This window comes from Limnohabitans sp. JirII-31 (genome assembly GCF_002778315.1).
GTDB lineage: Bacteria > Pseudomonadota > Gammaproteobacteria > Burkholderiales > Burkholderiaceae_C > Limnohabitans.
In genome coordinates this window covers 52,471-107,756 of the sequence record NZ_NESA01000010.1, presented here as the reverse complement: position 1 = coordinate 107,756, position 55,286 = coordinate 52,471, and the positions used below count along the sequence as shown (strand labels likewise).

The window sequence follows — 55,286 nt, the reverse complement described above, 5'->3', positions numbered from 1 at the left end:
CCACGCAAGGTGACGGCGTTGGCCAGCTCAGGGGTGATGGCTTGCACGGTGAGCAAGTCGCCATTTTTGAGCGGTGTTTGTAGGCCTTGCGCATTCAACGCAAAGTCTTGCACGCTGCGGGGCTGGCTGTTGCTGGGGGTGAGGCGCTCTAAGGTCACACGGCGCGGGTCGGCCACCACGGGCAGGCCACCGGCCACGGCCAACAGTTGGTCAAGTGTTTCGCCTGCGGCTTTGAGTTCATACACCGCCGGGTTGTTGACCTTGCCAACCAAAGCGACATAACCCAGAACGGGAGGAATGACGATGACATCGCCATCGGTCAACTTGATGTCGCCAGCGCTATCGCCACGGGCCAAGAAGCTGTAGAGGTCAAACTCGGCAACACTTTGCCCTGCACGCTTGAGTTCAACCCGGCGCATGGAGCCCGAGGCGTTGGGCCCACCCGTTGCCAGAAAACCACTGGACAAGGTGGACATGCTGCTGAGCGAATAGCTGCCGGGACGGCGGGCTTGGCCCACCACATACACGGTGATAGAACGCAGCTGGCCGAGGGTGACACTGAGCTGAAAGTCTTTGTAAAACTTGCCCACGGCATTGCGCAGCACGCCCTCGGCTTGGGCGGCTTTGACGCCCGCCAAGGACACAGAGCCCACGCGAGGCAGGCTGACCATGCCATTGCGGTCAATCACGGCGCGCACATCAATGTCTAACGAGCCCCAGCCACGAATGAACACTTGGTCGCCAGGGCCCAACAGGTAGTCGTTACTGACGGGCGCGTTATCAACAGGTGCAAAGCCCGCTCCTAAGAGTGGGTTGGCTTGCAGGACTTGAGCGCTGCGCTGCTGCGAGAACTGTAGGTTGTCAAAAAAGGCTTGGCCATAAAGGGGCAGTTTGTTGCCTGTGGTTTCGAGCACAAACTTTTGAAAGTCGTTAGGCTTTAAAGGCTCAAGCGGTTGGGCCACACCGAGACTGGACTGTGCCGCTGGTGGGGGGGTGGGCGAATCAGCAGCGCGAATTGAGGGCGCACCACCAGTGGTCATACCGCCCATGGTGGCACCTGTGGCAACTGTGGCTCCAGCACCCAAACCCGTGCTTGCAGCTTGCGGCACTTGTTGCGCAACAGCAGAACCGACCAAGCACGCTACCGCCAGCCAACGCACATGCTGTGCTTTGGCCATAGACGTCAAAAGACTCATTGGGAAATCTTTCCTCTAAAACGAATCAACATCGCAAGTGCGACGGTGATGATGTGTTTTAAATTGATGAAACTTATTGTAGAGCGACATATCGCCGCTCTTGATCGAGCAAAGCTATTCAGCGCTGATGTTGACCTCGTAGCCATGCTTTTTCAGCAACGCCATTCTTTTGGCCTCTGAAAGATCAGTTTTCACCATCTCAACACACATGTCTTGCACGGTGATCTCGGGCGTCCAACCCAACTTTTGTTTGGCTTTGCTCGGGTCACCCAACAAGGTCTCGACTTCGGTGGGACGAAAATAGCGCGGGTCGATTTTGACGACCCTATACCCTACCCTCACGGCAGGAGCATCATTGCACTTGATCGCAGCCATAACGGCTGTTTCTTTTACGCTAGCCCCTTGAAACTTAAGGGTGACACGCGCTGTGCTGAACTTCTGTGGCGACGACAAATCTTCGACCAAGTCTTCCTACAACACGAACTATTGCATGCGCACATAGTTTTTGGCGTTACCCCAGTTACACAGTGCGTCTATGCTAACTATGTAGAGACATTGCTCTAGGCTTTAGGTGGTGTTGATCAAGTCACAAGGATTTTGCGGGCAACAAAGGCGCGGTGTGCCCGTACCCCAAATGCTGACGCTGGGCGTATGGTTAACCTTGGCCTCATGAAAACGCCGAATCAGCGCAGGTATGACGTGGCTGTTTTGTGGGTGGTAGTTATCGCCTGGGCCATACAAATTGGTGGGCATGACGCTTCGGTAGTCGACCCCGTGACTGGCGCCGTATTGACGGTTGTAGCTTTCACACAATTTGATGCCAGCGATTTTGGCAATGGCATAGGGCTCGTTGGTGGGCTCTAGGGTGCCAGTGAGCAAGGCGTCTTCGCGCATGGGCTGTTCAGCCAACCGGGGGTAGATACAGCTAGAGCCCAAGAACAACAGCTTTTTGACGCCAGCACACCATGCCTGATGAATGACGTTGGCTTCCATCATGAGGTTTTGGTAAATGAACTCAGCGGGAAACGTGTTGTTGGCGTGAATGCCACCTACTTTGGCTGCGGCAAGATAGACCTGATCGGGCTTTTCGCTTTCGAAAAAAGCGCGTACAGCGGCTTGGTTCGTCAAGTCAAGTTCAGCATGGGTACGGGTGACGATGCTCTGGTGGCCTTGCTGTTGCAGTGCACGAACAATGGCGGAGCCCACCATGCCGCGATATCCAGCAACGTAGATTTTTTGTGGTGATGTCATGTTCTGGTTCAGGCAGTCACGGCTCCAAAACGCCGCTGGCGGCTACCAAACCACGTGAACGCTTTGTCGAGTTGCTTTTCATCAAAATCGGGCCACAACACATCGGTGAAGTACAGCTCGGCATAGGCGACTTGCCAGAGCAAAAAGTTGCTAATTCGCGACTCACCACCGGTGCGAATGAGCAAGTCCACCTCGGGCATACCAGAGGTGCTGAGGTGTTGAGTCAAGTCTTGCTCGGTCATGCTTTGTACTGAAAGGCCTGGATTGGCATGACCCCAAGACTTCACCGCGTTCACGATGTCCCAACGGCCACCATAGTTGGCGGCTACGTTGAGCGTGATGGCATGGTTATGGACAGTTGCGCCTTGAGCCGCTTCGATGCGTTCTTGTAGCTCTACAGGGAAGGCGCTGATGTCGCCCAATACCCGCAGGCGAACGCCTTCAGCTTGCATGGCCTTCATTTCTTTTTCAAGGTACTGAATGAACAGGCCCATGAGGGTAGACACCTCGTCACTGGGGCGGCCCCAGTTCTCGGTGCTGAAGGCAAACAAAGTGAGGTATTCAACGCCATGGTCAACACACGCTTGCACCAGAGCCCGAACACCAGCAGCGCCCCTGGCATGGCCCACAGTGCGTGGCATGTGGCGTTGTTTGGCCCAGCGGCCATTGCCATCCATGATGATGGCAACGTGACGTGGTGTGTGGATGGGGGTGTGGGGTAAAGCGCTGTTCACAGTGGGCAATTATGAAAGAACAAAATGAACGCGCGGGCTCAATGGCTGACGGCCAATGACTCAATGGCGAGTTTGAGTTTTTGGGGTTGCCCCAACAAGTCCACCAACACAAACGCGCGGGTTTCGCCGTCATGGGCTTGGTACACGCCTTCTAAGCCGGCCAATGGCCCATAGGCAATGCGCACGTTATCTCCGGGCTCGAACAAACGCGCAACGGTGGTGGGGGGTGCCTCACGCAGAAAGTCGATGAACTGCGCAGGCACCTTGGCTGGCACATGGCCGAAGCTCACCAATTTGCTCACGCCCAAGGTGGAACGAATGGGCGACCAGTTGTGGTTGACGTCATTGAGCCGAATGAAGAGGTAGCGGCTGAACATGGGCTCGCTGATGCGCGCCACTTTTTGGCGACGAACTTTTTCAACTTCCATGATCGGCAAAAAACACTCAAAGCCTTGGTTTTCAAGGTTTTCAAGGGCCCGAACTTCTTGGCGCGGCTTGGTGTGGACGGCGTACCAAGCGGAGGAGGACATGTCTGCGATGGTCATTTCTCTACTTTTGATGAGAGTTTACCCTGAGCACGGAGGGCTCAATTAAACCGTATTTGTTAATTTTGGCAAAAAAATTAACATCCCAATCAAAAAAGCCGCAAAACTTGCCAATAAAACACCGGCCGCCGCCACGTCCTTGGCCTTGCCCGCCAAAGCATGCCACTCAGGGGACGCCAGATCGACCGCCAACTCAATGCCGGTGTTGAGTGCCTCAGCCACCCACACCATGGCCATCGCCAACAACAAGGCCACCCACTCCAAACGCGTGACTTGAAAGTAAAAACCAGCCAACACCACGACCACCGTAGCGAGGGCATGAATGCGCGCGTGAGGCTGCGTGGTCAACAGCACGCGCAAGCCTTGCACCGCAAAGCCAAAGCTGCGTAAGCGGCGGGCCCAATATCCCATGGCCAGATCAGTTCAAAGGTTGTTGAAACTGCAAAGAGGCTGAGCGCCCGGTCCAGCTCATGCCAAGTCGACGGCCAGTGTTGGCGTCGGTGAAGTAATAGGTCGTCAACATGCCTGTGGCGGCACCTGCAGCCACATCGCGCCAGTGGTGCTCACGCGCATCCACCCGGGCCCAGGCCACATAACTGGCAGCCAAGTAGGCGGGCACACCGTATTCCCAGCCACCTTTCATTTGCATGTACTGCGCGGCCGAAAAGGCCACCGCCGCATGCCCAGAGGGAAAGCTTTTATCGTCTTTGCCATTGGGTCGCATTTCGTGGGTGGTCGACTTGAGTACCTCCACAATGCCCAAGGTCACGACCTCTGACTTGACCAACTGCACGACACCGGCTGTATCGTCATTCAAAAAACTCATACCAGCTGCAAAAGCGGGCAAACCAATGGTGACCAGATTGGCATTGCGCGTGGTGCTGTCAAGTGCGTGTGCTTGCAACGACAACACGGCCATGCTGCCAAGGAGGATAAGCTTGGAGAGAAGTTGTTGCATGAGATGCGCCTTTCGATCAAATCATTCTATATAGCGATTGTGAAGATTCGCATTTAGACAAACGACGGGCTTCACGTTAAAGTTGTCGAAACGTTTTATGAAAGCACTCTATGTCCACCAAACCACACTTTGACCCTGCCGCCATGACCGACAACGTGAAAGAGCAAGCACAACAAATTTGGTTGGCAGGCCTGGGCGCGTTTTCTAAAGCACAACAAGAAGGCACCAAAGCGTTTGAGAAGCTGGTGAGTGACGGCATCACCATGCAACGCAAGGCGCAAATTACCGCCGAGGAAAAGCTGGCTGAAGCCACCCAAAAAGTGACTCAAGTGGCGCACCAGTTCAACGAGCGTGCCACAGGGCAATGGGACAAGCTGGAAAACATTTTTGAAGACCGCGTGGCCAAAGCGTTAACGCGCTTGGGCATTCCTTCTGCCGCCGAGTTGCAAGCCTTGCACGCACGCATTGCCCAGTTAGAAAAGCAATTGGGCACACCAGCCAAACCAGCCGCGAAAAAGACGGTTGCCAAAAAAGCGCCAGCTAAAAAAGCTGTGGCCAAAAAGAAAGTGGCCAAGTAATACAGGCACTGACCTTCATTCACCATGGCAAAGAAGGCGCCCCGCCGCACCGCTGAGCGAATTTTAGAAGTCACGCTGGAGCTGTTCAACCGGTTTGGCGAACCCAACGTGTCCACCACGTTGATCTCGGCTGAACTCAACATCAGCCCCGGCAATCTGTATTACCACTACCCCGCCAAAGAGGAGTTGGTGAATGCGCTGTTCATGCGCTACGAGTCAGCGTTGCAAGAATTGCTAGGCGCTGCACCCGGCGTGCACGATGTAGAAGACGCATGGTTCTTCATGCACACCTTGTTTGAATTGGTCTGGCAATACCGCTTTTTGTACCGTGATCTGAACGACCTACTCAGCAAAAACCGACGCTTAGAAACGCACATCAAAGACGCACTGCTGCACAAGACCACCGCGTTTCGCGCTGTGCTGGACGGCCTTGAGCATGCCAAAGCGCTGTCGATGAACGCTTCAGAGCGCGAAGTGACGGCGACCCACATGGTGGTGATGCTCACGTGGTGGTTGAGCTACGAATATGTGCGCGATCCACGTCACGCGCTGGAGCCCGAAAGTGCAGAGAAGTCGTTGCTCAGAGGCGCCAAACATGTGCTGGGCTTGTTGCTGCCCTACGCGACAGGTGCACACAAGCAGCACTTGGCAGCGTTACTCGCCGCCTATTGAAATTAATTGGGTTCTGACCCCAATTAACTCTGACCCCAATTAACTCAGCCACTGTTCAACGAGGCGTACCCAGTAGGTGCCGCCTAGTGGGATGAGTTCGTCGTTGAAATCGTAGTTGGGGTTGTGCAGGGTGCACGGGCCTTCGCCATGGCCCATCTCGCGGTGCACGCCGTCGCCATTGCCGATGAAGCAATAAGCGCCAGGCACAGCTTGCAGCATGTACGAAAAGTCTTCAGCCCCCATGGTGGGCTCTTGCACCAGCACACCCGACTCACCGACGATGCCGGCCATCACTTGCTGAGCAAATGCGGTTTCAGCGGGATGGTTCACCGTGGGTGGGTAATTGCGCTCGAACTCAAAGGTGCAAGTGGCACCAAAGGCGGCGCAGGTGTGCTGGGCCACGTCGCGCATGCGTTGCTCAATGAGGTCTAGCACTTCCAGGCTGAAGGTGCGCACGGTGCCTTGCATTTCACAGTGGTCGGGCACCACATTAGTGGCTTCGCCGGTGTGGATCATGGTGACCGAAATCACACCCGCATCCACAGGCTTTTTGTTACGGCTGATGATGGTTTGAAAAGCCTGCACCATTTGGCACGCAACAGGCACCGGGTCCACACCGTTGTGTGGCAATGCAGCATGGCTGCCTTTGCCGTGGATGGTGATTTTGAATTCGTTGCTGGAGGCCATGACAGGCCCTGGGCTCAAAGCAAACTGCCCCACTGCCAAGCCAGGCCAGTTGTGCATCCCAAACACGGCCTGCATGGGGAACGCGTCAAACAAACCGTCTTGCATCATTTCACGCGCGCCACCACCGCCTTCTTCTGCGGGTTGGAAAATGAAATACACCGTGCCATCAAAGTTTTTGTGTTGCGACAGATGTTGCGCTGCCGCCAACAGCATGGCCACGTGGCCGTCGTGGCCGCAGGCGTGCATCTTGCCGGGATGCTGGCTGGTGTGGGCAAACTGGTTGAACTCTTGCATGGGCAAGGCATCCATGTCGGCACGCAGGCCAATAGCACGGTTGCTGTTGCCGTTTTTGAGAATGCCGACCACGCCCGTTTTGCCCATGCCACGGTGGATAGGGATGCCCCATTCGGTGAGCTTTTGCGCCACCACATCGGCAGTGCGCAACTCCTCAAAGCTGAGTTCGGGATGGGCGTGGATGTCGCGGCGCAGAGCGCTGATGCTGGCCGCTTGTGTGACCAATGAATCAAGGACTTTCATGCTGCCAGTCTAGCCGCTCGTCCAGCCATTTGCCACGCAGGGCTATTGCCTATTCAGAGGTGATGCCCCAAGCGATGGCGTGCAATTTCAAGCAAGCCATCAAAAATAAGGTTGTCGATCAACTCAAACTGCACCGACATGCTGGGCGCCATTTTCCAGCCTGCGCCCCCCGTCATGTAACAAACCGGTTCTGCACCGCAGTGTTGACGAACATGCTGCACCATGCGTTCCACCGCCCCCGCAATGGCAAAGGTGCCACCACTGGTGAGTGCGTCGCTGGTGTTGGTGGGGAACTCGGTCACATCGCCCGTGGGAACACGCAAGCCCGCCGTGCCCGACTCCAGCGCACGCAGCATGATGCCGTGCCCGGGCAGAATGATGCCGCCCAAAAATTTGCCGCTGGCATCGATAGCCTCCACCGTCACCGCCGTGCCCACCATCACCACCACCAAGGGTCGAGGTGGTGCGTCAGGGTATTGGCGCAACATGCGTGCGCGGGCACCAATCATGGCCACCCACCGGTCGGCCCCCAAACGGGTGGGATGGTCATACCCATTGGTGACTCCTGCTTCAGCAGAGGATGACACCGCCCAATGGGGCGTGAAGTCCCACAACTCCAACTGCTCTTCCACGCGACGGCGAATGGCTTCACCTGCCACGATGCAGCCCAGCATATGGGTGGGTTCTGGCAAATGCCGCCAATCTTCATCTGACAAGCGGTCAATGTTTTCTAAAAATACGGCACCGTGCCCAAGCAAGTGCGCCCCGGGTGCCGGGTTGTCGTACAAGGCCCATTTCAGTCGGGTGTTGCCGACATCGAGTGCGAGAAATGTCATGGCGTTTGCACGACTCAGTTTTGCTGCCAGGGCAAGTTGCGAAAGCGCCAGCCGCCTATGCGCCCACGGTGGGCGTGCGCATCTGGGTCGCCCTCGAAGCCTTCCAGAATGTTGTAGGCCTCCACCCCAAGTTCCGTGGCGCGCTTGGCCGCAGCAATAGAACGCACGCCACTGCGACACAGCAACAGCACTTTTTTGCCTTGTGCTGCGGCACGCACACCGTCATCGAACAGCGGGTTCATGGCCATGCCCGGCCATTGCTTCCAGGCCAAGGGCACCGCACCCGGCACAAAGCCCACCCATTCGCGTTCTGCGTCGGTGCGCACATCCACCAGCACAGCCTCGCCCGACAGCACCCATTGGTGGGCCAGTTGTGGCGACACATCACCGGCATATCCCTGTGCGGGAACAGCGTGGTGAAGGCCTGGTTGCTCGGTTTTGGTCATGGTCGAACGTATGCTTTTTAGAGTGAGACGAAGTATAGAGACCAGCAACAAGACTCCAAGGCGACAGATCGAATGAATTAGATGAATCTGGCTAGTGAAAACCCGCCTATCAGGTTTGTGAAAAAGCCCAAAAATGAAAGTGTCTATTCAACGTTGAAGACAAACAATCAGGAGACAACTGCATGACCGAGAGCAAGAAAACAACTGCCCGCCGTAACGTACTGAAGGGTGCCGCTGTCGCAGCAGGCACCATGTCTGCACCCATGGTGTCGCGCGCACAAACCACCTCGTTGCGCTTCCAAAGCACCTGGCCAGCCAAAGACATCTTTCATGAGTACGCCAATGACTTTGCCAAAAAAGTCAACGACATGGCCAGTGGTCGTTTGAAAATTGAAGTGTTGCCCGCTGGTGCGGTGGTGCCAGCTTTCCAGTTGCTGGATGCGGTCAACAAGGGCACGCTCGACGGTGGCCACGGCGTGCTGGCTTACCACTACGGCAAGAGCACCGCCTTGGCGCTGTGGGGTTCGGGCCCGGCCTTTGGCATGGATCCCAACATGGTGTTGGCATGGCACCAGTACGGAGGCGGCAAACAGCTGCTGGAAGAAATTTACAAGTCGCTCAACATCGACGTGGTGTCGTATGTGTACGGCCCCATGCCCACCCAACCACTGGGTTGGTTCAAAAAGCCTATCGCCAAAGTGGCCGACCTGAAAGGTCTGAAGTACCGTACTGTGGGCTTGGCGGTCGACATCTTCACCGAACTGGGCGCTGCGGTGAACCCACTGCCGGGTGGCGAAATTGTGCCGGCCCTCGACCGCGGCCTGATTGACGCGGCAGAGTTCAACAACGCGTCGTCAGACCGCGTGTTGGGTTTTCCGGATGTGGCTAAAAACTGCATGCTGCAAAGCTTCCACCAAAGCGGCGAACAGTTTGAGATCTTGTTCAACAAAGGCAAGCTCAGTGCACTGCCCGCTGAACTCAAATCCATCATTGATGTGGCCGTGTCGGCGTCTTCTGCCGAGATGAGCTGGAAAGCGATTGAACGCAACTCCAAAGACTACGAAGAGATGAAAAAGCAAGGCATCAAGTTCTACAAGACACCTGATGCCATCCTCAAAGCCCAGCTGGATGCTTGGGACAAGGTGGTGGAGAAGAAGTCTGCCGAGAACCCCCAGTTCAAGAAGGTCATGGACTCGCAGCGCGCGTTTGCGGCACGTGCGGGCCAATGGCAGAACGACTACATGGTCGACTTCAAAATGGCCTACAACCGTTACTTCAACGCTAAAAAGGCCTGATCACGGCCTTCACCTGCTCAACCCATTCGGCAACCCCGGATGGGTTTTCTTCTTTTCTGAACGGTTGATATGAACACTCTCAAACTGCTGCACACAGCAGACCACATCAGCACCTGGGTGGGCAAAGCCTTCTCATGGCTGATCGTGGCCTTGATGCTTTTGGTGGTGGCGGAGGTTTTCAAGCGCTACGCCTTGAATGCCCCCACCGCTTGGATTTTTGACGCCAGCAACATGATGTACGGCACGCTGTTCATGATGTGCGGTGCCTATACGTTGAGCCAAGATGGCCATGTGCGTGGCGACTTCTTTTATGGCAGCGCTAAACCGCGCACGCAAGCGTCGCTGGACTTGGTTCTGTACATCTTGTTCTTCATTCCTGGCGTGATCGCCTTGACCTGGGCAGGTTGGACCTACGCCGCGGACTCGGTAGCAATTCGCGAACACACCTTCAATGCCGACCCACTGCCGCTGTACCCCTTCAAAGCCATCATCCCTTTGGCTGGCTTGACGGTGCTGATGCAAGGCGTGGCTGAAATCGTGCGCTGCGTGGTGTGCTTGCGCACCGGCGCATGGCCCGAGCGCTTGAAAGATGCCGACGAGATTGACGTGGTCGAGCAACAACTGGCCAACAGCATTTATGTGGACGACGATGCCAAGCGCGATGCCATTGCACGCGCCAAAAGCATTGACGAGGAAGCCCACCAAAGGGGCTCATCGACTGGAGGTCAGCCATGAGCGATCCCGCACTCGGCCTGACCATGTTGGGCCTCATCGTGGTGGTGATCATGATGGGCTTTCCAACCGCCTTCACCCTCATGGGTTTGGGCATGGTGTTTGGCTTCACCGCTTTTTACGACCCCAGCCAACCATGGCTGGACAACAAGGTGTTCAACCTGATGGTGCAACGCACGTTCGGAGCGATGACCAACGACACCTTGCTGTCGATTCCGCTGTTCGTGCTGATGGGCTATGTGATGGAGCGTGGCGCACTGGTGGACAAAATGTTCCACAGCGTGCAGCTGGCGTTCCGCCGTTTGCCAGGCTCATTGGCGGTGGCCACCTTGGTGATTTGCACCTTCTGGGGCATTGCCAGTGGTTTGGTAGGCGCCGTGGTGGTGCTCATGGGCGTGATTGCCATGCGCCCCATGCTCAACGCAGGCTATGACACGCGCTTGGCAGCAGGCGTGATCACGGCTGGTGGCACGCTGGGCATTTTGATTCCGCCGTCGGTCATGATCATTGTGTACGCCGCAGTGGCTGGTCAGTCGGTGGTCAAGCTATACGCAGCGGCCATGTTCCCCGGCTTCTTTTTGGCGTTCTTGTATTTGGTCTATGTCATTGGCTGGGTGCTGATTGACCCCAAGATCGCACCCAAGTTACCTGAAGAGCAATTGCACGCACCGGTGTCGCCCTGGATTCAAAAACTCACAGGGATGTATTCAGAGCGCATGTTGCCCACCTTGATCAAAGCCACGCTGGCACCCAGCCGTGCGTTGCAAATTCAAGTGGCTGAGTTGCGCGTGAGCTGGTCACTGTTGTTCAAGAGCTTGATGATGAGCCTGGTGCCCGTCTTCATGGTGATCGTCAGCTTGGGCGCTGTGTGGTGGTACGTGGTGATTTACTCGCAAGCCGACAACAACGCGGCTGCGCAAGCGAGCGTGGCCCAAGTTGCAGCACCTACAGTCGCCACCACCGAGCGCGTGGCCGCACCGAGTGGCGGCTTAGCAGAACCACCCGGGGCCCAAGAGCCCAAGAGCACAGGTGGTGTGTCCGAACCACCAGGCAGTGAGTCGGTGGCGCAAGCCTCGGGCGATAACGGTGTGCAAGCCCCTCCGGGCGCTGAAGCCGACACACCGGCAGAGGCCGAAACCGACGCCCCGTTGCAAGCCCTGGGCGACGGCGACACCTCAGACGCGCCTAAGACCGAACCCGTACCCGATAGCTTTTACACGGGGTTCTGGATCGCCGCCGCACTGCTGGTGCTGCTGCTGGCGTGGTACTACAAGGGGTTCAATGGCGAACAGTTTGAAATCTTGAACATGCTGGTCAAGTCGGTCATGCCCTTGGGCGTGCTGACCTTGGTGGTCCTGGGGGTGATTCTGCTGGGCATCACCACCGCCACCGAGTCTGCCGCTGTGGGAGCGGCAGGCGCTTTCTTGATGGCGTGGGCTTCGGGCTCGTTGAACTTTGAGCGCATCAAAGAAGCGGTGTTCTTGACCGCCAAGACCACCTCCATGGTGTGCTGGCTGTTCGTGGGCTCGGCCTTGTTTTCTGCGGTGTTTGCCATCTTGGGTGGCCAACGCTTGGTGGAAGAATGGGTCATGGCCATGAACCTGTCGCCGATTCAGTTCATGCTGCTGTCGCAAGCCATCATCTTTGTGCTGGGTTGGCCGCTAGAGTGGACCGAGATCATTGTGATTTTTGTGCCTATCTTCTTGCCCCTGCTCAACCACTTCCAGATTGACCCCATGCTGTGGGGCGTGTTGGTGTTTGTGAACTTGCAAGCAGCCTTCTTGTCGCCACCCGTGGCCATGTCGGCGTTCTACCTCAAGGGCGTGTCGCCGCCACATGTGACCATCAATCAGATCTTCGCGGGCATGATGCCCTACATGTTGATCGTGATCTTGTGCATGGTCTTGATGTACATCTGGCCCGGTCTGACCTTGTGGTTGCCAAATTACTTGTACGGCGGCCGATAACTTGCACCGACCTTTCAAGCCGCGCCCAGGGCGCGGCTTTTTTTATGCGCCGCATTGGATGCATTTTTCAGATACGACGCTATGATTGACGTTTACGTAAACGTAAAGCACGGAGACACCCTATGACCGACCTGTCCGCAGAATTCAAAGCCCTGGCCAACTACAAGCCCACGCACAAAGTGCGCTTTGTCACAGCAGCCAGCTTGTTTGACGGGCACGACGCCGCCATCAACATCATGCGCCGCATCTTGCAGGGCATGGGCGCTGAAGTGATTCACCTGGGGCACAACCGCTCGGTCGACGAGGTGGTGACAGCGGCGCTACAAGAAGACGTGCAAGGCATTGCCATCAGCTCGTACCAAGGCGGCCATGTGGAGTACTTCAAGTACATGGTGGATTTGCTCAAAAGCCGTGGCGGCGCACACATCCAGGTGTTTGGCGGCGGCGGCGGTGTGATCGTGCCACCCGAAATTCGCGAGCTGCAAGCCTATGGCGTGACGCGCATTTACAGCCCTGAAGACGGTCAAAAAATGGGCTTGCAAGGCATGATCGGCGAAATGATCATGCGCTGCGACCAAGATCTGTCGAGCTACGCACCCAGCGAGGTAAAGGCCATCCAAGGCGATGACGAAATGGCCTGGCGTGCGCTGGCCCAAATGATCACCGCGCTAGAGAACGGCAGCCTGGACGCCAAGTTGCTGGACGCTGTGCGGCAAGAAGCCAGTCAACACAAAGTGCCTGTGTTGGGCATCACGGGCACGGGTGGTGCGGGCAAGTCGTCGTTGACCGACGAGTTGGTGCGGCGCATCCGTTTGGACCAAGACGACAGCCTGCGCATTGCGGTGATCTCCATCGACCCGTCTCGCCGCAAGAGCGGTGGCGCTTTGCTGGGCGACCGCATCCGCATGAACGCCATTGGCCCGTGGCGCAACGGCGCACGCGTGTTCATGCGCAGCCTAGCCACGCGTGACTTTGGCAGCGAAATCAGCGCGGCCTTGCCCGATGTGTTGGCTGCCACGAAGTGTGCGGGCTTTGACTTGATCATTGTCGAAACCTCCGGCATTGGCCAAGGCGACGCCGCCATCGTGCCGCACGTGGACGTGCCCATGTACGTGATGACGCCCGAGTTTGGCGCCGCCAGCCAGCTGGAAAAAATTGACATGCTCGACTTTGCCGAGTTTGTGGCCATCAACAAGTTTGACCGCAAAGGCGCCAGCGATGCCCTGCGCGATGTGGCCAAGCAAGTGCAACGCAACCAGGAGGCCTGGAACACCCCCACCGAAGAAATGCCGGTGTTTGGCACCATGGCGGCGCGCTTCAACGACGACGGCGTGACCGCGCTGTACCAAGCCCTGAAGGTGCGGCTCTCGGCCTTGGGCCTGAACTTCAAGCCAGGACGTTTGCCCGTGGTGGGCGTACGCCACAGCACCAACCAAACGCCGGTGGTGCCCGCAGCGCGCACGCGCTATTTGGCCGAAATCACCGACACCGTGCGCGGCTACAAAAAGCGCGCGCGTGCGCAGGCCAAACTGGCCCGCGAAATTCAGCAACTGCGTGAAGCCGCGCGCATGCTGGCCGAGGGCAAGCCAGGCCGTGCCAAAGCGTCTGAAGCCGCCACCGATTTGGCATTTGCGCGTGAAGAAAACTTAGGAACCACAGAGCGCAAACTGTTGGCGCAGTGGCCCGACATGCAAGCCGCCTACGCGGGTGACGAATACGTGGTGAAAATCCGCGACAAGGAAATTCGCACCGCACTCACCACCAAGTCGTTGAGTGGCACCGCCATCCGCAAAGTGGCCTTGCCGCAGTACGAAGACCACGGCGAAATTTTGAAATGGCTGATGCTCGACAACGTGCCTGGCAGCTACCCCTACACCGCCGGCACCTTTGCCTTCAAGCGCGAGGGCGAAGACCCCACCCGCATGTTCGCCGGTGAAGGTGATCCGTTTCGCACCAACCGCCGCTTCAAGCTGCTGTCCGAGGGCATGCCCGCCAAGCGCTTGAGCACCGCGTTTGACTCGGTCACGCTGTACGGCAACGACCCTGACTTGCGCCCCGACATTTACGGCAAAGTGGGCAACTCGGGCGTGAGCGTGGCTACGCTCGACGACATGAAGGTGTTGTACGACGGGTTCGATTTGTGTTCGCCCACCACCAGCGTGTCGATGACCATCAACGGGCCTGCGCCTTCGATCTTGGCGATGTTCATGAACACCGCCATCGACCAACACCTGGCCAAATTCAAACTCGACAACGGCCGTGAGCCCACCGACACCGAGACCGCCAAGATCCGTGCCTGGGTGATGCAAAACGTGCGCGGCACGGTGCAAGCCGATATCTTGAAAGAAGACCAAGGCCAAAACACCTGTTTGTTCAGCACCGAGTTTTCGCTCAAGGTGATGGGCGACATTGCCGAGTACTTTGTGCACAACCAAGTGCGCAACTTCTACAGCGTGTCGATCAGCGGCTATCACATTGCCGAGGCGGGGGCCAACCCGATTTCGCAACTTGCGTTCACCCTCTCCAACGGCTTCACTTTTGTGGAAGCCTATTTGGCGCGTGGCATGCACGTGGATGACTTTGCACCCAACCTGAGCTTTTTCTTCAGCAACGGCATGGACCCCGAGTACACCGTGATGGGCCGCGTGGCACGCCGCATCTGGGCGGTGGCCATGAAAGAGAAATACGGCGCCAATGAACGTTCGCAAAAACTGAAATACCACATCCAAACTTCAGGCCGCTCGCTGCATGCGCAAGAGATTCAGTTCAACGACATCCGCACCACGCTGCAAGCGCTGATTGCGATTTACGACAACTGCAACAGCTTGCACACCAATGCGTTTGACGAAGCCATCACCACGCCCACCGAAGACTCGGTGCGTCGCGCCATGGCGATTCAGCTCATCATCAACCGCGAATGGGGCTTGGCTAAAAACGAAAACCCCAACCAAGGCGCGTTCATCATCGAAGAACTCACCGAATTGGTGGAAGAAGCTGTGCTGGCGGAGTTTGAGAAGATCGCCGAGCGTGGCGGCGTGTTGGGTGCCATGGAGACGGGTTACCAGCGCGGCAAGATTCAAGACGAATCGATGACGTATGAAATGCTCAAGCACACGGGCGAGCTGCCCATCATTGGCGTCAACACCTTCCGCAATCCGCATGGCGAACAAGTGATGGACAAGCTAGAGCTGGCCCGCTCCACCGACGACGAAAAGCAAAGCCAGCTGCAACGCTTGAACGACTTCCACCGCCGTCACCAAGCAGAGGCTGCGGTTCAACTCCAACGTCTGCAACAAGCCGTGATCGACAACGCCAATGTGTTTGAAGTGATGATGGACGCGGTGCGCGTGTGCTCACTCGGTCAAATCACCCACGCCTTGTTTGAGGTGGGTGGGCAGTACCGGCGCAATATGTAGAAAAATTATCCTTGCATTTTAAATGTGGCATGTTTAATATGCAAGGATGTTTACTCGAAAATCTTCGCAAGAAATTCGCAATCAACTGTCTTGGAGTCCAGCAGTTGCCATTTTGGGCGCTCGCCAAATCGGCAAAACCACACTGGCACAGCAAATTGCGACTGAATTCCCGCAGTCCATCTACCTCGACTTAGAAACGCACCAAGCACGCGCCAAACTGGAGCAGGCGGATGTTTTTTTTCAAGCCAATCGCCATCGGCTGATTGTTTTGGATGAAATTCAAAACGCCCCAGAATTGTTCAGCACGATGCGCGGTGAAATCGATGCGGACCGCCGCAATGGCCGATTCCTTATTCTTGGCTCGGCTTCGTTCAAACTGCTTCAGCAATCGCAATCGTTAGCGGGCCGTTTGGCTTTGGTCGACATGGCTCCTTTGCTATTGAGTGAAGTGCATCAAGAGTTTGCAGATATCCAAACCTTGTGGCTGCGCGGAGGGTTTCCAAATAGCTACACAGCCGCTGGCGATGAGGCATCTTGGCTTTGGCGCGATGCTTTTGTCAGACACTTTCTGCACACAGACCTACCAGGGCTCGGAATCAACGTTGAGCCAGAACTGATGCGACGCTTTTGGCGCATGGTGGCGCACTTGCATGGCCAGTTGTTCAATGCATCCAGCATTGCGACGTCGCTTGGCGTATCCGCACCCACCACGACACGGTACCTTGACCATTTGGTGCAAAGCCTTATGTTGCGCCGACTAGAACCGTTTCATGCCAACCTCGGTAAGAGGCTGGTGAAATCACCCAAAATTTATGTGCGTGACAGCGGATTGCTCCATTACCTCATGGGCATACGCGACACTCATGACATGATGGGTCACCCAATCACAGGCGCCTCTTGGGAGGGGTTTTGCATCGAGCAAATTTGCAACCATCTGCCCGTCGGTGCCAGCGTTTCTTTTTATCGAACAGCTGCTGGGGCAGAACTTGACGTGGTGGTCGAAACCGGCAGCCAAACCATTGGGTTTGAAATTAAATTTTCTTCTGCGCCTAAGGTGAGCAAAGGCTTCTGGCAAGCCTGCGAAGACATCGGCGTTGACAAAGCCTATGTGGTCGCGCCTGTCAAAGAGGGTTGGACGATGGCCAACCATGTGGAGGTGATTTCACCCTTGGCCATCCCTGCGTATCTCAGCCGTTCAATCAACGGCCCTTCGGCCACAAGAAAAGATTGAGCAACTTCACGCCAAACGGCTTGTCGTCCACGATGTCGTCACATGTCAGCTTTAACATCAGAGCATGAGCATTCGCCCCCCTTTCATCGCCCCCACCCGTCACACCGACGCCGACAGCGCACTGGCACAAGTGCAAGCGCTGTACCAAACCAGCCTAGACCATTTGCGTTTGGCCATGAAGCAGTTCGTGGCAGGCCAAGATTTCCCACAGCGGGTGCGCGCCTATTACCCGTTTGTGCGCATCCACACCCAACAAGGCGCCTTGAAAAAAGGCAGTGACAGTGCCCATCTGAGTTACGGCTTTGTGGCCGAACCAGGACGCTACGAAACCACGCTGACGCGACCTGATTTGTTTGCCGACTATTACCGCGAACAGTTTCGCTTGCTGTTGCAAAACCACGATGTGCCCTTGGAAGTGGGGGTGAGCCACCAGCCAATCCCCGTGCATTTTTCGTTTGCTGAGAATGACCACATCGAAGGTGAGATGAGTGCTGAACGGCGCCAGCAAATGCGCGAGGTGTTTGACTTGCCCGACCTCACCGCCATGGACGACGGCATTGCCAACGGCACGTTTGAAGCCGCTGCGGGCGAGCACCAGCCCCTGGCCTTGTTCACCGCAGCACGCATGGACTATTCGCTGCAACGCCTGCGCCACTACAGCGGCACCAGCCCCGAGCACTTTCAAAACTACGTGCTGTTCACCAACTACCAGTTTTACATTGACGAATTTGTGCGCCTGGGTCACGCCGCCATGCAAGACCCCAACAGCGACTACGTGGCCTTTGTGGAACCCGGCAATGTGGTGACACGGCGTGTGGGTATGTCTGTCGAAGCGAACGATGCACTCGGCAAAGTTCCCCCGCGCTTGCCGCAAATGCCGGCTTACCACTTGGTGCGCCCAGGCCACGCGGGCATCACCATGGTCAACATTGGGGTGGGGCCTGCCAACGCCAAAAACATCACCGACCACATTGCCGTGCTGCGCCCCCATGCGTGGCTGATGTTGGGCCACTGCGCGGGCCTGCGCAACACACAACAGTTGGGCGACTACGTGTTGGCCCACGGCTATGTGCGTGAAGACCATGTGCTGGACGAAGAGCTGCCCCTGTGGGTGCCCATTCCTGCGCTGGCCGAGATTCAAGTCGCGCTGGAGCGCGCCGTGGCCGATGTCACGCAGTGCCAAGGTGCAGAACTCAAACGCATCATGCGCACCGGCACGGTGGCAAGCACCGACAACCGCAACTGGGAGCTGCTGCCCAACAACACGCCCCAGCGGCGCTTCAGCCAAAGCCGCGCTGTGGCGCTGGACATGGAAAGCGCCACCATTGCCGCCAATGGTTTCAGGTTTCGGGTGCCCTACGGCACGCTGCTGTGCGTGAGTGACAAGCCCTTGCACGGCGAGATCAAGCTACCCGGTATGGCCAACCACTTTTACCGCGAGCGTGTGGACCAGCACCTGCGCATTGGCATGCGCGCCATTGAGCTGCTGCGCGAGCAAGGCCCGGCACAACTGCACAGCCGCAAGTTGCGCAGCTTTGCAGAAGTGGCGTTTCAATAAGCGGCCGCGTCGCCCATCTTCTCGCCCAAACGCACAGGGCGTGCAGCTTGCCAGTCGGGGTTGAGCGCCATGGTGTTCTTGGGCCAGAGCAAGACAACGGTGGAGCCTAACAAAAAGCGGCCCATTTCTTCGCCTTGACGCAAGTGGATGTCTTGGTCGTTGTAGCTCCAATCGCGGACTTTGCCTGAGCGTGGCGGGTTGACCACCCCATGCCAAGGCGTGGCCATGCTGCCCACGATGGTGGCTCCTACCAGTACCAACACATACTGCTGTGGCTTGGCACCCAGGGCAGCCGGCATGTCAAACACACACACCACGCGCTCGTTGCGTGCGAACAAGCCAGGCACACCGCGTGCGGTGGCCGGGTTGACCGAGAACAAATCGCCCGGCACATGGATCATGCGGCGCAAGCGCCCTGCACTGGGCATGTGGATGCGGTGGTAGTCCTTGGGGCTGAGGTAGATGGTGGCGAACTCGCCATCCGCAAACTGCGCGGCCAATGCTGCGTCGCCCCCCACCAAAGCCTGGGTGCTGTAGTGATGCCCCTTGGCTTGAAAAATTTGGTCGCCCTCGATGTGCCCGAGCTGGCTGATGGCGCCATCCACGGGACACACGAAGTCTGCGTTGGCCAAAGGGCGAGCGCCGGGTTTCAGGGCGCGGGTGAAGAAATCGTTGAAGCTGGCGTAGTGCGTGATGTCGGGCTGTGCAGCCTCGTCCATGTTGACGTGGTAGCGCCGCACAAACCAACGAATCAAAGCGTGGGTGAAACGTCCGCCTTGGGCACGGGCCACAGTGCCCGCAAACACGGTCAAGGCTTGTTTGGGCAGCAGGTACTGCAAGAGCACGGTGAGGGTTTCGTTCATCGTTCGGATTTTAGGTGGCGGCCAAGACGGCTCTGAAAAGCAGCCAAGCACCTGAAAGTGCCACCATGCACGGCACAATGTTTGTCATGAAACCTCTGTTTGAATGTCAGCACTTGATGAAACGCTACGGCGACAACACCGTGGTCAACGATGTGTCGTTTCGCATCGCCCCCGGCGAATGCCTCGGCGTGATTGGCCCCAACGGGGCAGGCAAAACCACCACACTGCGCATGTGCTTGGGGCTGGCCACACCGGACAGCGGCAGCGTGAACGCATTTGGTCTGGCCATGCCTGAGCATGACTTGGCCATCAAGGCCCGCCTGGGCGTGGTGAGTCAGTTTGACACCCTCGACCCAGATTTCACCTGCGCCGAAAACCTGATGGTGTTTGGCCGTTACTTTGGTTTGAAGAAAGCTGACATTCAGGCGCGCATTCCTGAGTTGCTGCGCTTTGCCGCCTTGACCCACAAAGCCGATGCCAAGCCAGGCGAGTTGTCAGGGGGCATGAAGCGACGCCTAAGTCTGGCGCGCGCCCTCATCAACAACCCTGACTTGCTACTGCTCGACGAGCCCACCACTGGCCTCGACCCCCAAGCGCGCCACCTGATGTGGGAGCGTTTGCAGCAACTGTTGCAACAAGGCAAGTCGATTCTGCTGACCACCCACTTCATGGACGAAGCCGAACGCTTGTGTCATCGGCTGCTGGTGCTCGACCACGGCAAAAAAATTGCCGAAGGCGCACCACGCGATTTGATTGCCCAACACCTAGAACCTGATGTGGTGGAGGTGTACGGCAATGGCGCCTTGGGCTTGGTGCACAGCCCGCTCAAAGACTTGGCACAACGGGTCGAGACCAGCGGCGAGACCGTGTTTTTTTACACCCACCAAGCAGGCCCCTTGTTGCAGGCCTTGGCCACACACAGCGGTCTGCGCACCCTGCACCGACCGGCCAATTTAGAAGATTTGTTTTTGAAATTAACCGGGCGCCAGATCCGGGAAGAGGGCTGACACCATGCACACCTACTTTCGTTTTTGGCCCGTGTTTTTGCGCAATTTATTGGTGTGGCGCAAGCTTGCCATTCCCAGCCTGGTGGCCAACATCGCCGAACCCTTGATGTGGCTGGTGGCCTTTGGTTACGGCATGGGCGCATTGGTAGGTGAAGTCAATTTGGACGGCCAACGCGTACCCTACATTTTGTTTTTAGCCAGCGGCTCGATTTGCATGAGCGCCATGAACGCGGCCACGTTTGAAGCGCTGTACTCCGCCTTCTCGCGCATGCATGTACAAAAGACCTGGGACGGCATCTTGAACGCTCCCATGCGCTTGGACGATGTGCTGCTGGCCGAAATGCTGTGGGCTGCGTTCAAGGCTTTGTTCACCATCACCGCCATCTTGGGCGTGATGATGGGTCTGGGCATCACCCACAGCTGGAAGCTGCTGGCGGCTTGGCCCATCCTCTTGTGCGTGGGCATCACCTTCAGTTGCATTGCGCTGATCTTCAATGCGCTGGCCAAGGGCTATGACTTTTTCACCTACTACTTCACCTTGTTCCTCACGCCCATGATGTTCTTGAGCGGCGTGTTCTTTCCGCGCGACCAGTTGCCGGATCTGGTGCGCGAGGTGTCCGCCTGGCTGCCCCTGACCCAAGCCATTGCCTTGGTGCGCCCGTTGTTCTTAGACCAATGGCCCGCGCAACCCCTGTTGCATTTGGGCGTGTTGGCGCTGTACACCGTGGTGGCCTGGCGCATAGCGCTGCACCTGACGCAAAAGCGCTTCAAGGCTTGAGCCAAGTCAGCCAATCGCAACCCTTCACCCGCTAATATTCTTCTATTCCATCCAAGCAACAAGGGAAATTTCAATGAGCATTCAAACCGTAGGCATCATTGGTGCGGGCACCATGGGCAATGGCATCGCACAGGCATGCGCCGTCTCAGGCGTGAACGTGGTCATGGTCGACATCTCAGAGGCCTCGGTGGCCAAAGGCATCGCCACCGTCGCGGGCAGTTTGGACCGCCTGATCAAGAAAGAAAAAATCACCGAGGCCGACAAGGCAGCCGCCTTGTCACGCATCCAAGGCAGCACAAACTACGACGACCTCAAAACCGCACAACTGGTGATCGAAGCGGCCACCGAGAACTACGAACTCAAAGTCAAGATCTTGAAGCAAGTCGATGCGCTGCTCGGAGCCGAGGTGATCGTGGCATCGAACACCTCGTCGATCTCGATCACCAAACTGGCCGCGGTGACACAACGCGCCGACCGCTTCATTGGCATGCACTTTTTCAACCCCGTGCCCATGATGGCCTTGGTCGAAATCATCCGTGGTTTGCAAACCAGCGACGCCACCCATGATGCCGTGCACGACCTGGCCACCCGACTGGGCAAGAGCCCCATCACCGTGAAGAACGCCCCCGGCTTTGTGGTCAACCGCATCTTGGTGCCCATGATCAACGAAGCCCTGTTTGTGCTGGCCGAAGGCTTGGCCACGCCCGAAGACATTGACGCGGGCATGAAGCTCGGTTGCAACCAACCGATTGGTCCGCTGGCTTTGGCTGACATGATTGGCCTGGACGTGTGCTTGGCCGTGATGGAGGTCTATTTGAACGAGTTTGGTGACAGCAAATACCGCCCTTGCCCACTGCTCAAAGAAATGGTGGCGGCGGGGCACCTGGGCCGCAAGACGGGACGCGGCGTGTACGTGTACTGAGCGACTGAGGCTGCGCCATGAAGTACGCCCTGCTGTCTGACATCCATGGCAACTTGCACGCGTTCGAGGCGTGCTTGGCGCATGCCAAAGCACAGGGCGCAGAGCGCATTGCCGTGCTGGGCGACTTGGTGGGTTACGGCGCGTTTCCGGCAGAGGTGGTGACACGCTGCCAAGACATTCAAGCGCAGGGCGGCATTGTGCTGCGTGGCAACCACGAAGAGCTGGTGCAAACCCACAGCGTCAACGACGCCAGTGCCAGCTTGTCGTTGGGGGGGCAAACCGCGCAATGGACGCATGACCAGCTGTCGCCGGCACAACGCTTTTGGTTGGAAATTTTGCCCCTCACCGCCTGTGAGGACAGCGTGCTGTTGGTGCACGCCAGTGCCGATGCCCCCGAGCGGTGGCGCTATGTAGAAGACGAGCGCACGGCCAGCCTGAGTTTGGATGCGGCCATACAAGACCCCGCTGTGCGTTATGTGTTTGGGGGTCATGTGCACCACCAGTCCTTGTTTTACCGGGGCACAGGGCGGCAGCTGATGCGCTTTGAGCCCTCACCGGGTGTGGCCATTCCGACCCCGAAACACCGCCACTGGATTGCCACCGTAGGCTCGGTGGGCCAGCCGCGTGATGGCAACCCGCGCGCCATGTACGCCTTGTTTGACAGCAGCGCAGCCAAGCTGACGTTTCACCGCGTGGCCTACGACCACATGGCCGCTGCGCGTTGCGTGCGTGAAGCAGGCTTGCCTGAGTTTTTTGCCGAGAGGCTGGAGACTGGCCGATGAAGCGTCTTGAGCCAGGCACTGAGTTGGACGGCTTTTGCATTGGCAATTGCTTGCACGCCGGTGGCATGGCTCACATCTATGAGGTGCGCTACGCCGACCAGCGCCCGGCCCCGTTCCCCATGGTGATGAAGGTGCCGCGCATGACAGCAGGCGATGGCGCCGAGAACATTGTGGGCTTTGAGGTAGAACATCAACTCTTGCAAGTGCTGCATGGCCGCCATGTGCCACGTTTTGTCGCCGCAGGCGATTTGGTGACGCTGCCCTACTTGGTGATGGAGCATGTGCCGGGGCAAACCTTGCAGCACCTGCTTGATGCACACACCGAGCAGCGCACCCGCCCATCCCCCCAAGAGATCGCCCAACTGGGTGCTGCCGTGGCACGCGCTGCCCACAGCTTGCACCAACAAAACGCCTGCCACCTCGACCTCAAACCCGCCAATGTGCTGATGCACCCCGACGGCCACGCCGTGTTGCTGGACTTCGGTTTGTCCTGCCACGCGCACTACCCCGACTTGTTGGCCGAAGAGCTGCGCAAGGCCGTGGGCTCGCCCGCCTGGATTGCGCCAGAGCAAGTGGTGGGGGTGCGCGGCGACCCACGCAGTGACATTTTTGCCATTGGCGTGATGCTCTACGAACTGGCGACCGGCGAGCTGCCGTTTGGCAACCCGGCCACAGACGGCGGCATGCGTCAGCGTTTGTGGATGGACCCAGCGCCACCACGCCGCTTGCGACCCGAAACGCCAGCGTGGTTGCAAGAGGTGGTGCTGCGCTGCTTGGAGCCCGTGGCGGCGCAACGCTACCCATCGGCGTCGCATTTGGCGTTTGATTTGGAGAACCCTGAACACGTCAAGATCACCGCACGCGGCCAACAACTCAAAGGCACCTCGTTCTTCACCCACCTCAAACGGTGGGTGCGCGCCGCGGGCATGCAGTACCAGCCCAGCCCCTTGCCGTCGCAGCAAATTGAAGAGGTGCCAATTTTGATGGTGGCCGTGCCACACCACGAGGCGAGCGACGCCACGCTGTATTCGTTGCGGCAAGCGGTGGCACGTTCATTGGGTTTGCGCCCGGGTGCAAGGTTGGCGGTGGTGACGGTGATTTCGCCCAACCAAACCAGCAGCACCGAGAGCGCCAGCAGCGAAACCTCGCTGCACCGCCAATACCTGACCCTGCTGCGGCAGTGGGCACAACCACTGAATTTGGAAGGCCACCAAACCTCTTACCACGTGCTAGAAGCAAGCGATGTGGCCAATGCCTTGGTGCGCTACGCCGAAGGCAACCAAGTGAGCATGATTGTGATGGGGGCAGCCACCCACGGTTTGCAAATGCAACGCTTCGTCGCCACCGTGCCTATCAAGGTGGCGATGGACGCGCCTTGCACCGTGATTTTGGTCAAGCAAAGCCTGCCGTTCTCTGCCTTCGAGGCCTTGCCCGAACAAGCCGGATAAACCTCTGTGCACGCGTTGCGTCGGCATCACCGACGCAACACCGGTGCATCAGTCCACTTTGGCGCCAGAGGCCTTGACCACCTGAGCCCATTTTTTGTGTTCGCCGTCAATGAACTTGGCGAACTCGGCCGATGTGTTGCCACCAGGAATAGCCCCTTGGGCCAACAGTTTTTCTTTGATCGCTGGTGTGCTCAACGACTTGGTGACTTCTTGCTGGATGCGGTTGACCACGTCCACTGGCGTGCCAGCAGGAGCCAACAAACCAAACCACGAACTGGCCTCGTAGCCTTTCAGGCTCGGGCCGCCCGCTTGCTCCACCGTTGGCACATCGGGCAAGGCGGCAGAGCGCTGGGCGCTGGTCACGCCCAAGGCCTTGAGCTTGCCTGCTTTGATGAGCGGCATCGACGATGGCAAATTGTCAAACATCACATCGGTCGAGCCCCCCACCAGATCGAGCAAGGCCGGGCCAGAGCCACGGTAGGGAAAGTGGACCATGAAGGTGCCACTCATGCTCTTGAACAACTCACCCGCCAGGTGGATCGAGGTTCCGTTGCCGCTGGAGGCCATGTTCAGTTGTGCCGGATGGGCTTTGGCATAGGCCAGGAAATCGGCCACGGTGTGGATGTTGCGCTCTTTGGCGCGCTCGGCATTGACCACCATCACGTTGGGCACGCCCGCCACCAAGGTGATGGGCACAAAGTCTTTGATCGGGTCGTAGGGCAGTTTGTCGTACAAGGCGCGGTTGATGCCGTGCGTGCCCACCGTGCCCATGAGCAAGGTGTAACCATCTGCCGGGGACTTGGCCACGATTTCGGCCCCCAGGTTGCCCCCAGCGCCTCCTTTGTTGTCCACAAAGAAGGGCTGGCCAAAGGCCTTGGTCAGCTCAGGCGCGACGGCGCGCGCCAAGATGTCGGTGGTGCCACCCGGTGCAAACGGCACCACGATGCGCACAGGCTTGGTGGGCCAGCTTTGGGCGCTGGCGTGCAAACCACACACGGCAGCAACGGCCAACAGAGCCACTTGCGCGGCGGTTTTGAAAACGGTGCGACGAATCATCATGTCGGTCTCCTCATCGAATAGCCCAGGCGCTGCGGCCTAGGTCGAATAAAAAAGCCACCCGAAGGTGGCTTGTCCGGGTGTGTTCATCAGTCGGCGTAGATGCCAGCGGCCTTGATGATCGGACCCCACTTGGCAATTTCAGCAGCGACAAACTTTTTGTGTTCAGCGGGGGAGACGCGCTTGTCATTCACCACCACAGCACCCAAAGCTTCTTCCTTCTTGATGAACTCTGGGTCTTTGAGCGCCACCTTGAGGGCATTGTTGATTTTGGTGAGCACATCCGCAGGCGTGCCTTTGGGTGCGTACAAACCGTGCCAAATGGTGACTTCAAAATCTTTCAAGCCAGCCTCTTGCAAGGTGGGCAAGTCTTTCAGAGCCGGTGTGGTCAAACGCTTGGTGGTGGTCACCGCAAAGGCTTTGACTTTCTTGCCTTCGATCTGGCTGGTGGTGTTGGTGGTTTGGTCGCACAGCAAATCGATTTGACCGCCCATCAGATCGGTCATGGCAGGCGCCGTGCCTTTGTAGGGCACCGTGGTCATGTCGATCTTCATGGCGCTTTGGAACAACAAACCGCACAGGTGGGACGCAGCACCCAAACCTGCATTGCCCAAGTTGACGTTGCCTTTGTTTTGGGCAATCCAAGCCGACAACTCTTTGAAGTTGTTGGCAGGGATATTGGGGCGTGCGATCAAGGTCATGGGCACTTCGTTGACCATGCCCAAATACTCAAAATCTTCCAAGGTGTCATAAGGCAACTTGCGGTACAGCGCAGGCGACGTGGCCATGCCAATGTGATGCAAGAACAAGGTGTGACCATCGGGCACTGCCTTGGCAACTTTGTTCGAAGCAATCGTGCCACCCGCCCCGGCTGCGTTGTCAATCAGTACGACCACGCCGCCCAAGGGCTTGCGCATGGATTCGGCCAAGTCGCGCGCCACACGGTCTGTGGGTCCACCAGCGGCAAAGGGCACGATGATGGTGATGGGCTTGTCCTTGATGGGGAAGTCGGCGGCTTGCGCACCTCCGGTCAGTGCGGCCAACGCCAACAGGCTGAGTGAAAACAGTTTTTTCATGAGGTCTCCTAAATAAAAGTCATCGTAAATGACACACGCTCTAAAAAGGCTACGGTCATCACGTAGGCGGGCTATAGCTTACCCTGATCACACTCACTGATAGGTGCGCGCGTCTTCAATGACCTTGCCATCATTGGGCAAACTGCCGGGCGCCACGAACGCCACCTCGGCTCGAAGTTTGGTGATCTCACGAACGGCTTCACCAATTTTTTGCGCCAACCCATCGGCGGGCTGCGCTTCAACTTGCAAACCCATTTGGTCGTTGGCCATCTCACCCGTCACGACCAAGCGTGCACGCGCGATCTCGGGAAAACGCTTCACCACCTCGGCCACTTGTCCCGGGTGCACAAACATGCCACGCACTTTGGTGGTTTGGTCTGCACGTCCCATCCAGCCCTTGATGCGGGTGTTGGTGCGCCCCGTGGGGCATGTGCCAGGCAACACAGCTGACAAGTCGCCCGTGCCAAAGCGGATCAAAGGATAGTCAGGGTTCAAGCTGGTGACCACAAGTTCACCCACTTCGCCTTCAGATACCGGGTCGCCCGTGCCCGGACGCACGATTTCCACAATCACGCCCTCATCCAGCACCAAGCCTTCGCGGGCAGACGTCTCGTAGGCGATCAGACCTAAATCGGCTGTGGCGTAGCACTGGTAGCCCGCGATGCCGCGCTCGGCCAACCAATCGCGCAGGCTAGGGGGGAACGCCTCGCCCGACACCAAGGCCTTGCGCACACTGGGCAAGGCCACGCCCATCTCGGCAGCTTTTTCAACAATGATTTTCAGGAAGCTGGGCGTGCCGATATAGCCAGCAGGCTTGAGCTCGGCCATGGCTTGCACTTGCTGTTCGGTTTGGCCTGTGCCACCTGCAAACACGGTGCACCCGATGGCGTGGGCGCCGGTTTCCATCATCGAGCCCGCAGGGGTGAAGTGGTAGCTGAAGCAGTTATGAATGAGCTCGCCTTCGTGAAAGCCTGCGGCATACATGGCGCGGGCCATGCGCCAGTAATCGGCACGTGCACCTTCGGGTTCGTAAATCGTGCCAGGACTGGCAAACACACGGGGCATGGCTTTGCCAAACCCAATGGCGGCAAAGCCACCAAACACATTGACGGCACGCTGTGCTTGTTGTTGCGCCAGCAGTTCGTACTTGCGGATCACAGGCAACTTGGCCAGTGCAGCGCGGCTGCAGATCTGCTGCGCATCAATGCCTGCCAAAGAGGCGGCAAACGCGGAAGAGTTTTTTTGCGCATGCGCCACTTGTGTGGGTAAGGCGGCCAGCAAGGCCGCTTCGCGTGCGGCAGGCGTGCGGGTTTCGAGGGCGTCGTGGTGTGTGCTCATGGTGTGTGCTCCGATCAAGCCAACCAACGTTTGCGACGCTTGTAGCTCTTGGCTTCTTTGAAGCTCTTGCGCTCACCGCCGCCCACACCCAGGTAAAACTCTTTCACGTCTTCGTTGTTGGCCAGGTCAGATGCCGCACCGTCCATCACCACGCGGCCCGACTCCATGATGTAGCCATAGTCGGCATATTTCAGGGCCATGTTGGTGTTTTGTTCGGCCAGCAAGAAGGTAACTTTTTCTTTGTCGTTCAAGTCTTTGACGATGTTGAACACCTCTTCCACGATTTGCGGCGCCAGCCCCATCGAGGGTTCATCCAACAAGACCATGTTGGGGTTGGACATCAAGGCGCGGCCAATGGCGCACATTTGCTGCTCGCCGCCTGAGGTGTACGCGGCTTGCGAGGTGCGGCGGGTTTTGAGACGAGGGAAGTAGTTGTAGACCTTCTCCAAATTCGCAGCCACCTCGCCTTTGTCGGAACGGGTGTAGCTGCCGGTGAGCAGGTTTTCTTCGATGGTCAGGTGGGCAAAGCAATGACGCCCTTCCATCACCTGCACCACACCGCGCTTGACGAGGTCAGCAGGTGTGAGGTTTTCAATGCGTTCGCCACGAAACTCAATACTGCCTTTGGTGACAGCCCCACGCTCGCCTTGCAACAAGTTGGAGATGGCGCGCAAGGTGGTAGTTTTGCCCGCGCCGTTGCCACCCAAGATAGCCACAATGCCGCCTTCTGGCACTTGCAGCGACACACCTTTGAGCACCAGGATCACATGGTTGTAAATAACCTCAATGCCGTTGACGTTGAGAACGATGTTGTTGGCGCTCATGATTGACCTTGCTAAAAAAACATTGCGGGTTTGACCAAACCTCAAACCACAAGCACTTGTAGGTTTGAGGTTTGGCGGCTCAGAAAGAGCCGCCAAACAATCAGCCGACACGCTGCGTGCGGCTGATCTGACACGTCATCAGGACTGGCAGTCGGCAGGTGAGCGACGCGTGACTTTTTTCTCAGCGGCGTATTTGTCAGCAGCTGCTTTGACCATGGGCTTGATGATTTGCTCATCCGCCTGGTACCAGTCAGAAGACCAGTTGAAACGCACACCATCCCAGGTGTGCATGCGTGTCCAGGCGGCCCCCATGTGGTCTTGGCAGCTGGTCGACAAGGGACGCAACACGCCTTTGAAGCCCAACGAGTCGAGCTTGGCCTGGGTCAGGTTCAAGTTCTCGTAGCCCCAACGCGCTTGCTCGCCGGTCATGACTTTGCCTTTGCCAAAACGCTCTTGTGCGGCGCGCACCCCTTCAATGCCATACATCGCAGCTTGCACACCACGCATGTAGAGCACGTCGCCCACTTCTTCTTGTGGGCCTGTGCCTTGGCCTTTGCTGTGCAACTTGGACAAAATTTCTTTGACCACGTCCGCGTTCTTCTCAGCGCCGTGCTGCATCATGACCGCGTTGTAGCCCTTGGCACCTTGGCCCACGTCTTTGACGTCGGGCTCAGCACCGGCCCACCACACGCCATACATCTTCTCGCGTGGGTAGCCCGTGGCTTGGGCTTCTTTCAAAGCGGTGGAGTTCATCACGCCCCAGCCCCAGTTGATGACGTAGTCGGGGCGGTTTTGACGGATCTGCAACCAGGTGGACTTTTGTTCGACGCCAGGGTGGGTGACAGGCAGCAAGCTCAACTGGAAGCCGTGCAGCGCAGCGCGCTCTTGCAACATGGGAATGGCTTCTTTGCCGAAGGGGCTGTCGTGGTACATCAAGGCGATCTTCTTGCCTTTGAGTTTGTCCAAGCCACCTTCTTTTTTGCCAATGTCTTGGATGATGGTGTCAGCGGCCACCCAGTAGGTGCCAGCCAGGGGAAAGTTCCATTTGAAGACGCCACCGTCTTGCGATTCGCTGCGGCCCAGGCCCGGGGTGAGCACGGGAATTTTGTCGATAGGGGCTTTTTCTGTCAGCGCAAAGGTGATGCCGGTGGACAGTGGTTGGAACACGGTGGCGCCGCCGTGCTTGCCTTTCAGGCGCTCGTAGCATTCCACGCCGCGGTCGGTGGCATAGGCGGTTTCGCATTCTTCATAAATCACCTTCACGCCGTTGATGCCCCCACGTGCGTTGGTCAGTTTGAGGTAGTCAATGAACCCGTTGGCAAAGGGCACGCCATTGGGTGCATAAGCGCCGGTGCGGTACACCAGGGCCGGGAAGAATTGTTCTTTGGCTTGTGCAGCCGCCTGGGTGCTGACAACGCTGCCGGTGATGGCTGCTGCGACCAAGGTCACTGCCGTTGTGATGTGACGAAACTTCATGGGTTGTCTCCTGTTAAAAGTTTGAAAGGTCAAGGAACTCAGTGTGGGAAAGGCCACAGACGAAGTTTTTGTTTGGCAATCGACCACAGCTTGGCCAAGCCGTGTGGCTCAACAATCAAGAACCAGACAATCAATGCGCCAAAAATCATGGACTCCACGTGCGCCACAGTGGCCGTCGAGATGGTGACGCCCACCATGTCGCCCATGGCGGGCAAAAACTGGTTCAGAAAGATAGGCAAAACCACAATGAAAGCTGCGCCAAAAAAGCTGCCCATGATGGAGCCCATGCCACCAATGATGACCATGAACAGCAACTGAAAGCTGCGGTCAATCGAGAACGCCGCAGGCTCCCAAGAGCCCAAATGGATGAAGCCCCAGAGCCCACCCGCCACGCCGACGATGAAAGAGCTGACGGCAAAGGCACTGAGCTTGGCGTAGACGGGGCGGATACCGATCACGGCAGCGGCCACGTCCATGTCGCGAATGGCCATCCATTCGCGGCCAATGGCTGAGCGCACCAAGTTTTTGGCCAGCAAGCCAAACACCACCAAGAAGCACAAGCAAAACAGGTACTTCTCGACGGGTGTGCCAATGGGCAAGCCCATCACATTCAGGTTAGAGACCGAGACCGAGCCCGAGGCGTTGTAGTTGGTGAACCAGCCCAAGCGCAGAAAAGCCCAATCGCAGAAAAACTGCGCCGCCAGTGTGGCCACCGCCAGATACAAGCCTTTCACACGCAGACTGGGAATGCCAAACAGAATGCCCACCAAGGTGGCAAAGAACCCGCCCGAGAGCAAGGCCACGATCAACGGCACGCCCTCGATGCGGATGTAGGTGTTGTAGGCCATGTAGGCACCCACCGCCATGAAAGCGCCTGATCCCAAAGAGATCTGACCGCAGTAACCGACCAAGATGTTCACGCCCAAAGCAGCCAGCGACAAAATCAAAAAGGGAATCAGGATGGCGCGGTACAGGTACTCGTCGACCAGGGCCGGGATGCCGATGAATGCAAAAGCAACCAAGGCCAGAATCATCCAGCGGTCTTGGGTGATCGGAAAGATCTGCTGATCTTTGCGGTAGGAGGTTTTGAATTGACCGTTTTCTCTGTAAAACATTTTTTATTCCTCTTACACGCGGTCGATGATCTTCTCGCCAAACAAACCTTGCGGACGAAACAGCAAGAACACCAAGGCCAGCACGTAGGCAAACCAAATTTCAATTCCACCGCCCACCATGGGGCCGACGTACACCTCTGACAGCTTCTCGCCCACACCGATGATCAAGCCACCGATGATGGCGCCTGGCACCGAGGTGAGTCCACCCAAAATAATCACAGGCAAGGCACGCAAAGCCACGGTGGTCAGTGAGAACTGCACACCCATCTTGGAGCCCCAGATGATGCCGGCCACCAATGCAGTGACACCGGCCACAAACCACACGATCACCCAAATACGGTTGAGTGGAATGCCAATCGACTGCGCGGCCTGATGGTCATCAGCCACCGCACGCAGGGCGCGTCCGGTGCTGGTCTTTTGAAAGAACAAAGACAAGACCACCACCAACAAAGCAGCCACGCAGGCGGCATAGACGTCCTCAAGGTTGATCATCACGCCGCCTTGAAAAACGGAATCAAACAAGAAGACCGGGTCTTTGGGCATGCCCACATCGATCTTGTAGATATCGCTGCCAAAAATAGTTTGACCCAATCCATCCAAGAAGTACGTGATGCCCAGTGTGGCCATCAGCAAGGTCACCCCCTCTTGGTTCACCAGGTGGCGCAACACCAAGCGTTCAATCACCCAAGCCAGCACAAACATGCATGCACCGGCGATGACAAAAGCCAGCACATTGGCCAGCACCTTGCTGTCCGTGCCCAACCAGCCAGGAATCCACTCGGAGAAACGTGCCATGGCCAAGGCCGCAAACAAGACCATCGCGCCTTGGGCAAAGTTGAACACCCCCGAGGCTTTGAAGATCAGCACAAAGCCAAGTGCCACCAGGGAATACAACATGCCAGCCATCAGGCCACCAAAAAGAGCTTCCAGAAAAAACGCCATGTTCTTGTCCTCAGTGTGAAGTGCCGAGGTAGGCGCGGATGACCTCCTCGTTGTTGCGCACCTCGTCGGGAGCGCCGTCGCCAATCTTCTTGCCGTAATCGAGCACCACCACGCGGTCGGAGATGTCCATCACCACGCCCATGTCGTGTTCGATCAAGACGATCGTGGTGCCAAACTCTTCGTTGACGTCCAAGATGAAACGGCACATGTCTTGTTTCTCTTCCACGTTCATTCCCGCCATCGGCTCGTCAAGCAGCAGCACCTGTGGCTCCATGGCCAAGGCACGGCCCAGGTCCACACGCTTTTGCAAGCCATAAGGCAGCTGCCCCACAGGCGTTTTGCGGTGGGCTTGAATTTCCAGGAAGTCGATGATGTGTTCGACAAATTCGCGGTGCGCTTCTTCTTCACGTTGTGCGGGCCCAATGCGCAAGGCCTGCATGAACAGATTGCTTTTGATGCGCAGGTTGCGTCCGGTCATGATGTTGTCGATCACGCTCATGCCCTTGAATAAGGCCAAGTTTTGGAAGGTACGCGCAATGCCCATCTCGGCCACTTGACGACTGTCCATGTGGGCAAAGGTTTGACCACGGAAGGTGATGGAGCCTTCTGAAGGGGTGTAGACACCATTGATGCAGTTGAGCATGGAGCTCTTGCCGGCACCGTTGGGGCCAATGATGGCGCGCACTTCGTGCTCGCACACATTGAAAGAAATATCGGTCAGCGCTTTGACACCGCCAAAGCGCAGGCTGATGTTTTTGACATCGAGGATGACGTCACCAATTTTTTTAGTCATGCGGCTTTCCCCACGGGGGCGAAGGTTTTGGCGTCCGAGATCTTGAGCGTGGCGCTCACGCTGCCGGTACGGCCATCTTCAAATTTGACTTGGGTTTCAATGAACTGCTCGGTGGCACCGCCGTACAAGGCGGTGACCAAGGCGTCGTATTTTTCAGCGATGAAGCCACGGCGTACTTTGTTGGTTCGGGTCAACTCGCCATCGTCGGCATCCAGCTCTTTGTGCAGCACCAAGAAGCGGCTGACTTGGCTGCCCGCCAGCAGCGCGTCGGCGGCCAAATCGGCGTTGACTTTTTCCACGCACTCTTGGATGAGGCCATAGACCTCGGGCTTTTGCGCCAAATCGGTGTAGCCGGCGTAGGGCAAGTTTTTGCGCTCCGCCCAGTTGCCCACCGCATCGAAGTCGATGTTGACCATCACGCAAACCTTGTCGCGCTGGTCGCCATAAGCCACCACTTCCTTGATGTGCGGAAAAAACTTGAGTTTGTTCTCCACGTACTTGGGCGCAAACATGGCGCCATCGTTGGCACCGCCTTTGATACGGCCCACGTCTTTGACGCGGTCGATGATTTTCAAGTGACCGTGCGCGTCCAAGAACCCGGCGTCGCTGGTGTGGTACCAGCCGTCGGCGGTGAGCACCTCGGCGGTGGCTTCTGGGTTTTTGTAATAGCCCTTGAGCAAGCCTGCGGACTTGACCAAGATTTCACCGTTGTCGGCCACTTTGATTTCCACCCCCGCACAGGGCACGCCCACGGTATCTGCACGGGCCTCGTGGTCGGGTTGCAAGCAGACAAATACAGCAGTTTCGGTGGAGCCATAGAGCTGCTTCAAATTCACGCCAATGGCGCGGTAGAAGCTGAACAAGTCAGGGCCAATGGCTTCGCCTGCGGTGTAGGCCACACGCACGCGGCTCATGCCTAAGTTGTTGCGCAAGGGGCCATACACCAAGAAGTTGCCTACGGTGTAGAGCAAACCGCCGACCAGGCCAATGGATTTGCCATCCATCTTGGTGGGGCCGTATTGGCGCGCCACGTCCATGAAGTAATGGAACATGTGGCGCTTCAAACTGCCCGCGTCTTCCATGCGGATCATCACGCTGGTGAGCAAGCCTTCAAACACACGCGGCGGTGCAAAGTAGTAGGTGGGGCCGACCTCTTTCAAGTCGATGGTGACGGTGGCTGCCGATTCGGGGCAATTCACCACGTAGCCACAGTAGAGCCACTGGGCGTAGCTGAAAATGTTTTGACCAATCCAGGCCGGCGGCAAATAGGCCAACACGTCTTCGCTGGCGGTGAGGTGGTCAAACTGGGCGCCCGCTTCTGCACGGTTGATGAGTGAGTTGTGGGTGTGCACCACACCCTTGGGGTTGCCCGTGGTGCCCGAGGTGAAAAACATCGCCCCCACGTCGTCGGTGTGAGCCTTGGCAATTTCGGCGCGGAAGAACTCGGGGTGCTGCTTAGCAAAAACCGCTCCTGCCGCTAGCAACTCTTCAAGAGAACCCAAGCCAGGTTCGTCATATTTGCGCAGACCCCGTGGATCGTCGTAGTAGATGTGGCTGATTTGCGGACACTGCGCACGGATTTCCAGCAGTTTGTCAACTTGCTCTTGGTCTTCGACCACACAAAAGCGCACCTCGGCATTGTTGAGTGGAAAGACACATTCGGCCCCCACCGCATCTTGGTACAGCGGCACAGGAATCGCGCCCAACGATTGCGCCGCCAACATAGTGGCGTACAGACGAGGACGGTTGGAGCCAATCACCACCAAGTGTTCACCCCGTGTCAGTCCGGCTTGGTGCAGCCCACAGGCCATGTGCTCGACCATCTGCGCCAGCTCGGCCCAATGGATGGTTTGCCAAATGCCATATTCCTTCTCGCGCATGGCAGGCGCATCGGGGCGCTCGCTGGCGTGTTTCAGTAACAGTCGGGGAAACGTGGTCTGCATTGCCGAGTCCTTGCGTGAACGTGCTGTGTCGCTTGAAACCTACCTTCACAGGAAGGCAAGTTGTCATCTTGATGGGCATCGTAGGATTAGGTTTGACGTCAAGTTGTCGTTTCAACGACAATTGAGGGAAGACCCTTGACAGGACTTACCCGAATTTTTTTGACCACGTGGGCGCTCTTGCATGACCCAACAATCCAGTGTTTATCAGCGCCGTCGGGCGCCCAGCCCCTCTGAGTTGGCGCAAATTCCCTGGCTGAATTTACTTGCAGAAGACGCACGCACGCGCATCCTGCCGCAACTTGTGGTGAGCGACCCCTTGCCTGGCGATCACGTGTGCCGCATGGGGCGTCCGGTGACGTTTTGGTTTGGCGTGATTGACGGCTTGCTCAAGATGAGCACCGACAGCGCCAGCGGACGCACCATCACCTACACCGGGGTGCCGCCAGGCGGCTGGTTCGGAGAAGGCACAGCCATCAAGCGCGAGCCCTACCGCTACAACATCATGGCCCTGCGTCGCAGCGTGGTGGCCGGCTTGCCGATTGACGACTTCCATTGGCTGCTGGACCACTCGATTGGCTTCAACCGCTTTGTGATGAACCAGCTCAACGAGCGCTTGGCGCAATTCATTGAAGCGCGCGAAATTGACCGCTCGAACGACCCCGATGTGCGGGTGGCGCGCAACCTGGCAGCGCTGTTCAACCCGGCCTTGTTTCCTGGCGTAGGCGAGATGCTGCGCATCACGCAACAAGAGCTGGCGTACTTGGTGGGCTTGTCGCGCCAGCGTGTGAATGTGGCACTCAACACCTTGGAGCAACAGGGCGCTATCCGCATCGAATACGGCGGCATGCGCGTGTTGAACTTACCCGCCCTGCGTGCTCACGGCACGACTGGCTAAACTCTCTCTCCTCCATGTCTGACCAACCGATGCCTGACTCAACCACCGACCTCGTTCGCCTGAACAAACGCATGGCCGAGCTCGGCTTGTGCTCCCGCCGCGAAGCCGATGCCTGGATTGAGCAAGGTTGGGTGCTGGTCAATGGCCACCCTGCCCCCATGGGTGTGAAGGTGCGCCCCTCGGATCGGGTCGAAATCGACCCCCGCGCCAAAGGCCACCAAAGCACACAAGTGACGATTCTTTTGCACAAGCCCATGGGCTATGTGAGTGGCCAAGCCGAAGACGGTCATGAGCCAGCCATCACGCTGATTCACGGGCGCAACCACTGGCGTGAAGACACCTCGAAGAACCGCATCCAGCCCAGCCAACTGCGCGGCTTGGCCCCAGCGGGTCGGCTAGACATTGACTCGGTGGGCCTGCTGGTGCTAACCCAAGATGGGCGTGTGGCCCGTCAGCTGATTGGCGAAGACAGCCACATGGAAAAAGAGTATTTGGTGCGCGTCACTTACCAAGGTGAAGCGCTGAATGTGCAAAAGGTGTTTCCGCGTGAACAGCTCGCACGCCTGCGCCACGGCTTGAGTCTAGACGGCAAGCCTTTAAAACCCGCCCAAGTGGAATGGCAAAACCCCGAGCAGCTGCGCTTTGTGCTGACCGAGGGCAAAAAACGCCAAATCCGCCGCATGTGCGAGCAAGTCGGCTTGTTGGTGGTGGGCTTGAAACGCATCCGCATGGGCCGCGTGGTATTGGGCAATTTGCCCGTTGGCCAATGGCGCTACCTGGGTGCCCACGAACGTTTTTAACCGGACTTGAAATACCGCCAGACGCCCCACATCTCGGGGCGTTCTTTTTGTTTTGACTTCTTTGATTTTTAGCCACCATGACCAAACACACCCATTCATTCCAAGCCGAAGTGTCACAACTGCTGCACCTCGTGACGCATTCGCTGTACTCCAACAAAGAAATTTTCTTGCGCGAACTGGTGTCCAACGCATCGGACGCCTGCGACAAACTGCGCTACGAAGCCTTGAACAACGACGCCTTGTACGAAGGATCGTCCGAGCTGGAAGTTCGGGTGAGCTTTGACAAAACCGCCCGTACCTTGACGATTGCCGACAACGGCATTGGCATGAGCGAGCAAGAGGCCATTGCACACCTGGGCACGATTGCCAAGAGCGGCACCCGTGAATTCATGGGCAAGCTCAGCGGCGACCAACAAAGCAGCGCCAAAGACCAAGGCGCCTTGATTGGTCAATTTGGCGTGGGCTTTTATTCGGGCTACATCGTGGCCGACCGCATCACGGTGGAGTCCCGTCGCGCGGGACTGAAAGCCGAAGAAGGCGTGCGCTGGAGCAGCACGGGCACGGGCGACTTTGAAGTCGAGACCATCACGCAAGCCGAACGCGGCACCAAGATCATCTTGCACCTGCGTGACGATGCCGAAGAATATTTGAGCGCATGGAAACTCAAGTCGGTGATCAACAAATACTCCGACCACATTTCTTTGCCCATTCGCATGCGCAAAGAAGAGTGGAAGGAAGGTGAAAACGATCAACCCGGTGAGATGGTGCTCACGGATGAATGGGAAACCGTCAACCAAGCCAACGCACTGTGGGCGCGGGCCAAGAAAGATGTCACCCAACAGCAGTACGAAGAGTTCTACAAACACATCAGCCACGACTTTGAGGCACCCCTGGCATGGACGCATAACCGCGTAGAAGGCAGCACCGAGTACACCCAGCTGCTGTACATCCCCGGCAAAGCGCCGATGGACTTGTTCAACCGAGACACCAAATCCGGCTTGAAGCTGTACGTGAAACGCGTGTTCATCATGGACGACGCTGAGGCCCTGATGCCTACTTATTTGCGCTTTGTCAAAGGCGTGGTGGATTCGGCCGATTTGCCGCTGAACGTGAGCCGCGAGTTGCTGCAAGAAAGCCGCGACGTCAAAGCCATTCGTGAAGGCAACACACGCCGGGTGCTGGCGGTGCTGGAAGACTTGGCCAAGCGCGATGTGCCCGCAGCCGACGCGAGTGAAGAAGACAAACAAGACGCTGGCAAGTTCACCAAGTTCTATGGCGAATTTGGCGCCGTGCTGAAAGAAGGCTTGGGCGAGGACATGGCCAACAAAGACAAGCTGGCCAAGCTGCTGCGCTTTGCCAGCACCAGCAGCGACACGGTGAGCGTGTCGTTTGCCGACTACAAGGCGCGCATGAAAGAAGGCCAAGAGGCCATCTACTACATCACCGCCGACACACTGGCAGCCGCCAAGAACAGCCCGCAACTGGAGGTGTTCCGCAAGAAAGGCATTGAGGTGTTGCTGATGACTGACCGTGTGGACGAGTGGGCGCTGAACTTCCTCCACGAGTTCGATGGCACACCTTTGCAGTCGGTCGCTAAGGGCGCGGTGGATTTGGGCAAGCTGCAAGACGAAACAGAGAAGAAAGCAGCCGAAGACGCTGCTGAAGCCTTCAAACCTGTGTTGGCCAAGCTTAAGGAAGCACTCAAAGACAAGGCCGAAGACGTGCGCGTGACCAGCCGCTTGGTGGATTCACCTGCATGTTTGGTGGTGCAAGACCACGGCATGTCCACACAGCTGGCACGCATGCTCAAGCAAGCGGGTCAGGCTGTGCCCGTGGTCAAACCAATCTTGGAAGTGAACGCAGAACACAGTTTGGTGAAAAAACTGGGCGCAGATGCCAACCCGCACTTCAACGATCTGGCGCACATCTTGTTTGACCAGGCCTTGCTGGCAGAAGGTGGCTTGCCGGAAGACCCTGCCGCCTATGTGAAACGCGTCAACGCCTTGTTGGTGTAAAACACGGTCCATGCATAACATGGACACTCTCAATCGCGTGAAGGCCGACACGAAAGTGTTGGCCTTCGATATTTTTGGCACCGTCGTCGACTGGCATGGCAGCATCGTGCGTGAAGTACAGGCGCTCTACCCGCATGTGGACGCCAACGCGTTTGCACTGGCTTGGCGCGCCGGTTACCAACCCGCCATGGCACGGGTGCGCTCAGGCGAGCTCGGCTGGACTCGCATCGATGAGCTGCACCGCTTGATCCTGGACGGTCTGTTGCCTCAGTTTGGATTGACGCATTTGAGCGAGGCTGAGCGCGTGCACTTGAACCGCGTCTGGCACCGACTCGACGCTTGGCCCGACAGCGTGGCGGGGCTGACGCGCCTCAAGCAACGCTTCACCATTTGCTCGCTCTCTAACGGCAACCTGGGGTTGCTGACGAACATGGCCAAGCGGGCTGGACTCCCGTGGGACTGTGTGTTGTCGGCAGAGGTGTTTCGCGCTTACAAGCCTGACCCTGCCACCTACCTTGGCGTGGCACAGGTGTTCGACCTGTCTCCCCATGAGGTGATGTTGTGTGCGGCGCACCACGACGACTTGGCCGCAGCACGCAGTTGCGGCTTGCACACGGCCTACATTGAACGTCCCATGGAGTTCGGTGCGTCGCAGATCAAAGATGTGTCACCCCAAGCCGGCAATGACGTGCATGCGCGTGACTTGATGGCCCTGGCAGATCTCCTGGGCTGTTGATGAAAATGTTGCGCTGAATACGCTGGTGCCACTCAAACGATGAGAGGGGGCTCTTGCATGGCCTCACACTGTTCGACCAGCATATGGACTTGTCCGGCCCAGTAGTCCGAGGTGCCAAACCAAGAAAAGTTCTGGATGAATGCGGGGTCATCACGACGCCGCGCCAACCAGGCGCTGTAGTGAATCAAGCGCAAGGTTCGCAAAGGCTCGATCAAAGCCAACTCCCGGCGATCTAGCTCGCGCATTTCCTCATAGCCATCAACCAAGACGCCAAGCTGGCGTGTGCGTTGCGCACGGTCGCCGCTGAGCAACATCCACAGGTCTTGGATGGCGGGCCCCATGCGGGCATCATCTAGGTCGACAAAATGTGGGCCGCCCTGGGGCAAGTCAGTGGGGGTCCACAAAATGTTGCCGGGATGGCAGTCGCCATGCAAACGCAGGCTTTGCACTGGCGTGTTTTGCATGGCTTGGCGCACCATCTCCAAAGCCTGGTTGCACACATCCAACCATGCATGTTGTTGGTCCATAGGAATCATCTGCTGGCCCAACAACCAATCACGTGAGTCTTCACCAAAGGTGGTGACATCCAACGTTGGACGTGTCTCAAACGGTCGGCGTGCCCCCACGTTGTGCAGGCGGGCGATGAAGCGTCCAATCCATTCCAGCACCTCGGGATCATCCAACTCAGGAGGCCGGCCACCACGTCGCGGGCTCACGCTGAAGGCGAAACCATGGGCATGGTGCAAGGTATTGCCATGCAACATCAGGGGGCCGACCATGGGAATTTCTTGCGCCATCAATTCGGCGGCAAACGCATGCTCTTCCAGAATTTGCGCATCGCTCCAGCGCTCGGGCCGGTAGAACTTGGCCACCAAGGCTTGGTCATCATCGAGCATGACTTGGTAGACGCGGTTTTCGTACGAACTCAATGCGGTGAGTCGGCCGTCTACTGCCAAATCTAAATCAGACAGCGCATCAAGCACCACATCAGGGGTCAGGGTTTCAAAGGCGTGCGGCACACGCGACGCTTCAAACACCCCAGACCACGTCGACGTTTTCGGCATGCGCGCGCTGCAACATGTCGATGAACGGCACCACACGTTGGCGCAAGCTGATGTGGTGTGCGCTTGATTTGTGCGCTGTCTCTTGTGCCGCTTGATCTTGCGTGGCCTGTTGCGCAGCTTCTAGCTCGGCCTCTTCACGAACCACCGCCTCTTGCAAGGCTTTGATGGCTTGGGGCATTTCAGACGCCAACACGATGCCTTTTGCACTCGGCTCTTTGCCCATGATTTGCAAAATTTGTCGGCCTTGTGGCTCAAGCATGATCAAGTCGCCGGTCGCTTTGGATTTGAATTTGTACAACATGGTTTCATTGTGCGCCGATGTGTTGGCAATCACCAGTTTTATTGACTCTGTCTCACAGGATTTGGCCCAACACGCGGTGGAAAGCATCCGCTTGTTCATAGGCGACCCAATGGCCTGCGTGGGCAATCACATCAAAGCTGTTGAGCCGATGCAGTATTTCTGGCACACGGTGCAAATTGCTCTGATACAGCGCATCTTTCGCGCCCCAGATACCGTGCACCGGACACTGCCATTGGCTTTGCACCCGAGCCAACACATCGGTTCGTGCAATACGCCGACGACGCATGCGATCACGCGCCACATTGGCCTCTTGCATGTCAATCACTTCGTCGGTGATCACCGCATCGTCACTCAGCATCATCACGCGCAGATTGTGTCGATGCACGTCACGTTGTTGTGCGGGTGTCATGTCAGCCAGCATGCCGCGCATGGGCAAAGATTCACGCATCAAGCCAAGCCCAGGCACGCCCACCAACAGCAAACGGGCGACCAATTCGGGCCGAGCAGCCGCCAACAATCCAGCAGTAAGGCCACCAAACGAAAACCCCATCACATCCACCGCCTGGCCATGGAAAGCAGCCTGCAGCACCTCCCCGACATAAGGCGCAAGGCTGTCTGCATCGCGAACCTCGGGAGGCAACGCCGAGTCTCCAAAACCTGGCAAGTCGAGTGCCCAAACAGGCCTGTCCGACGACAAATGAACCACATTACGAACCCAATGAGTCCAACTGCCCGATCCCCCGTGCAGCAGCACCAAGGGCGTTTGCTGGTGCAACTGTGCTGCCCCCCAGACATGCCAAACCACATCGCCCCAGGTGTGGGTTTGGATGATGCGTTGTGATCGCTCTAAAACGTTTTCTGTGCGTGTCATAAAACACCAAGAAAAAAGCCCGCTGAAAATTCAGCGGGCTTTTTGATCTGGTTGCGCGAGCAAGATTTGAACTTGCGACCTTTGGGTTATGAGCCCAACGAGCTACCAGGCTGCTCCATCGCGCGGTAAGAGGGTTATTGTAGCTGATTAAGCGCTTGCTTGCTCTTGATCAGCATCTTTAATTTCAGGACGATCCACCAGTTCAACAAAAGCCATCGGTGCATTGTCTCCAACACGGAAACCCATTTTCAAGATGCGTGTATAGCCGCCTGGACGGGTTTTGAAACGTGGGCCCAATTCATTGAAGAGCTTGACCACGCTGTCACGATCACGCAAGCGATCAAATGCCAAACGACGATTGGCCACGGTGGGCTCTTTCGCCAAAGTGATCATCGGTTCGATGACGCGGCGCAACTCTTTGGCTTTTGGCAAAGTGGTTTTGATGGCTTCGTGCTCAATGAGCGAGTTCATCATGTTGCGCAACATCGCCAAACGGTGTGATGTGGTGCGATTAAGTTTACGTAGTCCGTGTCCGTGACGCATGGTGATTTCCTTTGATGTTTTGCCGGCCGCCGTATCAGGTACGGCCAGGGGACTGTTGAGTCGGGTTAGTTATTTTAAATTCAACGACGCTCTAGACCAGCAGGTGGCCAGCTCTCGAGCTTCATGCCCAAGGTCAAACCACGTGAAGCCAGAACTTCTTTGATTTCGTTGAGTGACTTGCGACCCAGGTTAGGTGTCTTGAGCAACTCGTTTTCGGTGCGCTGAATCAGGTCACCGATGTAGTAAATGTTTTCTGCTTTCAAGCAGTTGGCGGAACGAACGGTGAGCTCGAGCTCGTCCACAGGGCGCAACAACAAGGGGTCAAACTGTTGCGAGCTGCCAGCGGGTGTATGTGCACCGCCAACAGCGCTGAACACATCGCCTTCCAGTTGTGCAAACACGGCCAGTTGTTCAACCAGAATTCTGGAAGAAGCACGCACAGCATCTTCAGCGGTGATGGCACCGTTGGTTTCGATTTCCATGACCAAACGGTCCAAATCGGTACGCTGTTCCACACGGGCGTTTTCAACGCTGTAGCTCACTCGGCTAACGGGTGAGAAAGATGCATCCAACACAATGCGGCCAATCGACTTGCTTGGCTCTTCACCGTAGCGACGCACAGTACCGGGCACATAGCCACGGCCCGTTTCCACCTTGAGTTGGATATCAATCTTGCCGCCTTGCGACAAATTGGCAATCACGTGCTCAGGGTTGATGATTTCAACGTCGTGAGGCGTTTGGATGTCAGCAGCCGTCACAGCGCCTTCACCGTCTTTGCGCAAGCTCAGGGTGACTTCATCACGGTTGTGCAACTTGAAAACCACACCTTTGAGGTTCAACAAAATGTTGACCACATCTTCTTGCACGCCATCAATGGACGAGTATTCATGCACCACGCCGGCGATGGTGACTTCTGTCACGGCATAACCCACCATGGAAGACAGCAAAACGCGACGCAGTGCGTTGCCCAGCGTGTGACCATAGCCACGCTCAAAAGGTTCCAAAGTGACCTTGGCCTTGTTGTGGCCCACTTGCTCGACGTGAATATTTTTTGGTTTCAGCAAATTAGTTTGCATTCAGATTTCCTCTCAATACCCCCGGCTCGTTACACCGGTAAGGCAGGCTGTCTGGACCACGCTGCGCGAGCAGGCAGCGTGGGGTGCGTTCGGTTGAAACTCAACCAGGATTAACGCGAATACAGTTCGACGATCAACGATTCGTTGATGTCAGCCGCGAATTCGTCGCGGTCGGGCGACTTCTTGAAAGTGCCTTCGGCTTTGTCTGCGTTGACTTCCACCCAAGCTGGCATGCCAACTTGTTTGGCCAACTCCAAGGCTTCCAAAATGCGGCCTTGTTTCTTAGACTTTTCACGCACAGCAATCACGTCACCGGCTTTCACCAAATAAGACGGGATATTGACTGGGTGACCGTTCACAGTGATGGCTTTGTGAGACACCAACTGACGTGCTTCAGCGCGTGTAGAGCCAAAGCCCATGCGGTACACCACGTTGTCCAAACGCGTTTCCAAAATAGTCAGCAGGTTGGAACCTGTGTTGCCTTTTTGGCGGTCAGCAGCAGCAAAGTAACGACGGAACTGACGCTCCAACACGCCGTACATGCGTTTGACCTTTTGCTTTTCGCGCAATTGCAAGCCGAAGTCAGACGTGCGCTGACCCGAGGTGCGGCCATGCTGGCCAGGCTTGGTATCAAATTTAGACTTGTCTGCAATCGAGCGGCGCGCGCTCTTCAAGAACAAGTCTGTGCCTTCGCGGCGGGAGAGTTTGGCCTTAGGGCCTAGGTAACGTGCCACTTGAATTTCCTTCTTTGATCATCTGCTCACTGAAAGTGAGGAGCCGCTGGTGCAATACCAGCGGCGGTGGGCTTGTGGTTAACAGTAAAAAGCGAAAACGCTTAGATACGACGACGCTTTTGTGGACGGCAACCGTTGTGGGGCACCGGTGTCACGTCAGCAATCGAGTTGATGCGAATGCCCAATGCGGCCAAGGCGCGCACCGAAGATTCACGACCAGGACCTGGGCCTTTGATTTCGACGTCCAGGTTCTTGATGCCTTGGTCAACAGCAGCACGACCCGCGACTTCCGATGCCACCTGGGCAGCGAAAGGTGTGGATTTGCGTGAGCCTTTGAAACCTTGACCACCCGACGAGGCCCATGACAAAGCGTTGCCTTGGCGATCGGTAATGGTGATGATGGTGTTGTTAAACGAAGCGTGCACGTGCGCGATACCGTCAGCAATGTTCTTGCGAACTTTTTTGCGGACACGTTGTGCGGCGCTGTTGGAAGGTGATTTAGCCATTGTTGTGCCTCAATCCGATTATTTCTTCAATGCCTGGGCTGCTTTACGTGGGCCCTTGCGCGTACGTGCGTTGGTACGCGTACGCTGACCACGCATGGGCAAGCCACGGCGATGACGGAAACCACGGTAGCAACCGATGTCCATCAAACGCTTGATGTTCATGGTCGTCTCGCGACGCAAGTCACCTTCAATGGTGAAGACAGCGATCTGGTCGCGGATCTTTTCGAGATCTCCGTCCGTCAGATCTTTGATCTTCTTTGAATATTCAATGCCACAAGCTTCGCAAATTTTGCGAGCGCGTGTGCGACCAATGCCGAAAATAGCTGTCAAGCCAATCTCTGCGTGTTTGTGCGGCGGAATGTTAATGCCAGCGATACGTGCCATGTGCGTCCTCTTTAAACCAGTTCAATCAGCCTTGACGCTGTTTGTGGCGTGGATCTGTACAGATCACACGAACCACGCCCTTGCGGCGGATGATTTTGCAGTTGCGGCAAATTTTTTTGACCGAAGCCGAAACTCTCATTTCACTCTCCTAAAACTCATTTTATCCGGCACCAACCTAGGCACCGAACGCGACTCTTTGTTTCTCGATCGCCGGGCTATCAACCCAGCGTTGTTTTGAAACTTGCCTTCTTTAACAGCGACTCGTACTGCTGACTCATCATGTAGTTTTGTACTTGGGCCATGAAATCCATGGTCACCACCACAATGATCAGCAACGAGGTACCACCGAAGTAGAAAGGCACGTTGTATTTCAAAATCAGAAACTCAGGTAACAAACAAACGAATGTGATGTACACCGCACCCGCCAATGTCAGTCGAACCAAAATCTTGTCAATGTATTTGGCGGTTTGATCTCCTGGACGAATACCAGGAACAAACGCACCGCTTTTCTTCAGGTTGTCTGCGGTCTCACGGCTGTTGAAAACCAGTGCCGTGTAGAAGAAACAGAAAAACACAATCGCAGCGGCATACAACATCACATAGACGGGCTGTCCAGGTGCCAATGCCGCAGAAATATCTTTCAACCACAACATGCTATCGCCAGAGCTGAACCAGCTCACCACGGTTGCTGGCAACAAAATGATGGACGACGCGAAGATGGGAGGAATCACACCTGCCATATTCAATTTCAGTGGCAAATGTGAGGATTGACCCCCATACACTTTGTTGCCCACTTGGCGACGCGCATAGTTCACCAAAATTTTGCGTTGGCCACGCTCGACAAACACCACAAAGTAGGTCACCAAGGCAACCACCACCACAATCACCAGAGCAACCAAAATGCTCATGGCACCTGTGCGCACCAGCTCCAACAAGCCACCGACTGAATTGGGCAAACCTGCCGCAATACCAGCAAAAATCAGAATCGAAATACCGTTACCCAGCCCACGTTCGGTGATCTGCTCACCCAGCCACATCAAGAACATCGTGCCCGATGTCAAGGTAATCATGGCTGTCATGCGAAAGCCAAAGCCCGGTGCATTCACCAAACCAGCAGAAGCCTCCAGCGCCAAAGCGATGCCCATCGATTGGAACAAGGCCAGACCCAAGGTGCCATAGCGGGTGTACTGCGTGATCTTGCGGCGACCTGCTTCGCCCTCTTTCTTGAGCTGCTCAAGCGCTGGCAACACATAGGTCATCAGTTGCATGATGATCGATGCGGAGATGTACGGCATGATGCCTAACGCGAACACGGTGAAACGCGACAAGGCGCCACCAGAGAACATGTTGAACAAGCTCAAAATTCCGCCTTGCTGACCCTTGAACAGCTGCTGCAGCTGATTGGGATCAATGCCAGGCACAGGAATGTGCGCACCCACGCGGTAAACAACCAAGGCGAGCAGCAAGAAGATCAAGCGACGACGCAAATCGCCGAACTTGTCGTTGTTACCCATCGATGAAGGTTTCGTTGCCACGAGGTGCTATTCCTAAACAGTCAGACCTTAGGCGACCGAGCCGCCAGCGGCTTCAATGGCAGCCTTTGCAGCGGCTGTCGCACCAATGCCGTTGAGCTTCACCGCTTTGGTGATCTCACCCGTCTTGATCACTTTGACCACGCGAGCAATATGAGCCACCAGACCAGCGGCCTTGAGGGAGTTCATGTCCACTTCAGCAGCACCGAATTGCTCCAGAGCAGCCAGCGTCACTTCCGCGTTGTATTTCAACGTGGTGGACTTGAAGCCGCGCTTGGGCAAGCGGCGTTGCAAAGGCATTTGACCGCCTTCAAAACCCACTTTGTGGTAACCACCCGAACGTGATTTTTGACCTTTGTGGCCACGACCTGCGGTTTTACCCAGGCCTGAGCCAATGCCACGGCCCACGCGACGCTTTGCGTGCTTGGCGCCATCGGCGTGTTTGATGTTATTGAGTTCCATCTTCAACCTTTACAGCACTTTGACCAGGTAGCTGATCTTGTTGATCATGCCGCGCACTGCGGGCGTGTCTTGCAACTCGCTCACAGAGTTGAGTTTGCGCAGACCCAAGCCACGAACGGTGGCACGGTGCGATTCTTTGGTACCAATCGGGCTGCGAACCAGTTGGACTTTGACAGTTTGTGTATTGCTCATCGAATGCTCCGAGATCAAGCGAAGATGTCTTCGATATTTTTGCCGCGCTTAGCAGCCACTTCCGAAGGGGTGGTGCAGTTCTTCAAAGCATCCAACGTGGCGCGAACCATGTTGTAAGGGTTCGACGTGCCATGGCTTTTCGCCACGATATCGGTGATGCCCATCACTTCGAAAACAGCGCGCATTGGACCGCCTGCAATGATGCCGGTACCCTTTGGGGCTGGAATCATCATCACATTGGCTGCGCCGTGGCTGCCATGCACCTTGTGGTGAATGGTGCCGTTCTTCAGAGACACTTTGATCATGTTGCGACGGGCTTCTTCCATCGCTTTTTGCACAGCAGCAGGCACTTCTTTTGACTTGCCCTTGCCCATGCCAACGCGACCATCATCGTCACCCACCACGGTGAGTGCGGCGAAACCGAGAATACGGCCGCCCTTGACGACCTTGGTGACGCGGTTCACCGCGATCATCTTCTCTTTCAGACCGTCTTCAGGACCGTCACTCTTGGTATTTGCCTGTAATTTAGCCATTTGTAATATCCAATTCGATTAGAACTGCAAGCCAGCTTCACGAGCGGCATCAGCGAGTGCTTTGACACGGCCGTGGTAGGCGAAGCCGGAGCGATCAAACGCCACCTTCTCAACGCCAGCTGCTTTTGCTTTCTCAGCAATGCGCTTGCCAATCACTTGGGCTGCATTGACGTTGCCGCCTTTGCCAGTCGCGCCAAGCTCTTTGCGCACATCGGCTTCGGCCGTAGATGCGGCTGCCAACACCTTGGTGCCGCAACCAGAAATCACGCTGGCGTAAATGTGCAAATTGGTACGGTTCACCATCAGACGCGCAACGCCTTGATTGGCGATACGGATACGTGTCTGACGGGCCCGGCGAAGACGCTGCTCTTTTTTGGTCAACATGTTGCAGCTCCTTATTTCTTCTTGGTCTCTTTGATCGTGATCTTCTCATCCGAATAACGGATGCCCTTGCCTTTGTAAGGCTCAGGAGGACGAATTGCACGAATCTCAGCGGCCACTTGTCCCACGCGTTGACGGTCAGCACCTTTGATGATGATTTCCGTTGGCGCAGGCGTTTCAACCTTGATGCCCTCAGGCATGTCTTTGTTCACGGGGTGAGAAAAACCCACCGCGAGATTGAGCTTAGAGCCTTGTGCTTGGGCCTTGTAGCCCACGCCGACCAAAGTCAACTTCTTCTCGAAACCCTTCGAGACACCCAACACCATGTTGTTCACCAACTGGCGCAATGTGCCGCTCATGGCATTCGCTTCACGCGACTCATCTACTGGGGTGAAAGTCACCTTACCAGCGTCGTTGACAACCTTCACCAGCGCATGAGAAGCCACCGACAGCGAACCGCCGGTACCTTTGACATTGATGTTGGCACTGTTAATTGACACGTCCACACCTTGGGGGACGATCACAGGCATTTTTCCAACTCGGGACATTTCAGTCTTTCCTTTAGTCGGCGTTTAAGCGACGTAGCACAACACTTCGCCACCGACACCGGTAGCGCGTGCTTTGCGATCTGTCATCACGCCCTTAGGCGTGGTCACGATTGCCACACCCATGCCATTCATGACTTGGGGGATGGCGCCGCAGCCTTTGTACACACGCAGGCCTGGACGGCTCACGCGCTCGATACGTTCGATCACTGGACGACCTGCGTAGTACTTGAGAGAAATCTCAAGCTCAGTCTTGCCAGCGTCTTTTTTGATTTGAAAACCGTCGATATAGCCTTCGTCTTTCAACACTTGCGCGATGGCGATCTTCACTTTGGAAGAAGGCACCAAAACAGTAGGTTTAGCCACCATTTGCGCATTGCGAATACGGGTCAGCAAATCGGCGATTGGGTCACTCATGCTCATTGAATATCTCCTGCCCGATTACCAGCTGGCCTTGGTGATGCCGGGAATATTGCCTTGGAAGGCAAGTTCACGGATCTTGGCGCGGCCGAGGCCAAATTGGCGGAATGTGCCGCGGGGACGACCGGTGATTTCGCAACGGTTGCGTTGACGCGTAGGGTTCGCGTTACGGGGAAGCTTTTGCAGACCCAAACGGGCAGCTGCGCGCTCTTCGTCGCTACGCTTGAAGTCATTAGCGATAGCCTTCAGTTCCGCATGCTTAGCTGCGTACTTAGCCACCAGCCTGTCTCGCTTGAGCTCTCGCTCGATCAAAGCTACTTTAGCCACGTGCCACCTCAGTTCTTGAACGGGAAACGGAAGCCTGCGAGGAGCGCTTTGCACTCGTCGTCGGTCTTGGCCGTCGTGGTGATGCTGATATTGAGGCCGCGCAGTGCGTCGACTTTGTCGTACTCAATCTCAGGGAAAATGATCTGCTCTTTCACGCCGATGTTGTAGTTACCACGGCCATCGAAAGCGCGACCAGAAATACCACGGAAGTCACGCACACGCGGCAAAGCGATAGTCACGAAACGATCCAGGAATTCATACATTTGCACGCCACGCAAAGTGACCATGCAACCAATCGGCTGCTGCTCGCGAATCTTGAAACCAGCGATAGCTTTCTTAGCCTTGGTCACCACGGGCTTTTGGCCTGCGATCTTGGTCAAATCACCCACGGCGTTGTCCATCACCTTTTTATCGGCAACCGCTTCGCTCACACCCATGTTCAAGGTGATCTTGGTCAGACGGGGGACTTCCATTGGAGACTTGTAACCGAACTTAGCGGTCAACTCAGGGACCACTTTTTCGCGATAGTGTTGTTGCAGTCGTGCCATGCTTATGCCGCCTTGATTTCTTCGCCGCTGGACTTGAAGACACGCACTTTGCTGCCGTCTGCCAGGGTCTTGATACCAACGCGATCAGCCTTGCCGGTCGCCGCGTTGTAAATCGCCACGTTGGACTGATGGATAGGCATGGTCTTTTCAACGATGCCACCCTGCGTGCCAGCCATGGGGTTGGGCTTGGTGTGCTTTTTCACCAAGTTGATGCCGTCCACCACCAGGTGTGCGTCATCTTTGCGCAGCGACACAACGCCACGCTTGCCTTTGTCACGCCCAGCGAGGACGATGACTTGGTCGCCTTTGCGAATCTTGTTCATGGTCTGACCTTACAGAACTTCAGGAGCCAAAGACACGATCTTCATGAACTTCTCAGTGCGCAACTCACGCGTCACTGGGCCGAAGATGCGGGTGCCAATAGGCTCCAACTTGGCGTTGAGCAACACAGCTGCGTTGCCATCGAATTTAACGAGCGAACCGTCGCCACGACGAATGCCCTTGGCAGTACGAACCACCACAGCACTGTAGACCTCGCCTTTTTTGACGCGGCCACGCGGAGCGGCTTCTTTAATGCTCACCTTGATAATGTCGCCAACACTTGCATAGCGACGCTTAGAACCGCCGAGCACCTTGATGCACAAAACGGATTTCGCACCGGTGTTGTCGGCCACATCTAACCGAGATTCAGTTTGGATCATTTCAAATATTCCCAACTTGCACCAAATCTCCATGCAGCAAAGCCACACAAAGAGTCGATCAGTCTTGGGCCCGTCATCCACGCCACGAACCACTCGCGACGCTTCAACTTGGGGCAGATAAACCCCGCTTTTTCAGCGGAGCCGCAAATTATGCCACAGCTTTGGATCACTTGGCAAATATTTTTTCAAACCGATCTGACTGGCCCGACAATGCCCCCCATGTCGACACACCACACCCCCTCCCAAACCCTGGCTTTCATTGGCGGCGGCAACATGGCCAGTGCCATCATTGGCGGACTGATTCAACAAGGCACGCCGGCCCAACACATCGTGGCGGTGGAACCTTTTGAAGCAACACGGCAGCAACTGGAAGCCAAATTTCAAATTCGCACACTCCCTCAAGCCAGCCCGGCCCTCGAAGAAGCAGGGCTGGTGATTTGGGCCGTCAAACCCCAGGTCTTCAAAGAAGCCGCGCACACCGCACAGGCATTTTGCAAACACGCTTTGCACCTGAGTGTCGCGGCAGGCATCCGCAGCGACAGCATTGCCGCTTGGCTAGGTACGCAGCGCGTGGTGCGCGCTATGCCCAACACCCCCGCCTTGGTGGGCCTGGGGCAGACCGGCTTGTTTGCCCGCCCCAGCGTGAGCGCCGCCGACCAAGCGTGGATTGAGCAGGTGGTCGCCACCACAGGCCAATACCTGTGGGTCCAAGAAGAGGCATTACTCGATGCAGTCACGGCTATCTCAGGGTCAGGCCCTGCCTACGTCTTCTTCTTCATTGAAGCCATGGTCGAAGCAGGTGTGAAGATGGGGTTGACACAAGCGCAAGCCCACCAACTCGCGGTGGGGACCTTTGTCGGCGCCTCCGAACTTGCCCGAAGCGCCAGCGAGTCACCCGCCGTCTTGCGTGAACGCGTCACCTCCAAAGGAGGCACCACCTATGCCGCCATCACGGCCATGCAAGAAAGCAAGGTGCAAGCCCTGTTCCAAGCCGCGCTAGAGGCCGCCCGGGCACGTGCGCACGAACTCGGCGATGCATTTGGCGGCTGAACCGGCCATCACTTGGTGAGACAATCTTGATGTCACGCTTTCGAAAGACTTTTTCATGAACAAACTACTGATCTCTTTGTTGTCTGCGGCCACCATGGCCTTCTCTATGGCTGTTTCGGCTCAAACCGCAGCCCCAGTCGCTCCGCCTGTCGCGCCAGCAGTCCAGGCAGCCCCAGCTGTTGCACCTGCCGACACTGCAACCACGCCCGCCAAGGCAGACAACAAGGCCAAGAAAAAGAAACTCAAGAAAAAATCGAAAAAGCACAAAGCCAAGTGATTGGCTCACGGCTGAAACAAAAAGAGCTTGGCATGCCAAGCTCTTTTTATTTGGGCAAATGAATCACCGCAAAGCGTAGCTCACAGCAACCCCTGCAAATAGCGTCGCCCCCAACCAATGGTTCAAACGAAAGGCTTGGAAGCAGCCTTCGCGTGTACGGTCTTTGATCAACCGATAGTGCCAGCCCGCCTGAACCGCGGCCAAGACCAGTGCCGCATACCAGGGCCATGCCAACCCTTGGTCGTACAGCAACACCCCCCAGCCGGCCACATGCAAGGCGTAAAACGACATGACGGTCGCCACATCCCAACGCCCCAGGGTAATGGCTGAAGTCTTCATGCCAATGCGCAAGTCGTCATCGCGATCGACCATGGCGTACTCGGTGTCATACGCCAACACCCAAAACAAATTCACCGCCAGCATGGCCCAAGCAAAGCCTGGCACCGCCCCCCATAAAGCAGCCCCGTCAAGATCACGCCAGGACAGGCCTTGCCCCTGCACCACCGCAAACGCCATCGGTATGCCAAAGCTGAACGCCACCCCCAACACCGCCTGCGGCATCGAGACATGGCGTTTGGCATAGGGATACACCAAGGTCACCGCCAGCGCCGCAAAAGACCACAGCACCGCCGTCACACTGGTGGTCAGCACCAATCCAAACGCGAGCAGTGCCAGCACAGCCCCCACCCCTAAAGCCTCGCGCACTGACACCGCGCCGCGAGTCACAGGACGGTTGGCAGTGCGCTTGACGTGTCGGTCAAACTCACGATCCGCCACATCGTTGATGCAGCAACCTGCGCTGCGCATCAAGATCGTGCCCAGCACGAACACCCCCAGCAAATGCCACCCGGGCCAGCCCTGTGCAGCCACCCACAACGCCGACAGCGATGGCCACAGCAACAGCAGCCATCCTGCGGGCCGGTTCCAGCGGATCAAATCCAAATAAAGGGCCAGACGCTCGCGCATGCGTGCCCCCTCAAGACAAACGCTTCACACCTGGCAACTCGCAGGCGTAAATGGCATTGCGCAACGCAGCAATCGCCTCGTAGCGGGTGAAACTGCGCCGCCATGCCAAGACCACGCGACGCATCGGCGGCTCGCCTCCGTCAGCATCGGCAATAGGCACGTAGCGCACATAAGTCTCTTCGCTTTTTTTGCGCTTGGCCTGGCTGTCCAGCGCCTCTTTGGGCACGCTCAGGCGTGGCACCAACGTCACACCCATGCCTGCGGCCACCATGTGTTTGATGGTTTCCAAAGACGAGCCTTCAAAACTCTTGCGGATGCCCTCGGTGCTGCTCGAGAAGCGTGCAAACTCAGGGCACACCTCCAACACGTGGTCTCGGAAACAGTGGCCATTGCCCAGCAACAGCATGGTCTCGCTCTTGAGTTGTTCGGCACTCACGCGCTTGAGGCTGGCAAAGGGATGGTTGCTCGGCACCGCGGCCATGAATGGTTCGTCATAAAGCGCTGCGGTGGCCAAGCCCGTGTCCGGAAAAGGCTCGGCCATGATGGCGCAATCGATCTCGCCGGTACGCAACATCTCCAGCAACTTGACCGTGAAATTCTCTTGCAACATCAGCGGCATTTGCGGTGTCTTGGCAATGGCCTGACGCACCAAGCTCGGCAACAAATAAGGACCAATGGTGTAGATCACACCCAGCTTCAAAGGTCCGCCCAGTGGGTCTTTGCCGCGCTTGGCAATTTCTTTGATGTTGGCCGCTTGCTCCAACACGCTTTGCGCTTGACGCACGATCTCCTCACCCAAGGTGGTGACCGTCACCTCGTTGGCGCTGCGCTCGAACAACTTCACATCCAACTCTTCTTCGAGTTTTTTGATGGCCACCGACAGCGTGGGCTGCGACACAAAACACGCGTCAGCCGCGCGGCCAAAGTGCTTTTCACGCGCCACAGCCACGATGTATTTGAGTTCGGTCAGGGTCATGGGTTCATGCTTTCAAGAAATCTGATTTTCCACCCAACCAGCGCGCTACATGACGCTCGGCCAGCTCGGGGTACTGATCGAGCATCTTGGGCGCCAACGCGCGCGCCCAATCGAGCAAAGCCACGTCTTCCACCAGATCGGCAAAGCGCAACAAAGGCGCGCCGGACTGACGGGCCCCTAAGAACTCACCGGGCCCACGAATCTCTAAGTCACGGCGCGCAATCTCAAACCCGTCTGAGGTCTCCACCATGGCACGCAAGCGCTCGCGTGCGGTTTCACTCAAACGCCCGTGCTCGCCGGTGGAATACATCAGCACACAAGCCGATGCCGCAGCACCCCGCCCCACACGCCCACGCAGCTGGTGCAGTTGGCTCAAGCCAAACCGCTCGGCATGCTCAATCACCATCAGCGAAGCGTTCGGCACATCGACCCCCACCTCAATCACCGTGGTGCTCACCAACACGCCCATTTGGCCACTCTCAAACAGCGCCATCTCTGCTTTTTTGTCCGCCGGTGCCATGCGCGAGTGCAGCAAGCCCACCCGCACCGCCGGCTGCCCATCACGCGCTTGCAAGGCCTCGCTCAGCAAGGCATGTGTTTCTGTGGCGTTGGTCAAGTCCAAGGCCTCGCTCTCTTCAATCAGCGGGCAGACCCAATACACCTGACGGCCTTGCGCCAACTGGTGACGGATGCGTTCAATCAATTCGTCGCGGCGGTTCTCAGACACCAACTTGGTCACCACGGGTGTGCGCCCAGGCGGCAGCTCGTCGAGCGTGGACACATCCAAGTCGGCGTAGTAACTCATGGCCAGCGTGCGCGGAATGGGGGTGGCGCTCATCATGAGCATATGGGGCTCTTGTTGTGTGCCGGGGGAGGGGGAGGGGCCAGATTCGGCTCCGCGCTGCGCTTTTAATGTCGCCAAATCTGGCCCCTCCCCCTCCCCCGGCAACGTCTGGGTCTGGGTCTGGGTTTGCATTTTTTCGCGCAGCGCCAGACGCTGCGCCACGCCAAAGCGATGCTGCTCATCGATGATGGCCAAGGCCAAGTTCTTGAACACCACCAGCTCTTGAATCACCGCATGCGTGCCCACCACCAGCGCCGCTTCACCGCTGGCGATCAGGCCCAGCATTTCGGTGCGTTCTTTTTTCTTTTGGCTACCGGTCAGCCAGGCCACACGCTTGCCCAGCGGTGTGAGCAAAGGCTCCAGCCAGCCAATGAGTTTGCGAAAGTGTTGCTCGGCCAAGATTTCTGTGGGTGCCATCAGCGCGCATTGCCAGCCACTGTCCATGGCCACCGCAGCGGCCAGCGCAGCCACCACGGTTTTGCCCGACCCCACATCGCCCTGCAGCAAGCGGTGCATGGGCACTTGGCGCATCAGGTCACGGGCAATTTCTTCCCCCACGCGGCGCTGTGCGCCGGTCAGCCCAAAGGGCAGCGCTCCTAGCAATT

General features: G+C 57.0%; 61 protein-coding genes, 1 tRNA gene and 1 pseudogene (2 of these 63 only partly in view). 19 read left to right on the top strand and 44 right to left on the bottom strand.

Annotated elements, in window-relative coordinates; genetic code table 11:
- From B9Z41_RS13135 to B9Z41_RS13105, 7 genes and pseudogenes are all read right to left on the bottom strand, one after another.
- Window positions 1–1,196: the 5' end (the start) of an SLBB domain-containing protein gene (locus B9Z41_RS13135; protein ID WP_100147521.1), read on the bottom strand. It extends 1,399 nt beyond the left edge of the window; only the first 1,196 of its 2,595 coding nucleotides appear in the window; its start codon is at window positions 1,194–1,196; its stop codon lies beyond the left edge, outside the window.
- Between the two features lie 114 nt (window positions 1,197–1,310).
- A complete protein-coding gene (locus tag B9Z41_RS13130; RefSeq protein WP_100147520.1) occupies window positions 1,311–1,661 on the bottom strand; it encodes a GDP-mannose 4,6-dehydratase in 351 nt (116 codons plus the stop codon).
- A 147-nt stretch (window positions 1,662–1,808) separates the two neighbouring features.
- Window positions 1,809–2,447, bottom strand: a pseudogene (locus tag B9Z41_RS13125) (GDP-L-fucose synthase family protein); the annotation flags it as partial.
- Window positions 2,448–2,455: 8 nt separating this feature from the next.
- Window positions 2,456–3,181, bottom strand: coding sequence for a polyprenyl diphosphate synthase (uppS, locus tag B9Z41_RS13120; protein ID WP_369823335.1), 726 nt, complete (start codon window positions 3,179–3,181; stop codon window positions 2,456–2,458).
- A gap of 38 nt (window positions 3,182–3,219) precedes the next feature.
- Entirely contained in the window at window positions 3,220–3,726 is a 507-nt protein-coding gene (gene rfaH / locus B9Z41_RS13115; RefSeq protein WP_100147518.1) for a transcription/translation regulatory transformer protein RfaH, read from the bottom strand.
- A gap of 45 nt (window positions 3,727–3,771) precedes the next feature.
- Entirely contained in the window at window positions 3,772–4,137 is a 366-nt protein-coding gene (locus B9Z41_RS13110; RefSeq protein WP_100147517.1) for a diacylglycerol kinase family protein, read from the bottom strand.
- 7 nt (window positions 4,138–4,144) lie between these two features.
- Window positions 4,145–4,684 (bottom strand): phosphatase PAP2 family protein, encoded by a 540-nt coding sequence (locus B9Z41_RS13105; RefSeq protein ID WP_100147516.1) that lies wholly within the window; start codon window positions 4,682–4,684, stop codon window positions 4,145–4,147.
- A gap of 110 nt (window positions 4,685–4,794) precedes the next feature.
- Here B9Z41_RS13105 and B9Z41_RS13100 point away from each other — a divergent pair, with 110 nt between their 5' ends.
- Window positions 4,795–5,262, top strand: coding sequence for a phasin family protein (locus B9Z41_RS13100; RefSeq protein ID WP_100147515.1), 468 nt, complete (start codon window positions 4,795–4,797; stop codon window positions 5,260–5,262).
- A gap of 24 nt (window positions 5,263–5,286) precedes the next feature.
- Complete coding sequence (locus B9Z41_RS13095) at window positions 5,287–5,934, top strand: TetR/AcrR family transcriptional regulator (RefSeq protein ID WP_100147514.1); 648 nt, start codon at window positions 5,287–5,289, stop codon at window positions 5,932–5,934.
- A 39-nt stretch (window positions 5,935–5,973) separates the two neighbouring features.
- Here the strand turns inward: B9Z41_RS13095 and B9Z41_RS13090 are convergent, their stop codons facing one another.
- The 3 genes from B9Z41_RS13090 to B9Z41_RS13080 are packed head-to-tail and all read right to left on the bottom strand — an operon-like array spanning window position 5,974 to window position 8,440.
- A complete protein-coding gene (locus B9Z41_RS13090) occupies window positions 5,974–7,158 on the bottom strand; it encodes a M20 aminoacylase family protein (protein ID WP_100147513.1) in 1,185 nt (394 codons plus the stop codon).
- A gap of 53 nt (window positions 7,159–7,211) precedes the next feature.
- Window positions 7,212–7,994, bottom strand: coding sequence for a type III pantothenate kinase (locus B9Z41_RS13085; RefSeq protein ID WP_100147512.1), 783 nt, complete (start codon window positions 7,992–7,994; stop codon window positions 7,212–7,214).
- Window positions 7,995–8,008: 14 nt separating this feature from the next.
- Window positions 8,009–8,440, bottom strand: a complete 432-nt coding sequence (locus B9Z41_RS13080) for a rhodanese-like domain-containing protein (RefSeq protein WP_100147511.1) — start codon at window positions 8,438–8,440, stop codon at window positions 8,009–8,011.
- 182 nt (window positions 8,441–8,622) lie between these two features.
- On the opposite strand from B9Z41_RS13080, the gene B9Z41_RS13075 reads away from it, so the two are divergent.
- The 6 genes from B9Z41_RS13075 (at window position 8,623) to B9Z41_RS13050 (ending at window position 18,639) form a co-directional block, all read left to right on the top strand.
- The gene (locus B9Z41_RS13075; protein ID WP_100147510.1) at window positions 8,623–9,735 is read left to right on the top strand and encodes a TRAP transporter substrate-binding protein; all 1,113 of its coding nucleotides are present in this window, start codon (window positions 8,623–8,625) and stop codon (window positions 9,733–9,735) included.
- 69 nt (window positions 9,736–9,804) lie between these two features.
- The gene (locus B9Z41_RS13070; protein ID WP_100147509.1) at window positions 9,805–10,470 is read left to right on the top strand and encodes a TRAP transporter small permease subunit; all 666 of its coding nucleotides are present in this window, start codon (window positions 9,805–9,807) and stop codon (window positions 10,468–10,470) included.
- Window positions 10,467–12,434 (top strand): TRAP transporter large permease subunit, encoded by a 1,968-nt coding sequence (locus B9Z41_RS13065; protein ID WP_100147508.1) that lies wholly within the window; start codon window positions 10,467–10,469, stop codon window positions 12,432–12,434. Before B9Z41_RS13070 ends, B9Z41_RS13065 begins: the two co-directional genes overlap by 4 nt.
- A gap of 122 nt (window positions 12,435–12,556) precedes the next feature.
- On the top strand, window positions 12,557–15,850 hold the full coding sequence (gene icmF / locus B9Z41_RS13060; protein WP_100147507.1) for a fused isobutyryl-CoA mutase/GTPase IcmF: 3,294 nt from the start codon (window positions 12,557–12,559) through the stop codon (window positions 15,848–15,850).
- 46 nt (window positions 15,851–15,896) lie between these two features.
- Complete coding sequence (locus tag B9Z41_RS13055; protein ID WP_100147506.1) at window positions 15,897–17,081, top strand: ATP-binding protein; 1,185 nt, start codon at window positions 15,897–15,899, stop codon at window positions 17,079–17,081.
- Window positions 17,082–17,145: 64 nt separating this feature from the next.
- Window positions 17,146–18,639, top strand: coding sequence for an AMP nucleosidase (locus B9Z41_RS13050; protein ID WP_100147505.1), 1,494 nt, complete (start codon window positions 17,146–17,148; stop codon window positions 18,637–18,639).
- Here the strand turns inward: B9Z41_RS13050 and asd are convergent.
- The gene (asd, locus tag B9Z41_RS13045; protein WP_100147504.1) at window positions 18,633–19,502 is read right to left on the bottom strand and encodes an archaetidylserine decarboxylase; all 870 of its coding nucleotides are present in this window, start codon (window positions 19,500–19,502) and stop codon (window positions 18,633–18,635) included. The genes B9Z41_RS13050 and asd overlap by 7 nt on opposite strands.
- An 86-nt stretch (window positions 19,503–19,588) precedes the next feature.
- Here asd and B9Z41_RS13040 point away from each other — a divergent pair, with 86 nt between their 5' ends.
- The 5 genes from B9Z41_RS13040 to B9Z41_RS13020 all read left to right on the top strand — a co-directional run bounded on the left by B9Z41_RS13040 (window position 19,589) and on the right by B9Z41_RS13020 (window position 24,439).
- Window positions 19,589–20,509, top strand: a complete 921-nt coding sequence (locus tag B9Z41_RS13040; protein WP_100147553.1) for an ATP-binding cassette domain-containing protein — start codon at window positions 19,589–19,591, stop codon at window positions 20,507–20,509.
- Between the two features lie 4 nt (window positions 20,510–20,513).
- Window positions 20,514–21,287, top strand: coding sequence for an ABC transporter permease (locus B9Z41_RS13035; RefSeq protein ID WP_100147503.1), 774 nt, complete (start codon window positions 20,514–20,516; stop codon window positions 21,285–21,287).
- 73 nt (window positions 21,288–21,360) lie between these two features.
- Window positions 21,361–22,209, top strand: a complete 849-nt coding sequence (locus B9Z41_RS13030) for a 3-hydroxybutyryl-CoA dehydrogenase (protein WP_100147502.1) — start codon at window positions 21,361–21,363, stop codon at window positions 22,207–22,209.
- Between the two features lie 17 nt (window positions 22,210–22,226).
- Entirely contained in the window at window positions 22,227–22,991 is a 765-nt protein-coding gene (locus B9Z41_RS13025) for a metallophosphoesterase (RefSeq protein ID WP_100147501.1), read from the top strand.
- Window positions 22,988–24,439, top strand: a complete 1,452-nt coding sequence (locus B9Z41_RS13020; protein ID WP_100147500.1) for a bifunctional serine/threonine-protein kinase/universal stress protein — start codon at window positions 22,988–22,990, stop codon at window positions 24,437–24,439. Before B9Z41_RS13025 ends, B9Z41_RS13020 begins: the two co-directional genes overlap by 4 nt.
- Window positions 24,440–24,487: 48 nt before the next feature.
- Here the strand turns inward: B9Z41_RS13020 and B9Z41_RS13015 are convergent, their stop codons facing one another.
- From B9Z41_RS13015 to B9Z41_RS12975, 9 genes are all read right to left on the bottom strand, one after another.
- A complete protein-coding gene (locus tag B9Z41_RS13015) occupies window positions 24,488–25,498 on the bottom strand; it encodes a tripartite tricarboxylate transporter substrate binding protein (protein WP_100147499.1) in 1,011 nt (336 codons plus the stop codon).
- An 86-nt stretch (window positions 25,499–25,584) separates the two neighbouring features.
- Window positions 25,585–26,571, bottom strand: a complete 987-nt coding sequence (locus B9Z41_RS13010) for a tripartite tricarboxylate transporter substrate-binding protein (RefSeq protein ID WP_100147498.1) — start codon at window positions 26,569–26,571, stop codon at window positions 25,585–25,587.
- A 93-nt stretch (window positions 26,572–26,664) separates the two neighbouring features.
- Entirely contained in the window at window positions 26,665–27,909 is a 1,245-nt protein-coding gene (locus B9Z41_RS13005; RefSeq protein WP_100147552.1) for a phenylacetate--CoA ligase family protein, read from the bottom strand.
- Between the two features lie 14 nt (window positions 27,910–27,923).
- Window positions 27,924–28,733, bottom strand: a complete 810-nt coding sequence (locus B9Z41_RS13000) for an ABC transporter ATP-binding protein (RefSeq protein WP_100147497.1) — start codon at window positions 28,731–28,733, stop codon at window positions 27,924–27,926.
- A 138-nt stretch (window positions 28,734–28,871) separates the two neighbouring features.
- Window positions 28,872–30,209: an ABC transporter substrate-binding protein gene (locus B9Z41_RS12995; protein WP_100147496.1), complete on the bottom strand. Its 1,338-nt coding sequence runs from the start codon at window positions 30,207–30,209 to the stop codon at window positions 28,872–28,874.
- A gap of 38 nt (window positions 30,210–30,247) precedes the next feature.
- A complete protein-coding gene (locus B9Z41_RS12990; protein WP_100147495.1) occupies window positions 30,248–31,324 on the bottom strand; it encodes a branched-chain amino acid ABC transporter permease in 1,077 nt (358 codons plus the stop codon).
- Between the two features lie 12 nt (window positions 31,325–31,336).
- Window positions 31,337–32,266: a branched-chain amino acid ABC transporter permease gene (locus B9Z41_RS12985; protein WP_100147494.1), complete on the bottom strand. Its 930-nt coding sequence runs from the start codon at window positions 32,264–32,266 to the stop codon at window positions 31,337–31,339.
- Window positions 32,267–32,276: 10 nt separating this feature from the next.
- Window positions 32,277–33,059 (bottom strand): ABC transporter ATP-binding protein, encoded by a 783-nt coding sequence (locus B9Z41_RS12980; RefSeq protein WP_100147493.1) that lies wholly within the window; start codon window positions 33,057–33,059, stop codon window positions 32,277–32,279.
- Complete coding sequence (locus B9Z41_RS12975; RefSeq protein ID WP_100147492.1) at window positions 33,056–35,002, bottom strand: long-chain fatty acid--CoA ligase; 1,947 nt, start codon at window positions 35,000–35,002, stop codon at window positions 33,056–33,058. The genes B9Z41_RS12980 and B9Z41_RS12975 overlap by 4 nt, the downstream gene beginning before the upstream one ends.
- Before the next feature lie 181 nt (window positions 35,003–35,183).
- Between B9Z41_RS12975 and B9Z41_RS12970 the strand changes: the two genes are divergently transcribed.
- The 4 genes from B9Z41_RS12970 to B9Z41_RS12955 all read left to right on the top strand — a co-directional run bounded on the left by B9Z41_RS12970 (window position 35,184) and on the right by B9Z41_RS12955 (window position 39,448).
- The gene (locus tag B9Z41_RS12970) at window positions 35,184–35,897 is read left to right on the top strand and encodes a Crp/Fnr family transcriptional regulator (RefSeq protein WP_100147491.1); all 714 of its coding nucleotides are present in this window, start codon (window positions 35,184–35,186) and stop codon (window positions 35,895–35,897) included.
- A 14-nt stretch (window positions 35,898–35,911) separates the two neighbouring features.
- On the top strand, window positions 35,912–36,697 hold the full coding sequence (locus B9Z41_RS12965; RefSeq protein WP_100147490.1) for a pseudouridine synthase: 786 nt from the start codon (window positions 35,912–35,914) through the stop codon (window positions 36,695–36,697).
- 77 nt (window positions 36,698–36,774) lie between these two features.
- Window positions 36,775–38,712 (top strand): molecular chaperone HtpG, encoded by a 1,938-nt coding sequence (gene htpG, locus B9Z41_RS12960; RefSeq protein WP_100147489.1) that lies wholly within the window; start codon window positions 36,775–36,777, stop codon window positions 38,710–38,712.
- Window positions 38,713–38,731: 19 nt separating this feature from the next.
- On the top strand, window positions 38,732–39,448 hold the full coding sequence (locus B9Z41_RS12955; protein WP_199172993.1) for a haloacid dehalogenase type II: 717 nt from the start codon (window positions 38,732–38,734) through the stop codon (window positions 39,446–39,448).
- Between the two features lie 32 nt (window positions 39,449–39,480).
- Here B9Z41_RS12955 and B9Z41_RS12950 read toward each other — a convergent pair whose 3' ends face one another.
- The 21 genes from B9Z41_RS12950 to rplN form a co-directional block, all read right to left on the bottom strand.
- The gene (locus B9Z41_RS12950; protein ID WP_100147487.1) at window positions 39,481–40,512 is read right to left on the bottom strand and encodes a serine/threonine protein kinase; all 1,032 of its coding nucleotides are present in this window, start codon (window positions 40,510–40,512) and stop codon (window positions 39,481–39,483) included.
- Entirely contained in the window at window positions 40,478–40,813 is a 336-nt protein-coding gene (locus B9Z41_RS12945) for a DUF1840 domain-containing protein (protein WP_100147551.1), read from the bottom strand. The genes B9Z41_RS12950 and B9Z41_RS12945 overlap by 35 nt, the downstream gene beginning before the upstream one ends.
- A gap of 52 nt (window positions 40,814–40,865) precedes the next feature.
- Window positions 40,866–41,684: an alpha/beta fold hydrolase gene (locus B9Z41_RS12940; protein WP_100147486.1), complete on the bottom strand. Its 819-nt coding sequence runs from the start codon at window positions 41,682–41,684 to the stop codon at window positions 40,866–40,868.
- A gap of 48 nt (window positions 41,685–41,732) precedes the next feature.
- Window positions 41,733–41,809: transfer RNA gene (locus B9Z41_RS12935), tRNA-Met, on the bottom strand.
- A gap of 22 nt (window positions 41,810–41,831) precedes the next feature.
- Window positions 41,832–42,227, bottom strand: a complete 396-nt coding sequence (gene rplQ, locus B9Z41_RS12930; RefSeq protein WP_100147485.1) for a 50S ribosomal protein L17 — start codon at window positions 42,225–42,227, stop codon at window positions 41,832–41,834.
- An 80-nt stretch (window positions 42,228–42,307) separates the two neighbouring features.
- Complete coding sequence (rpoA, locus tag B9Z41_RS12925) at window positions 42,308–43,303, bottom strand: DNA-directed RNA polymerase subunit alpha (RefSeq protein WP_100147484.1); 996 nt, start codon at window positions 43,301–43,303, stop codon at window positions 42,308–42,310.
- A 110-nt stretch (window positions 43,304–43,413) separates the two neighbouring features.
- Entirely contained in the window at window positions 43,414–44,037 is a 624-nt protein-coding gene (gene rpsD, locus B9Z41_RS12920; protein ID WP_100147483.1) for a 30S ribosomal protein S4, read from the bottom strand.
- Window positions 44,038–44,138: 101 nt separating this feature from the next.
- Complete coding sequence (gene rpsK / locus B9Z41_RS12915) at window positions 44,139–44,543, bottom strand: 30S ribosomal protein S11 (protein WP_100147482.1); 405 nt, start codon at window positions 44,541–44,543, stop codon at window positions 44,139–44,141.
- Window positions 44,544–44,561: 18 nt separating this feature from the next.
- Window positions 44,562–44,927, bottom strand: coding sequence for a 30S ribosomal protein S13 (rpsM, locus tag B9Z41_RS12910; RefSeq protein WP_100147481.1), 366 nt, complete (start codon window positions 44,925–44,927; stop codon window positions 44,562–44,564).
- Between the two features lie 25 nt (window positions 44,928–44,952).
- The gene (gene rpmJ / locus B9Z41_RS12905; protein WP_011481465.1) at window positions 44,953–45,066 is read right to left on the bottom strand and encodes a 50S ribosomal protein L36; all 114 of its coding nucleotides are present in this window, start codon (window positions 45,064–45,066) and stop codon (window positions 44,953–44,955) included.
- 79 nt (window positions 45,067–45,145) lie between these two features.
- Window positions 45,146–46,441 carry a preprotein translocase subunit SecY gene (gene secY, locus B9Z41_RS12900; protein WP_100147480.1) on the bottom strand — a complete coding sequence of 432 codons (1,296 nt, stop codon included), beginning with the start codon at window positions 46,439–46,441 and terminating at the stop codon, window positions 45,146–45,148.
- Between the two features lie 48 nt (window positions 46,442–46,489).
- Window positions 46,490–46,921, bottom strand: a complete 432-nt coding sequence (gene rplO, locus B9Z41_RS12895) for a 50S ribosomal protein L15 (RefSeq protein ID WP_100147479.1) — start codon at window positions 46,919–46,921, stop codon at window positions 46,490–46,492.
- A gap of 9 nt (window positions 46,922–46,930) precedes the next feature.
- Window positions 46,931–47,113 carry a 50S ribosomal protein L30 gene (rpmD, locus tag B9Z41_RS12890; RefSeq protein WP_100147478.1) on the bottom strand — a complete coding sequence of 61 codons (183 nt, stop codon included), beginning with the start codon at window positions 47,111–47,113 and terminating at the stop codon, window positions 46,931–46,933.
- Between the two features lie 14 nt (window positions 47,114–47,127).
- Window positions 47,128–47,646, bottom strand: coding sequence for a 30S ribosomal protein S5 (rpsE, locus tag B9Z41_RS12885; RefSeq protein WP_100147477.1), 519 nt, complete (start codon window positions 47,644–47,646; stop codon window positions 47,128–47,130).
- An 18-nt stretch (window positions 47,647–47,664) separates the two neighbouring features.
- Window positions 47,665–48,030: a 50S ribosomal protein L18 gene (gene rplR / locus B9Z41_RS12880; protein ID WP_100147476.1), complete on the bottom strand. Its 366-nt coding sequence runs from the start codon at window positions 48,028–48,030 to the stop codon at window positions 47,665–47,667.
- Window positions 48,031–48,041: 11 nt separating this feature from the next.
- Window positions 48,042–48,575 (bottom strand): 50S ribosomal protein L6, encoded by a 534-nt coding sequence (gene rplF, locus B9Z41_RS12875; protein ID WP_100147475.1) that lies wholly within the window; start codon window positions 48,573–48,575, stop codon window positions 48,042–48,044.
- Window positions 48,576–48,599: 24 nt separating this feature from the next.
- Window positions 48,600–48,995 (bottom strand): 30S ribosomal protein S8, encoded by a 396-nt coding sequence (rpsH, locus tag B9Z41_RS12870; RefSeq protein ID WP_100147474.1) that lies wholly within the window; start codon window positions 48,993–48,995, stop codon window positions 48,600–48,602.
- 18 nt (window positions 48,996–49,013) lie between these two features.
- On the bottom strand, window positions 49,014–49,319 hold the full coding sequence (rpsN, locus tag B9Z41_RS12865; RefSeq protein ID WP_100147473.1) for a 30S ribosomal protein S14: 306 nt from the start codon (window positions 49,317–49,319) through the stop codon (window positions 49,014–49,016).
- 8 nt (window positions 49,320–49,327) lie between these two features.
- The gene (rplE, locus tag B9Z41_RS12860) at window positions 49,328–49,867 is read right to left on the bottom strand and encodes a 50S ribosomal protein L5 (protein WP_100147472.1); all 540 of its coding nucleotides are present in this window, start codon (window positions 49,865–49,867) and stop codon (window positions 49,328–49,330) included.
- Between the two features lie 2 nt (window positions 49,868–49,869).
- Window positions 49,870–50,190, bottom strand: a complete 321-nt coding sequence (gene rplX / locus B9Z41_RS12855) for a 50S ribosomal protein L24 (protein ID WP_100147471.1) — start codon at window positions 50,188–50,190, stop codon at window positions 49,870–49,872.
- Window positions 50,191–50,199: 9 nt separating this feature from the next.
- Window positions 50,200–50,568 (bottom strand): 50S ribosomal protein L14, encoded by a 369-nt coding sequence (gene rplN / locus B9Z41_RS12850; RefSeq protein WP_025596343.1) that lies wholly within the window; start codon window positions 50,566–50,568, stop codon window positions 50,200–50,202.
- A 210-nt stretch (window positions 50,569–50,778) separates the two neighbouring features.
- On the opposite strand from rplN, the gene proC reads away from it, so the two are divergent.
- Window positions 50,779–51,618, top strand: coding sequence for a pyrroline-5-carboxylate reductase (gene proC / locus B9Z41_RS12845; RefSeq protein WP_100147470.1), 840 nt, complete (start codon window positions 50,779–50,781; stop codon window positions 51,616–51,618).
- Window positions 51,619–51,673: 55 nt separating this feature from the next.
- A complete protein-coding gene (locus B9Z41_RS12840; RefSeq protein WP_100147469.1) occupies window positions 51,674–51,895 on the top strand; it encodes a hypothetical protein in 222 nt (73 codons plus the stop codon).
- A gap of 63 nt (window positions 51,896–51,958) precedes the next feature.
- Here B9Z41_RS12840 and B9Z41_RS12835 read toward each other — a convergent pair whose 3' ends face one another.
- The 3 genes in view from B9Z41_RS12835 to recG are tightly spaced (at most 10 nt apart) and all read right to left on the bottom strand, a layout consistent with a single transcriptional unit that may run on beyond the window.
- Complete coding sequence (locus B9Z41_RS12835) at window positions 51,959–52,861, bottom strand: 4-hydroxybenzoate octaprenyltransferase (protein ID WP_100147468.1); 903 nt, start codon at window positions 52,859–52,861, stop codon at window positions 51,959–51,961.
- A gap of 10 nt (window positions 52,862–52,871) precedes the next feature.
- The gene (locus B9Z41_RS12830; RefSeq protein WP_100147467.1) at window positions 52,872–53,837 is read right to left on the bottom strand and encodes a hydrogen peroxide-inducible genes activator; all 966 of its coding nucleotides are present in this window, start codon (window positions 53,835–53,837) and stop codon (window positions 52,872–52,874) included.
- Between the two features lie 4 nt (window positions 53,838–53,841).
- On the bottom strand, window positions 53,842–55,286 hold the 3' portion of the coding sequence (gene recG, locus B9Z41_RS12825; protein WP_100147550.1) for an ATP-dependent DNA helicase RecG. The gene runs 784 nt beyond the window's last position; the window shows 1,445 of its 2,229 coding nt (coding positions 785–2,229); its start codon lies off the right edge, out of view — the gene reads right to left on this strand; its stop codon occupies window positions 53,842–53,844.

Excerpts from the sequence above, each read along its gene's own strand:
- B9Z41_RS12945 (WP_100147551.1), bottom strand. The coding sequence starts at position 40,813 with ATGTTGTACAAATTCAAATCCAAAGCGACCGGCGACTTGATCATGCTT.
- B9Z41_RS13040 (WP_100147553.1), top strand. The coding sequence starts at position 19,589 with ATGAAACCTCTGTTTGAATGTCAGCACTTGATGAAACGCTACGGCGAC.
- rplF (WP_100147475.1), bottom strand. The coding sequence starts at position 48,575 with ATGTCCCGAGTTGGAAAAATGCCTGTGATCGTCCCCCAAGGTGTGGAC.
- B9Z41_RS13050 (WP_100147505.1), top strand. The coding sequence starts at position 17,146 with ATGAGCATTCGCCCCCCTTTCATCGCCCCCACCCGTCACACCGACGCC.
- B9Z41_RS13000 (WP_100147497.1), bottom strand. The coding sequence starts at position 28,733 with ATGAGCGCCAACAACATCGTTCTCAACGTCAACGGCATTGAGGTTATT.
- asd (WP_100147504.1), bottom strand. The coding sequence starts at position 19,502 with ATGAACGAAACCCTCACCGTGCTCTTGCAGTACCTGCTGCCCAAACAA.
- B9Z41_RS13080 (WP_100147511.1), bottom strand. The coding sequence starts at position 8,440 with ATGACCAAAACCGAGCAACCAGGCCTTCACCACGCTGTTCCCGCACAG.
- rplR (WP_100147476.1), bottom strand. The coding sequence starts at position 48,030 with ATGTTGACCAAAAAAGAGCAGCGTCTTCGCCGGGCCCGTCAGACACGT.
- rpsM (WP_100147481.1), bottom strand. The coding sequence starts at position 44,927 with ATGGCACGTATCGCTGGCATTAACATTCCGCCGCACAAACACGCAGAG.
- secY (WP_100147480.1), bottom strand. The coding sequence starts at position 46,441 with ATGGGTAACAACGACAAGTTCGGCGATTTGCGTCGTCGCTTGATCTTC.
- rplX (WP_100147471.1), bottom strand. The coding sequence starts at position 50,190 with ATGAACAAGATTCGCAAAGGCGACCAAGTCATCGTCCTCGCTGGGCGT.
- rplQ (WP_100147485.1), bottom strand. The coding sequence starts at position 42,227 with ATGCGTCACGGACACGGACTACGTAAACTTAATCGCACCACATCACAC.
- rplO (WP_100147479.1), bottom strand. The coding sequence starts at position 46,921 with ATGGAACTCAATAACATCAAACACGCCGATGGCGCCAAGCACGCAAAG.
- B9Z41_RS13020 (WP_100147500.1), top strand. The coding sequence starts at position 22,988 with ATGAAGCGTCTTGAGCCAGGCACTGAGTTGGACGGCTTTTGCATTGGC.
- rplE (WP_100147472.1), bottom strand. The coding sequence starts at position 49,867 with ATGGCACGACTGCAACAACACTATCGCGAAAAAGTGGTCCCTGAGTTG.
- B9Z41_RS12975 (WP_100147492.1), bottom strand. The coding sequence starts at position 35,002 with ATGCAGACCACGTTTCCCCGACTGTTACTGAAACACGCCAGCGAGCGC.
- B9Z41_RS12990 (WP_100147495.1), bottom strand. The coding sequence starts at position 31,324 with ATGTTTTACAGAGAAAACGGTCAATTCAAAACCTCCTACCGCAAAGAT.
- rpsH (WP_100147474.1), bottom strand. The coding sequence starts at position 48,995 with ATGAGCATGAGTGACCCAATCGCCGATTTGCTGACCCGTATTCGCAAT.
- B9Z41_RS13030 (WP_100147502.1), top strand. The coding sequence starts at position 21,361 with ATGAGCATTCAAACCGTAGGCATCATTGGTGCGGGCACCATGGGCAAT.
- rpoA (WP_100147484.1), bottom strand. The coding sequence starts at position 43,303 with ATGCAAACTAATTTGCTGAAACCAAAAAATATTCACGTCGAGCAAGTG.
- B9Z41_RS13090 (WP_100147513.1), bottom strand. The coding sequence starts at position 7,158 with ATGAAAGTCCTTGATTCATTGGTCACACAAGCGGCCAGCATCAGCGCT.
- B9Z41_RS13070 (WP_100147509.1), top strand. The coding sequence starts at position 9,805 with ATGAACACTCTCAAACTGCTGCACACAGCAGACCACATCAGCACCTGG.
- B9Z41_RS12980 (WP_100147493.1), bottom strand. The coding sequence starts at position 33,059 with ATGACTAAAAAAATTGGTGACGTCATCCTCGATGTCAAAAACATCAGC.
- B9Z41_RS13035 (WP_100147503.1), top strand. The coding sequence starts at position 20,514 with ATGCACACCTACTTTCGTTTTTGGCCCGTGTTTTTGCGCAATTTATTG.
- B9Z41_RS12985 (WP_100147494.1), bottom strand. The coding sequence starts at position 32,266 with ATGGCGTTTTTTCTGGAAGCTCTTTTTGGTGGCCTGATGGCTGGCATG.
- B9Z41_RS13095 (WP_100147514.1), top strand. The coding sequence starts at position 5,287 with ATGGCAAAGAAGGCGCCCCGCCGCACCGCTGAGCGAATTTTAGAAGTC.
- B9Z41_RS13065 (WP_100147508.1), top strand. The coding sequence starts at position 10,467 with ATGAGCGATCCCGCACTCGGCCTGACCATGTTGGGCCTCATCGTGGTG.
- B9Z41_RS13010 (WP_100147498.1), bottom strand. The coding sequence starts at position 26,571 with ATGAAAAAACTGTTTTCACTCAGCCTGTTGGCGTTGGCCGCACTGACC.
- rpsK (WP_100147482.1), bottom strand. The coding sequence starts at position 44,543 with ATGGCTAAATCACCTTCCAACAGCGCCGCACAACGTGTCCGCAAAAAA.
- B9Z41_RS13075 (WP_100147510.1), top strand. The coding sequence starts at position 8,623 with ATGACCGAGAGCAAGAAAACAACTGCCCGCCGTAACGTACTGAAGGGT.
- rfaH (WP_100147518.1), bottom strand. The coding sequence starts at position 3,726 with ATGACCATCGCAGACATGTCCTCCTCCGCTTGGTACGCCGTCCACACC.
- proC (WP_100147470.1), top strand. The coding sequence starts at position 50,779 with ATGCCCCCCATGTCGACACACCACACCCCCTCCCAAACCCTGGCTTTC.
- B9Z41_RS12835 (WP_100147468.1), bottom strand. The coding sequence starts at position 52,861 with ATGCGCGAGCGTCTGGCCCTTTATTTGGATTTGATCCGCTGGAACCGG.
- B9Z41_RS13055 (WP_100147506.1), top strand. The coding sequence starts at position 15,897 with ATGTTTACTCGAAAATCTTCGCAAGAAATTCGCAATCAACTGTCTTGG.
- rpsE (WP_100147477.1), bottom strand. The coding sequence starts at position 47,646 with ATGGCTAAATTACAGGCAAATACCAAGAGTGACGGTCCTGAAGACGGT.
- rpmD (WP_100147478.1), bottom strand. The coding sequence starts at position 47,113 with ATGAGCAATACACAAACTGTCAAAGTCCAACTGGTTCGCAGCCCGATT.
- B9Z41_RS12970 (WP_100147491.1), top strand. The coding sequence starts at position 35,184 with ATGACCCAACAATCCAGTGTTTATCAGCGCCGTCGGGCGCCCAGCCCC.
- B9Z41_RS13110 (WP_100147517.1), bottom strand. The coding sequence starts at position 4,137 with ATGGGATATTGGGCCCGCCGCTTACGCAGCTTTGGCTTTGCGGTGCAA.
- B9Z41_RS13100 (WP_100147515.1), top strand. The coding sequence starts at position 4,795 with ATGTCCACCAAACCACACTTTGACCCTGCCGCCATGACCGACAACGTG.
- B9Z41_RS12830 (WP_100147467.1), bottom strand. The coding sequence starts at position 53,837 with ATGACCCTGACCGAACTCAAATACATCGTGGCTGTGGCGCGTGAAAAG.
- B9Z41_RS12840 (WP_100147469.1), top strand. The coding sequence starts at position 51,674 with ATGAACAAACTACTGATCTCTTTGTTGTCTGCGGCCACCATGGCCTTC.
- B9Z41_RS12950 (WP_100147487.1), bottom strand. The coding sequence starts at position 40,512 with ATGCCGAAAACGTCGACGTGGTCTGGGGTGTTTGAAGCGTCGCGTGTG.
- icmF (WP_100147507.1), top strand. The coding sequence starts at position 12,557 with ATGACCGACCTGTCCGCAGAATTCAAAGCCCTGGCCAACTACAAGCCC.
- B9Z41_RS12955 (WP_199172993.1), top strand. The coding sequence starts at position 38,732 with ATGGACACTCTCAATCGCGTGAAGGCCGACACGAAAGTGTTGGCCTTC.
- B9Z41_RS13085 (WP_100147512.1), bottom strand. The coding sequence starts at position 7,994 with ATGACATTTCTCGCACTCGATGTCGGCAACACCCGACTGAAATGGGCC.
- htpG (WP_100147489.1), top strand. The coding sequence starts at position 36,775 with ATGACCAAACACACCCATTCATTCCAAGCCGAAGTGTCACAACTGCTG.
- B9Z41_RS13105 (WP_100147516.1), bottom strand. The coding sequence starts at position 4,684 with ATGCAACAACTTCTCTCCAAGCTTATCCTCCTTGGCAGCATGGCCGTG.
- rplN (WP_025596343.1), bottom strand. The coding sequence starts at position 50,568 with ATGATCCAAACTGAATCTCGGTTAGATGTGGCCGACAACACCGGTGCG.
- B9Z41_RS12940 (WP_100147486.1), bottom strand. The coding sequence starts at position 41,684 with ATGACACGCACAGAAAACGTTTTAGAGCGATCACAACGCATCATCCAA.
- B9Z41_RS13005 (WP_100147552.1), bottom strand. The coding sequence starts at position 27,909 with ATGAGCACACACCACGACGCCCTCGAAACCCGCACGCCTGCCGCACGC.
- rpmJ (WP_011481465.1), bottom strand. The coding sequence starts at position 45,066 with ATGAGAGTTTCGGCTTCGGTCAAAAAAATTTGCCGCAACTGCAAAATC.
- B9Z41_RS12995 (WP_100147496.1), bottom strand. The coding sequence starts at position 30,209 with ATGAAGTTTCGTCACATCACAACGGCAGTGACCTTGGTCGCAGCAGCC.
- B9Z41_RS13015 (WP_100147499.1), bottom strand. The coding sequence starts at position 25,498 with ATGATGATTCGTCGCACCGTTTTCAAAACCGCCGCGCAAGTGGCTCTG.
- B9Z41_RS13025 (WP_100147501.1), top strand. The coding sequence starts at position 22,227 with ATGAAGTACGCCCTGCTGTCTGACATCCATGGCAACTTGCACGCGTTC.
- B9Z41_RS12965 (WP_100147490.1), top strand. The coding sequence starts at position 35,912 with ATGTCTGACCAACCGATGCCTGACTCAACCACCGACCTCGTTCGCCTG.